This is a genomic window from Bacillus sp. JJ1521 (assembly GCF_036965165.1).
GTDB lineage: Bacteria > Bacillota > Bacilli > Bacillales > Bacillaceae_L > Ferdinandcohnia.
In genome coordinates this window covers 1-56,650 of sequence record NZ_JBALOX010000100.1, presented here as the reverse complement: position 1 = coordinate 56,650, position 56,650 = coordinate 1, and the positions used below count along the sequence as shown (strand labels likewise).

The following is a 56,650-nucleotide window of genomic DNA, read 5'->3' as shown; positions in this document are numbered from 1 at the left end:
GTATAAATATAAATAAAATAACAGCTCCTAAAAGGATACCCGTAATTTTTAGTTTCTTATTCATCATTTCCCTCCTGCATGTCCCTACAATAACTATATGGGACAAGGAGAGTATATATGATTAAAAATTCTAATGCAATTTTAGCCGGTGTCTTTTTTCCCCTTTCTGGAATCCTTCCGTCCACCAATAAGTAACATAGCGTTCACATGAGTAGTAGAGGGACTCATTCACAAAGCCTTGGTCGCCAATATGACCCCAGTAGCAAACGAACTCATATAACGCATCAATCAGGTTCTTTTCAAATCTGTAACATCGCATTCTCACTTGTTCAACAGATTCCCCGTAGTAACCGAATTTACTATACCTAGCCCCTAATAGGTATGATTCTATAGCAACATCAATGCATCCTTCTTCAATCGCACTTCCGAGCATGGAGTCCATTCTAAAAAAGCTACTAAAGCTATCCACGACGTTCTTTTTAAGTTCTTCTAATGAAAGCTCACGCAGCATTTTTCGTTCATACTTGATTTGCTTCTCTTTCCGTTTTTCCTTGAAGGTTGTAATTACATTCATAAAATAAGAAACCCCCTTTGTCAGATAGTTTCCTACTGTACCAGCATAAACATGCGCCAAACACAAACTACCTTAATTTCCAAATAAAACTATCCATACATGAAAAGGATTGCTTGTGTGGGATTGCCTGGTTTTGCTTTTCATTGGGGGAATGAAGGGGATTTCGGCTGGTTTCCGATTGGATTTGCCCTTCATCGGATGAAGGACCGAACGCTCCTAGCTTCCACGTGAAAAGTCCTTCATCGGGGTTATGAAGGATCGAATGCTGCTGGCTCCCGCTCGAAATGTCCTTCATCAGGGTCATGAAGGACCGAACAACGCCGGCCCCCGCTCAGAAAGTCCTTCATCGGGCTCATGAAGGACCGAATGCTGCTGGCTCCCGCTCGAAATGTCCTTCATCAGGGTCATGAAGGACCGAACAACGCCGGCCCCCGCTCAGAAAGTCCTTCATCAGGCTCATGAAGAACCGAATGCAGCCGGCCCTCACGCGGAATGTCCTTCATCAGGCTCATGAAGAACCGAACGCTCCCAGCTCCCTCTCAAAAAGTCCTTCATAGCGCTTCAAGATCTATCTCGTCCTGTTTTTAATCACAGTTAATGCCTTTCCTCAAAAAAAGGCCCCCAATCATCTGATTGAGAGCTAATCTCTATCTCTGTATATCCGATGTCTCCAACCTTTTAACTTTAAGCGATGGACTTTCCTTTTTCTTTCCGAGCAATCTTGCTACCTGCCATCCAATGACCATATGAACTACACCCATAATACCGAATAATAAATAGTCCCCGATTGGTTCTGGAAGTAAGAGATCGACGACTAACCACATTCCTGCCGATGACGCGCCGATTAGAGCACCGAGCATTGATTTTTGGATACGACTCATTTTCCACACACCCCTTCACGTTTGTTACCATTCTTACATTCATCATATGTAGATGAATTGCTCGAAATAACTTGAAATTTGGCGAAAGGTTGTCCGATATGAAAATTGCTTTTCCATGCAGTCAATCTACATACCCTTTTTAATTTTTCTCCTCCAAAAGTTGTAGATAAAGTTCAAGCTTTTTTACGAAGAAGAATCCCCTTGTTGCCAGTATGCTTAAATCATAAAGAACGTAAGGAGAGATAACGATGATGAAAAATAAAGTTGTCATGATTACTGGAGCATCAAAAGGATTAGGAAAGGCATTAACATTAGCTTTTGCAAAAAAAGGAGCGACGCTGGCAATCTGCGCGAGAACGGAAGAAAACCTTTTAAAAGTAAAACATGAAGCTGAAAACATTGGGGCAACAGTTCTTGCAGTGACCGCTGATGTTTCTAAGTCTAGAGATGTGGAACGATTTGTTGCACTGACCGAAGACACCTTTGGCAGGATTGATATTTTGATTAATAATGCCTCCATGTTAGGACCTAGTCCAATGCCGTTATTACTCGATTACCCCGAAGAAGACTATATGGAGGTACTAAGGGTTAATACACTATCACCATTTATAGTAACAAGAAGAGTTGTAGTTGGGATGCTCGAGCGCAATGAAGGCTCGATTATCAATGTGACTTCGGAAGCCGGTCACACTGGTTATGCAGGCTGGGGAGCATACGGGGTATCGAAGTTTGCAGTTGAAGGCCTCACCGAAACATGGGCGGATGAATTAAGCGAGACCGGAGTTCGTATCAATATGGTTGATCCTGGAGAAATGGATACAGAGATGCACCAATTGGCTGTTCCGGATTGTGATTACCCGCTTGCAAAACCAGAAGGTGTAGTCGATATCTTTTTATACCTTGCTTCGGATCAGACAAAAGGCATTAATGGAAAACGGTATTCAGCACAATCTCATGAGGTGGTGTAATGATGGCAGCAAAAGTTATCGATTTTTACCTTCCAGATAAACTAAATGCCTCTCTCCCACCTGAAAAACGTGGGATTAGGAGAGACCATGTCCGAATGATGGTGCTTGATCGGAATTCTGGTAACATCGAGCATGACTGCTTCTTCCATTTACCGCAGTATCTCCAAGCTGGAGACCTTGTTATTTTAAATAATAGTCGCACCATTCCTGCTGTTTTACATGCAGGATGGCTTAGGAACAAAATCCAAATCGCAGCTAAGACGGAAATTCGACTGGCTAGACGTCGTGGTGAAGATCTATGGGAGGTACTCTTTGTCGAAAAAAATGTAAAGGTTGGTGATCAATTTATTTTTTCACCCGAATTATCAGCAACGGTAATTGGCGAAAAGAAAAATTCACCATTAAAAATGTTGAAGTTTACTAAAATGGGATCTGACTTACTAAATATCATTTACGCACTTGGTGAGCCGGTTCGATATGAATATATTGACCAACCATGGGAATTAGACTATTACCAAACGGTTTTTGCCAGCCATCCAGGTTCAGTAGAAATGCCCTCAGCAGGAAGGGCCTTCAGCTGGGAACTTCTTTTTACGTTAATGCGGAAGGGAATTCAGGTTGATTTTCTTCAACTCCATACTGGCCTAAGCTATCTCCTAGACGATAGCTGGCAACAGACACCTGAGGAGAACGAGGAAGAATATCACATTTCTGAAACAACAATGCAACGGATACTTGAAACAAAAGCTGCCGGAAAACGGGTTATTGCGGTTGGAACAACCGTGGTTCGAGCTCTTGAGAGCGCAGTAAAGTTCGGTAATCTTTCGGGAGTAACTAATCTATACATCAATGATCAGTTTCCTTTGAAAATAGCCGATGGGATCATTACTGGATTACACGAACCAAAGGCGAGCCATCTTGATATGCTATCCGCGTTTATTCCTGAAGGGCATCTTCTACAGGCTTACGACCAAGCCATTGTTGCCAACTATTTATGGCATGAATTTGGAGATATGAATCTTATTATCTGATTTGGAGGTATGGTATGAAACTTCATCATTACGGTCTTGAAGTAAGCAATCTTGAGGATTCTGTCGATTTTTATAAACACTTTTTAGGTTTTCAAGAAGAGAAACGTTTTAGGTTCATGGAGGAAGAAATCGTGTTTTTGACCCTCGATGATTTTAGAATAGAGTTAATTTCAAGTAATACGATAAATGCTCATATCTGCTTTGAAGTTAGTAATCTTGATAGGATAATAACCTCGCTTACGGGTCTTCGAAAAATCGAAGGCCCCTATAGACTAGATAATGGTTGGCAGACCGTCTTCTACAAAGGGCCTACTACAGAAATACTTGAATTTTTGCAGACTAATTGAGTTCCATCGAAAAATCCAAAGTCTGAATATTATAAATGGGTTATAATGAAAGCAGAAAATACTGCTGGGAGGAATTTCATGTCCGCACGGGATCAATTTGAGGAAATCAGCATATTAAAGGAAATAGCTGAACTGTTAAATGAAGGAACAGACACAAAAAACGTATTATCCTGTGTTTTAACTAAGCTTCTCCAGGTAACTGGTCTGCAAACTGGTTGGATATTTTTAATTGATGAGCATGGTAAACACCATCTTATTGCTGACGAAGCACTTCCCCCTGCATTAGCAAATAACCAAAAGCAACGGATGTGCCATGGAAGCTGCTGGTGTGTTAATAAGTACAACAACCAGCAACTGAATAAAGCAACAAATATTATTGAGTGCAAAAGGATTGAAGATGCCCTCGAGGAAAAAGCTGGGGATACATGCGGCTTGACCCATCACGCGACCGTCCCGCTCCGTGCTGGGCAGGAACGATTTGGGATCTTGAATGTGGGAGCGCCACATAAAACTCATTTTGAAAAAAATGAACTTGCCTTACTTGAGGCTGTTGCCTATCAAATCGGAACCGCGCTGAAGCGTATCAAGCTGACTCAACGTGAACAAGAGACTGCACTTGTTGCTGAACGAAATCGTTTAGCACGAGATCTTCATGATTCGGTTAATCAACTCCTATTTTCCTTAAGCCTCACAGCCAGGGCCGGCGTAGAAATGACCGAAAGCAACGACGTCAAACAAACGTTCACCTATATACAAGATATGGCTCAAGAGGCACTTGGAGAAATGAGAGCATTAATTTGGCAACTGCGACCTGCGGGTTTAGAAAACGGACTAGTAAGTGCCCTACGAAGCTTTGCCGAAATGCTTGGTCTATCCATCGATACAACGGTTCTAGGTGCAGCCACCATTCCCGGAAAGGTAGAGGAAGCCTTGTGGCGTATTGGGCAGGAAGCCCTGGCAAATTGTAAAAAGCATTCCCAGACAACAGAAGTCGCTTTACATTTCCAAGCTTCTGAAGATAGAGTAAAAATGATCATTAAGGATAAGGGCTGCGGCTTCCTCTATGAGGAAAACCTTGAAATACCATCATTGGGATTACGGAACATGAAAGCACGGACTGAAAGCTTGAACGGGACCTTTCTTTTACAAAGTAAACCGGGAAGTGGTACAGAAATAGAGATTCACATTCCGTTTTAGGGGGATTAGGAAGTGAGCATAAAAATAATAGTAGTAGATGACCACCATGTTGTTAGACGCGGCCTTGTCTTTTTTCTCCGAACACAAAGAGGACTAGAAATCGTCGGGGAAGCAGCTAATGGAAAAGAAGCGATTGTTTTGGCAAAATCCTTAAAGCCAGATCTCATCTTAATGGATTTAGTGATGCCAGAAATGGACGGGATTGAAGCAACAAGGATTATCAAAAAGGAACTACCTGAAATAAAGATTATGATCCTAACCAGCTTTTCAGATCAAGACCATGTCATCCCCGCCCTTGAAGCAGGTGCATCCGGATATCAATTAAAGGACATTGAGCCTGATAGTCTTGTCACATCCATCAAAAAAATGATGGCTGGTGAAAATCAACTTCATCCAATAGCAACTTCACACCTACTGGCCAGTCTATCCAATCATCGAAACCAGGAGAAAAATGCAATTGAGGAGTTAACGAATAGAGAGTTAGATGTTTTAAAGGAAATTGCCAAGGGGAAAAGTAACAAAGAAATCGCTAGTTCACTTTTTATCACCGAAAAAACAGTCAAAACACATGTATCCAATCTACTAGGTAAACTCGAATTGACTGACCGAACACAAGCAGCACTTTATGCAGTAAAAAATAAATTAGTAGACTAAAAACGGATGTGGGAAGGATACTACATCCGTTTTTCCTCATCAAAAAGACCCTCAACCAATTGATTGAGAGTCTCTTAGGTGTCCTTTTTACCCTATGCTAGTGCCTTTTCAACTTCATCTTCTAAGCCTTGCGCATCAAGCTCAACAGGGAATTGGAATTCCTTCTCGTTTATAAAAACAGTTGGTACCATTTTAACCTGACGTTTAATCGCTTCAGCTGTAATTTTTAAACTGATGTCAATTGTATCTGGCTCTTCTTTTAATCCATACTGTTCCGTTAACATTTCTTTAATAGAGTGACTATCTGACTCACTCCATTCAGTTTGCTTCTTAAACAAGTCTTTCATAATCTCATAAATGCGTTCAGGTTCGTTGTAGTCAAAAAACAAATTCGCTAAAGTACCATATAGCAGCATTTCACGTGGCTTATCATAATGTTTAATCACATATTGAACTTGATCACTTTCAATATAAGGGGCTAGAACTTTATCTGCTGCTTCAAAAAATGTTGCACAGTAAGGACATGCTAGATTTAAAAATACTTCAACCTTTACTGGAGCATCTGTATTGCCATAGCTCAAGAATGCATTTTCAATTACCTTTGTCATGTTAAAACCCTCCTGTTACTTGATGTTGTCTGGAATTAGTGCTTCGTCTACATTAGTCGCTTCTTTAACACTCACTTCTGTTTCTAGTAAACCAGCTTCAAAAAATGTATCTGCTAGTTGTTGTTGACTTGTAATGATGGCTTCGTCTATTTTTTGAACACCAAATTTACGACGGTCATTCGCCTGTTGGATTGGTTCGATTTCTAAACCTAATTCAGTTGAAAGAATTTCGGAAACTTCTGTTTTGTTATCATTAGCCCATTGGTCGGACTTTTGTAATTCCTCTAAAATTACTTTGATTACATCTGGTTTTTTAGCTAAAAAGTCTTCTGATGCGAAGTAGAATGTACGGTTCTCAGTTAAATCAGAACCATTTACTATCGTGCGTGTTTCTACTTTATTCTCAACGATTGCTAAATATGGATCCCATGTTCCATATACATCAAACTGGTCTGTAGTGAATGCTGATAAACCTTCCGCTGCATCTTTATAAAATCTAATTTCTACTTCATCTAATGAAATACCCGCTTTTTCTAATGCTACTAATAATAAGTAGTGTTGATTACCACCTTTTGTTACACCAATTGTTTTACCTTTTAAATCTTCTACTGTTTTAATATCCGAATCAGCCTTCGTGACCAATGCAACCCCATTTGGATATGGTGCTTCAGATGCGACATAATGTAATGGGTGACCACCAGCTTGCATGAATACTGCGTTACCGTCAGATGCATGTCCAAAATCGATATTATTCGTATTTAATGCTTCTAGTAACACTGTTCCAGTTGGGAACACCTTCCACTCAATTGTATAACCCGCTTTACTTAATGCTTCATCAAGGTTACCATGCTCTTTTAAAATGTTTAATGTATTTCCTCTTTGATAGCCAATTCGAATGACTTCTTTTTTAGCACTATCGCTATCGCTTGAAATACCTTCTGTTGAAGTACCAGTGCTGGAATCACTGCCACACGCAGCTAATACAAACAAAAATAAAACAGATATAAAAAATACGAAAGACTTTTTCATGTTTATCCCCCTAAAATTTGATCTAGTATCTTTTTCTCATAAGACGTAAATTTCTCGTCACGCTCACGAGGTCTTGGTAAATCTATTTCTTGATCTAATTGAATGACTCCTTTGTCAATGACAATGACACGATCTGCTAAACGGACAGCTTCCGTAACATCATGCGTAACAAGAAGTGATGTAAATTTCTGCTGCTGCCAAAGCCCCTCAATTAAATTTTGCATTTCAATCCTGGTAAGTGCGTCAAGCGCACCAAGTGGCTCATCAAATAGTAAAATATCAGGATTGCTTGCCAATGCACGTGCAAGAGCAATACGTTGTTTTTGCCCACCTGATAATTGATCAGGCCAATCATTTTTCTTATCAATCAAGCCAACTTTTTCAAGAGATTCTTTTGCGACCTCTTTGTTGACCGCACCGAGATTAATATTATTGAGAATACTTTTCCAAGGAATCAGACGATCATCTTGAAACATGACACGAATCTTTGGTTCCTTCGCGTCCTCCCCTGAAAATGACAATTCCCCTCTTGAAATTTCCTCTAACTTCGCGATAATTCGTAACAGTGTGCTTTTTCCACAGCCGCTTCGTCCCACGATAGCAGTGAAGCTTCCTTGTTCAATTGATAGATTAATATCACGTAAGACCTCATTCTCTCCGTAGCTTTTCGCTACATTGTTTAGTTCAATATTGAACATCGTACCACCCCCATCTGCCCTTAATTATTTTTTCTGTTATAGGATGGATTCCATTTTAATAAACGATTTTCAAAAAGTTTCGCAATAAAGTCGGATAACTTACCTAAAATCGCATATAGCACAATCGTTAAAACAACGATGTCCATTTGCATAAATTCACGCGCAGTAGTTGCTAAAAAGCCAATCCCAGAGTTTGCCCCAATTGTTTCAGCGACAATTAGCGATATCCACGTTACTCCAAGCGCATAACGAATACCAACTAAAATGGAAGGCAAGGATCCTGGTAAGATGATATTCGTAAATAGCCTCCATCTCGATAGTCCATATACTGAACCCATCTCAATTAACTTATGATCGACATTTTTAATACCGTTAAATGTATTTATGTAAATCGGGAACATCACCCCAAGTGCGACTAAAAATATTTTTGCACTTTCATCGATGCCAAACCATAAAATGACGAGCGGAATTAACGCCAAATGGGGAATTGTCCGCACCATTTGAATTGTCGTATCCACTGTTTTTTCAAAAAATAGAATCGTACCATTTAAAAGGCCAAAAACGAACCCAACAATTCCTCCAATGAAAAAACCAAGTAGTGCACGTTGAGTACTGATTAAAACGTGTTCCTGTAATTCACCAGATTTAAATAATCGAATCGCTGCTTGTATAACCTCCAATGGAGTTGGCAATATCGATGAGGCAATAATTTTGTATTGACCAAATATCTGCCAGATCACAACAAGCACAATTGGCAATACCCAAGGGAAGAATTGATTGTTATACCATTTGATGTTTCTTTTCACTTTCTCACCTACTTTTGAAGATGGATGTAATACAATGATTTAAATTATAATTATTCCCATCGGTTTTGTAAACATTAAAGCATTATTGTTTTTTAAAAATTAAAATAAACTGAATTTGATTTTAGGACATAAAAAAAGACCCCCAACCAATTGGTTGAGAGTTTTCAATAATTTTATAGTTTTTTCAATCGTGTGTTGCCTTTCAAATCCTGAATCGTCGACGCTCCGATTCCAAACATCGACATCCGAAGTTCCATTTCTCGGATTTTCATTACTTCAAGGACATCTTCCGCACTTTGGGTCGCTTCTTTCAGAATGGATCGCCCAAATCCGACTAGGTCAGCACCTAACGCAATGGCCTTGGCACCGTCTAGCCCAGTCTGCATCCCTCCGCTGGCAATTAGCGGAAGATCTGCACTTTCTTCGCGAACCAATCTGATTGACTCTGCCGTTGGAATACCCCATTCGCTAAACGCTTCAGCGGCAGCTCGTTTTATTGGATCTTTGGCACGGAATTTTTCTACCTGGCTCCAGGAAGTGCCTCCCGCTCCTGCAACGTCAATGAACGCAACTCCAGCGTCAATTAATTTTTTCGCAGTCTGACCATCGATACCCCATCCGACTTCCTTAACTCCGACCGGAACATTCAGCATGCTACACACTTGTTCAATCTTCTTTAATATCCCTTTGAAATTAGTATCCCCATTTTCCTGAATCACTTCTTGAATGCTGTTCAAATGAAGGACGAGCATATCTGCGTCAGTCAAATCGATGATTTTCCTGCATTCTTCAACACCGTATCCATAATTGAACTGAACAGCACCCAAATTAGCAATGATCGGGACACTCGGTGCATATTTCCTCATCAAAAAGGAAGTGGAATGTCCGTCACTGTCGAGCAGCGCACGGGTGGATCCAAGTGCAAGCATCCATCCGCTTTCCTCGGCCGCTAAAGCCAAATTTCGATTAATCGTCTCGGCGAAGGCAGTCCCACCCGTCATGGAACTAATAAGAAACGGCGTTTTGCATTCAAAGCCGAGGAATCTTGTTTCAATGGAGATTTCGTCAAAGTTTATTTCAGGGATCGCATTATGCATGAATACAAACGACTCTAAACCTGTTGAAATAGACTCTCCCGTAACTTTTTCGTTCAACGTGATTTTAATATGTTGAGATTTTCTTTGCTCGATTGAGTTGGACATCACCAACACCTGCCCTTATCACCAAAATTCTTTAAGGACGGTAGATCCTGCATCCTCAATCCCTGTATACACAGGAATCAATTTGTTTGCACTTCTTCCACCGTTTGTTCTACTTCTGCACGTGAAATTTTCTCCCGTCCCTCTTTCAACGCATTTAACGTTTTATGGGCCAGTGCTAGAGGCAAGCGACAGAATAAGATAATGCTTCTCTTTTTGAGAGACTTCATATACTCATCTGCCTTCGCGAGATTTTCCTCTGCATATTTGAAAAGTTCCTCACGGTTCCAGCCATCTGGTACAAAGCTTACACCACGTTCATCCAAGTCTTCCTTCTGATTGCGCAAAATGTTAACGGCCTGTAACCCGCGCCCATAACCGATGGCAAGTTCCCGATCCGTTTTTTCTCCGCCATACAACTCCCACAGTTCTGAAAGCATGACTCCAACAAGTCCTGCAACATAATATGTATAATCATCCAAATCCTCACGTGTATGGATATTCCAATTTTCTTTTGACCATTTCGCCATACCAAATGACATTTCATAAGCAGCATTCATGATGATTGGCAGGGCATCCTTTGGACAGGCTTGCAGCCAATCTCCCAGTCGAAGTGTAACTTCAGGCAAGAGAGCATTTGTTGGTCCCAGTATTTTTACATATTCTTCGTTATCAAATGGTTGGTTAAATAAATCAGCCACTTGCATTAAGATTGTGTATTTTACATCATTGTCCAATTCTTCATGATCCTCAATTTCATCAATTGCCCGAAATACCAAATAAGCAGATGCAACTGAATGCTTCAACTCTTTCTGCAAAAACGTAATCGGTATATAAAAAGTACGACTCGTCTCTTTTAAAATTCTCATTGCATCTTTAGGAAACCCACTCATTCTTTCTTGCCTCCAATTCAAAACTGTCTATTCCCATCGTACCCTAATTAGATACATAATTCATACAAAAATAACAGATTAACATTAATTACATTTTTTAGTCATCTCTACTATTTTATAATTAGTTTGAATTCTATACAAATTTCAAGTTTAAAAAGTGATTGATAAATAAAGAGAGTATTTAAAAAGGACCATTTGGGAAGATAACCAAATCAGTGCATCTTCGAAATTAGGAGAAAGCAGAGTTTGAAAAATAAGCGGAGAAATTTTCATTAACAAGGAAAAATCACTGAAAATAGCTAATATAGACGGAGAAATTCCGACTATTAACTCAAGAAATTCAAAAATAGGGGATTTCCTTACTTAGTCGGAAAACCTTCCCTTATTTTTCCCGAAAACGTCTTCCATTTTGTATATAAACGGAAAAACTCCGTTAATTTTATTTTTACGGTTACCCGATCAATATCCATGGTCAAAATGTGGTCAATAGCAACATTTATGTATAAAAAAGACCCCCAACCAATCTGGTTGAGAGCCTTTGAAACGCCAAAAATTAACGTTTTGAGAACTGAGGTGCACGACGAGCGCCTTTAAGACCGTATTTTTTACGTTCTTTCATACGTGGGTCACGAGTTAATAGTCCAGCTGATTTTAAAGATGGACGGAATTCAGGGTCAGCTTGTAGTAACGCACGAGCGATACCGTGGCGGATTGCGCCAGCTTGACCTGTGTAACCACCACCATTTACATTTACAAGAACGTCATAACGTCCTACAGTTTCAGTAGCAATTAGAGGTTGATTTACAACTGCTCTTAAAGCTTCAAATGGAATATATTCTGCAATGTCACGACCGTTGATAACAATGCGTCCGTCGCCAGGAACTAAACGTACACGTGCAACAGAGCTTTTACGACGACCAGTGCCTATATATTGTACCTGTGCCAAATTAATACCCTCCTTAATAATTAACCGCGAAGTTCGTAAACTTCAGGTTGTTGTGCTTGATGTGGATGTTCGCTTCCAGCGTAAACATGCAATTTCTTAAACATTTGACGACCAAGAGAACCTTTTGGAAGCATTCCTTTAACTGCAAGTTCAAGCATTCTTGTTGGAAAGTTTGTACGCATTTCCAATGCAGTTCTTGATTTCAATCCGCCAGGGAATTGGCTGTGACGGTAGTAAATTTTATCGTGTAATTTATTACCAGTTAATTCGATTTTTTCAGCATTGATAATGATCACATTATCACCAGTGTCAACATGTGGTGTAAAAGTTGGTTTGTGTTTTCCACGAAGTAATGTTGCAACTTCAGTTGATAAACGACCTAAAGTTTTACCTTCAGCATCTACAACATACCATTTACGTTCTATATTCTGAGCATTAGCCATAAATGTTGTACGCATGAGTTTCCCTCCTAATTTTTCACTAACGTTTCATATTGTATTTAATCACGATTAAAGTTCCGGGGCTTTAACGTGGGGTTTAAATATCATACCTAAAATATAATATAACTTTCAGGGTGTAATGTCAAGAAAATGTTACACCAGGATTAGTTGTTATAGAGATTTTCTTACTTCCTATTACTTCCAATCACTATAAAATACCTGCCACAGGTATAAACCTTGGCCTGGAGCAGTCTTTCCTGCAAGTGAGCGATCTTTCCCAGCAAGAATAGACTGTATCATCCTTGCATCTTTTTTTCCATTGCCAACCTCTAGCAAAGTCCCTACGATTATTCTTACCATATTATACAAAAAACCATTACCTATAAACGAAAGAATGAGTTCATCGTTATGTTTTTCTATTTTAATCTGGTAGATGGTACGAACCTTATCCTGTACTTCTGTCCTTGATGCACAAAAACTCGTAAAATTATGTGTACCTACCAAAAACCCAGCAGCTTTTTTCATCGCATGAAGATTAAGCGGATACGGATAATGATAGGTATATTGTCGCTTAAAAACGTAAGGCTCTTCACTGATCAACAATCGATAACGATATTCCTTCGCCTTCACATCAAAACGCGCATGAAAGTCTGGCTCAACCATCTTCACTGAACGTACTCGAATGTCATCAGGCAGCATGGAATTCAGTGCTTTCTTCCACCCCTCGGCAGGAATCGATAAAGGTGAGTCAAAATGAACAACCTGTCCAAGAGCATGAACTGTTGCATCGGTTCGACCCGATGCGACAATATTTATTTGTTCCCCTTTATGCATTTTCCGTAAAGTAGTTTCAAATTCAGATTGAACTGTCCGTTTATTCGGTTGTACCTGGTATCCCGAAAACTGGGTCCCATCATACGATATGATGCATTTGTAGCGGCTCATCTTTTCCCTCATTATCCACGTAGTAAAAATAGTACTACTGCTGTTGCAAATAGCAATACAAGCATAAGTGTATCAAGACCACGCCACTGTAGTAGACGCAGTTTGGTTCTTCCTTCTCCACCCCGATATCCTCTTGCTTCCATGGCGATTGCGAGTTCTTCTGCTCGTTTAAATGAACTAATGAACAAAGGAATCAATAAAGGAACAACCGCCTTCATACGATCCTTGATCGGACCGCTCGTAAATTCAACGCCCCTTGCCGCCTGCGCCTTCATTATCTTCTCAGTTTCCTGCATTAATGTCGGAATAAATCGAAGTGAAATCGACATCATAAGCGCAAGTTCATGCGTGGGTAAACCGATTTTTTTAAATGGTGCTAATAAGCTCTCCATCCCATCGGTAATTTCAATAGGTGTACTTGTTAATGTTAATATTGTGGTCATAATAATTAAATATAATAGCCGTAATGAGATAAAAATCCCCTGTTTTACGCCGCCCTCATAAATTTTAAGCCAACCAAAATCGACTAAAAGGTCTCCCTCTTTCGTTAAAAAGATATGAAGGATGAATGTAAACAGGATAACCCATAAAATCGGTTTTAATCCAGAGAGAATGTATCGTAAAGGAACCTTTGTTAATAAAACAATCGTTAATGTGTAAACTCCCAGTAATGCATAGGTAAGAACCGAATTTGCGATAAATACAATAAACACGTAAAAGAAAATTAATAATAGCTTTGCCCTTGGGTCCATTTTATGAAGGGGAGAGTTCCCTGGTATATAGCGACCTATAATGATGTTCATAGCGGGCCCCCTTCCCCTTTAAGGGCTTCTCCGACATAGCGGACAATTTCATCCACTGATAAACTTGCCGTGCGTGGAATCTCAATACCTAATTTATCTTCAAGCAACCCCTTGAGTCTTACTGCTTCAGGAACGTCCAATCCTAAATGAAGAACTTGTTCAGGGTTTGAGAAAATCTCAACAGGGCTTCCTTGAAATTTAATTGTTCCTTTTTCCATCACAAAGATTTGATCGGCATAACGGGAAGCATCCTCCATACTGTGGGTTACAAGGACGGTTGTAAGGCCTCGTTCTTTATGGAGCTTATAAAACATCTCCATGATTTCAAAACGACCTCGTGGATCTAGTCCTGCAGTAGGCTCGTCCAAGACTAATACTTGTGGGTTCATAGCCAAAATGCCAGCAATTGCAACCCGTCTCATTTGACCACCGCTTAGATCAAAAGGAGATTTCGTTAAATATTCCTGAGTCAAGCCCACCATTTTTATTGTCTGTTTCGCTCTTTCCTGTGCCTCCTCTAAAGACACACCAAAATTTAAGGGACCAAAACAAATGTCCTTCTCTACTGTTTCCTCAAACAGCTGGTGCTCAGGAAATTGAAAGACTACCCCGACATTCTTTCGAAGCGGCTTTAGATTTTTTTCCTTTTGCTTTGAAGTAATTGTACGGTCTCCAATTGTAATCGAACCCGAAGTTGGCTGTAAGAGGCCATTTAAATGTTGTAGAATCGTCGACTTCCCAGAACCTGTATGACCAATGATGGCGGTGTATGAACCAGATTTTATATCCGCATTCACATCATATAAAGCTAGTCTTTCAAAAGGTGAACGAATCTGGTAGCGATGCTCTAGTTTTTCGATTGTAATGTCCATAACTCATTCACCAAGCTTTCTTCTGTTATATGATTCTTAGAAAGAGGAACACCGCTTGCTCGTAGTTTTTTAGATACCTTCACCGAAAAAGGCAAATCTAGCCCGATTTCTACAAGCTTATCATCCAAAGCAAAAATTTCCTCAGGCTTCCCTTCTGCAAATAACCGCCCTTGGTTCATAACAATGATTCGGTCAGCCCGTGCTGCTTCCTCTAAATCATGGGTAATTGACATAACCGTGATCTGACTTTCATTTTTAATTTCTCTTATCGTTTCTAAAACCTCTGTACGCCCAATAGGGTCTAACATAGAGGTTGCTTCATCTAAAATGATTAAATCAGGCTGTACGGCAAGAACACCGGCAATGGCTACCCTTTGCTTTTGACCGCCTGAGAGTTGATGTGGCTCATGCTCAAGAAACTCTCGCATTTTAACCATATCAATCACTCTTTCAATTCGTGACACCATCGTTTCGCGTGGAAGTCCGTTGTTTTCCATACCAAAAGCAATATCATCTTTTACAGTCGTTCCAACGAACTGGTTATCCGGGTTCTGAAACACCATCCCGATTTTCCTTCGGATATCCCAAATAGACTCTTCATTTAGCTGTACCCCTTCAATCGTTACGGTACCTGTTTGTGGTAACAATAAACCGTTTAGGATTCGAGCTAATGTGGATTTCCCAGAGCCATTATGACCTACAATCGCAAGCCACTCTCCTTTTTGAACAGAGAATGATAGATTTTCCACTGCGAAACTTGTGTTTTCTTGGTATTTATAGCTAATCTGATCAACGATCAAAAGGTTTTCACTCATTCTTATCCCCCACTAAAATCAAATGCGCGTTGGCGCATTTGCGCCAGTACTAAAATTATTTCCATAGAAATAAAACTATTCTCATCTCAACTTACTACCTTCCAAACTATTCGTTTCTTCCTTATCTGTCAAGGGAATAAGAACGCGTTATTCCTATAATTCAGGAGAAGTGTGATTATATTGTGTGTATACAATAAGGAGAGTAAATACTATTCGTAGATAATTCTATCTTTTTTGAAAAATAACGAACATAAAATAAAAAGGGCTTAGACCAGTTTATAAAACTGTCCTGCCCCTCTAATGTTAAAAGTTTATACTAATTCAATGATAACCATTGGTGCACCGTCACCACGACGAGGTCCAAGTTTCATGATACGAGTGTATCCACCTTGGCGCTCTTCATAACGAGTTGCGATGTCACTGAATAATTTTTGTAGCGCATCTTGACCAGACTCTTCGTTTGCTACTTCGTTACGGATGTAAGATGCAGCTTGACGGCGAGCATGAAGGTCACCACGCTTACCTAATGTAATCATTTTTTCTACAACTGATTTTAATTCCTTCGCACGAGCTTCAGTTGTTTCGATACGCTCATTGATGATTAAGTCAGTAGTAAGGTCACGTAATAACGCCTTACGTTGCGCGCTTGTACGTCCTAATTTTTGGTATGACATGAGGTATTCCCTCCTTTGTTGAATTATTATGAATTTGCGTTAATCAAAACGAGTCAGTCATCTTTACGTAAGCCTAAACCAAGTTCTTCTAGTTTAGCCTTAACTTCTTCTAAAGATTTACGACCAAGGTTTCGTACCTTCATCATATCTTCTTCAGTTTTATGAGCAAGTTCTTGAACCGTATTGATTCCTGCTCTCTTTAAGCAGTTATATGAACGAACAGAGAGATCCAACTCTTCAATTGTCATCTCGAGGACTTTCTCTTTTTGATCCTCTTCTTTTTCAACCATAATTTCTGCATTTTGAGCTTCATCTGTTAATCCTACAAAAATATTTAAATGTTCTGTTAGGATTTTCGCACCTAGTGCAATCGCTTCTTTCGGACCAGTACTACCGTCAGTCCAAACATCAAAAGTCAGTTTGTCAAAGTTCGCGACCTGTCCGACACGTGTCTTTTCCACTTGGTAATTAACACGTGCAACTGGAGTATAGATAGAGTCAATCGGAATTACACCGATTGGTCGATCATCACGCTTATTTGCATCAGCTTGTACATACCCTCGTCCACGCTTCGCAGTAAATCTTACACGAAAATGTGCATCCTTAGCAAGAGTTGCAATGTGTAGATCTGGGTTTAAGATTTCAACATCACTGTCATGTGTGATGTCGGAAGCTTTTACCGGACCTTCACCTTGAACATCAATCTCAAGTGTCTTCTCTTCATCAGAGTAGATTTTAAGAGCTAATTTTTTCACATTTAAGATAATAGATGTTACATCTTCGACGACGCCTTCGATTGTTGAGAACTCATGCAGTACACCATCTATTTGGATAGACGTAACAGCGGCACCAGGAAGAGAAGATAGTAGGATACGACGTAAGGAGTTACCCAAAGTAGTTCCATATCCACGCTCAAGTGGTTCGACGATGAATTTACCATATTTGGCATCTTCGCTGATTTCAACCGTTTCGATTTTTGGTTTTTCAATTTCGATCATTTATAAACCCTCCTTCAAAACGTCGAAACCTCGGCTAGACCATGATCAAGGACGTCTAACCGAAATTCCCAAAAGTTAAGTTCCCTATCTGTGCACAACAACAACTCGATTAATTCTGTAAAGAACTTATAAACAAAACATGGCGATTCGTGAATCTCCCTCACTCACGCCTTTGTTACACTTATAAGAATAAAAAAGTTTATCAAAACCCATTAATCCATTATAGCCATGGATAAAAAATCTTATACAGAAAAAGATCAAATACGTCCAGTCAAAATTGTACGTATGTTATACGCGACGACGTTTTGGTGGGCGACATCCATTATGTGGTACTGGAGTAACATCTTTAATAGCTGTAACTTCAAGACCAGCAGCTTGAAGTGCACGAATTGCAGCTTCACGTCCTGCGCCAGGGCCTTTTACAGTTACTTCAAGAGTTCTCATACCATGCTCCATTGAAGCTTTAGCAGCTGTTTCAGCAGCCATTTGTGCAGCGAATGGAGTAGATTTACGTGAACCTTTGAAACCAAGTGCACCAGCACTTGACCATGAGATTGCATTTCCGTGTGCATCTGTAATTGTTACGATCGTATTGTTGAATGTTGAACGGATGTGAGCAACACCAGATTCAATATTCTTTTTTACACGACGTTTACGAGTATTCGTTTTACGTGCCATTTATCCATTACCTCCCTTACTATTTCTTCTTGTTTGCTACAGTACGACGAGGTCCTTTACGTGTACGAGCGTTATTTTTAGTATTTTGACCTCTTACAGGTAACCCACGACGATGACGTAGACCTCGGTAAGAACCGATTTCGATTAAACGTTTGATGTTAAGTGAAACTTCACGACGAAGGTCCCCTTCTACTTTGTAACGATCAACGATATCACGAATTTTGTTTAATTCGTCTTCTGTAAGATCACGAACTCGTGTATCTTCAGAAACACCAGCTTCTGCTAGGATCTTTTGTGCAGTTGGACGTCCGATTCCAAAAATATATGTTAAAGATATTACTACACGCTTTTCGCGCGGAACATCAACACCAGCAATACGTGCCATTTAGACGTACACCTCCTTATTAATTAGCCTTGTTTTTGTTTATGTTTTGGGTTTTCACAAATTATCATTACTTTACCTTTTCTACGAATAACTTTGCACTTTTCGCAGATAGGTTTTACTGATGGTCTCACTTTCATTTTTCAAACCTCCTTGATAGTTCGGAGCGCATTTATTTAAAACGGTACGTAATCCTACCGCGAGTCAAGTCATAAGGTGATAATTCTACCGTAACCTTGTCTCCGGGTAAAATACGAATAAAGTGCATGCGAATTTTACCAGAAACGTGGGCCAAAACAGTATGACCATTCTCTAATTCAACTTTAAACATTGCATTAGGTAATGTCTCAGCAACAGTACCTTCAACTTCAATTACATCGTCTTTCGCCATTGGAATGTTCTCCCTTCTTCAAATCAGTAACTTGCTCATTGACAAACTTCGATTCATTCAGGACTACCTCAACGTTTGCCATCGACCAGTTTCTTTAATACTGCTCTGAACTTCCGGAGATACGTAATCAAAAATTAGATGAATGTTATTCTCATGAATAGGGTTCGTGCCTTACAATTTTGTTAAGATCTCATACCCTGTTTCTGTAATAGCAATCGTATGTTCAAAATGCGCACACGTTTTGCCATCGACTGTTACAACAGTCCAGTTATCTGCTAACGTCTTCACGTATCGACTACCTGCATTTACCATCGGTTCAACGGCAAGTACCATTCCTGGTTTTAAACGTGGTCCTTTATTAGGAGGACCGTAATGTGGAATTTGTGGTTCCTCATGTAATTCTTTGCCTACACCGTGACCTACATATTCACGAACAATCGAAAAACCGTTTGTCTCGGCATAAACTTGGATTGCATGAGAAATGTTTGAAAGACGCACACCAGGTTTTGCTTCTTCTAATCCTCGATAAAGGGATTCTCTCGTTACTTCGAGAAGTTTTTGATTTTCTAGTGAAATCGTACCTACAGGATATGTCCAAGCTGAGTCACCATGATAGCCATTGTACTCGGCGCCGATATCGATACTAATTATATCTCCATCTTGTAAGACGCGATCACCTGGCATACCGTGTACCAGCTCTTCATTAACAGAAGTACAGATACTACCGCGAAAACCATTATACCCTTTAAAAGATGGAATTGCATCAAATCCACGAATAAACTTTTCAGCAATTGTATCCAGTTCTTTAGTCGAAATCCCTGGAGTAATATATTTTTGTAATTCTTGATGTGTTAACGCAACGATCTTACCAGCCTCGCGCATTATTTCAATCTCTCTTGGTGACTTGCAAATAATCATCTATTTTAATCCCCCAAGGAGCTCCTCTACATCACCAAAAACTTTGTTTATTTCTTGTTGTCCATCGATATTGCGAAGATAGCCTTTTTCCTGATAAAAGTCAAGAAGTGGCTTAGATTGCTCGATATTTACTTGTAGACGAGTCCCAACTGTCTCCGCGTTGTCGTCCGCACGTTGATAAAGTTCTCCACCACACTTATCGCATGTCCCTTCCTGACTAGGTGGGTTGAATACTAAGTGATAAGTAGAACCACAGTCCTTACAAATTCGACGACCTGTCAATCTCTCGAGTAAAATTTCAGAATCAACTTCAATGTTAATCACGTAGTCAATCTTTTTATCGAGATCAGTAAGGATTGCTTCAAGTGCTTCTGCTTGTGGAACGGTACGTGGAAATCCATCAAGTAAAAATCCTTGGTTGCAATCATCCTTGCTTAGTCGCTCACGGACAATTCCGATCGTAACTTCATCAGGAACAAGTTCACCTTTATCCATAAAAGATTTTGCTTGAAGTCCTAGTTCTGTTCCATCTTTTATTGCAGCACGGAACATATCTCCTGTTGAGATATGAGGGATATTGTACTTTTCTACGATTCTTTCAGCTTGAGTGCCTTTACCAGCACCCGGAAGCCCCATTAATACTAAGTTCAAGTGATTTGCCCCCTCAGCCTCTTATCTTAGAGGTGCTGGGAAAAACATTCCCAGAACCTTATTTGATAAATCCTTTATAATGACGTTTTACAAGCTGACTTTCAAGCTGCTTCATTGTCTCTAGTGCAACACCGACAACGATGAGCAAGCTAGTTCCACCAATTTGTGCAGACTGCGGTAAATTCGCAAAAGTTATAAAGAAAACAGGAAGAACAGAAATTGCTGCTAAGAAAATAGAACCAACAAAAGTTAAGCGATACAGAATTTTTGTTACATATTCTTGCGTATTTCTTCCTGGACGAATCCCTGGAATATAGCCACCTTGCTTTTTCAGATTATCTGCCATTTGCTCAGGGTTAACTTGAACAAATGTATAGAAATATGAGAACGCAATGATTAGCGCGACATAAATGATCATCCCAACTGGTTGGGTATAATCAAAGTATTTGGTAATCCATTCAGTTACCGCATTAGGACCAAAGAACGATGCAATCGTTGGTGGTGTAATAACGAAGGAAACTGCAAAGATTACAGGAATAACACCAGCCGCATTCACCTTTAATGGTAAATGTGTGGAGTGTCCTCCAACCGGGCTATTAGCAGCTAACCGCTTTGCATATTGAATTGGAATTTTACGTAAAGCTTGTTGTACAAATATTACGCCTACGACAACAGCTATAATAGCAATTAGCAGTAAAACAACAGTAATGATGCTTAGGAATAATTGATCCCCTGCATCTTCAAATTGTTGAATATAGATTTGATTTACAGCTGTAGGAATAGCGGCAACAATACCTGCGAAAATGATAATAGAAATTCCGTTTCCAACGCCTTTAGCTGTAATTTGTTCACCTAACCACATTAAAAATGAAGTACCGGCAGTTAACACAACAGCGATTAATAGGTACGTTCCGATACTAGGATTTTCAATTAACATACCGTTTGACATATTGTTGAAACCATACGACATACCTAATGCCTGGACAAAGCCTAGCACGATCGTTCCATAGCGAGTAAATTGTGCTAATTTACGACGTCCAACTTCCCCTTGCTTGGACCATTCCGTAAATTTAGGAACAACGTCCATTTGCAACAATTGAATAATAATTGAAGCAGTAATGTAAGGCATGATTCCCATCGCAAGGATTGAGAAGTTAAACAATGCTCCACCACCAAATGTATTTAAAAGGCCGAACGCCGTATTGCTATCAGTCGCTTTTAAAACGTCGGCATTTACATTTGGTACTGGAATAAAGGTGCCGATTCGAAATACTACTAACATAAGTAAGGTGAATATAATCTTGTTTCTTATATCACCAACGCGCATAAAATTGGAGATTGTCTGAAACATTAAATCACCTCAGTTGTTCCGCCAGCAGCTTCAATCGCTTGTTGAGCAGTAGAGGAGAATTTGTGAGCTTTAACTGTTAGCTTTTTATCAAGAGTACCTTTACCAAGGATCTTAACTCCAGCATTCAGTTTACTTACAACACCAGTTTCAATTAATAGTTCAGGTGTTACTTCTGTTCCGTCTTCAAAACGATTTAATGTTTCTAGGTTAACAATTGCAAAGTCTTTGCGATTGATATTTGTAAAACCACGTTTTGGTAAGCGTTGGAATAGAGGTGTTTGACCACCTTCAAATCCAGGACGAACACCGCCACCAGAACGCGCTTTTTGACCTTTATGACCTTTACCAGATGTTTTACCATTACCTGAACCAGTTCCACGTCCTACACGATTGCGTGTTTTACGGGATCCTTCAGCCGGTTGTAATTCATGAAGTTTCATTTGGGCACCTCCTTATTTCAGAAAAAAATCTAATTATTGTTCTTTAACCGTAACTAGGTGAGCAACTTTATTAATCATACCGCGAATCGCAGCATTATCATCATGAACAACAGTTTGATGTAATTTTTTCAATCCAAGAGTACGAACAGTTACACGTTGGTCTTCAGGACGTCCAATGACACTGCGAGTGAGGGTGATTTCTAATTTCGTTGACATTGTGTTTTCCCTCCTATCCTAACAGTTCTTCTACTGATTTACCACGTAACTTAGCTACTTCTTCAGCACGCTTCAATTGAGTTAGGCCTTCGATTGTAGCACGAATCATATTTACTGGAGTGTTCGTTCCTAATGACTTAGAAAGGATATCACCGACACCAGCAAGTTCTAATACCGCACGAACTGGTCCACCAGCGATAACTCCAGTACCTTCAGATGCAGGCTTTAGTAAAACTTCTCCTGCCCCAAATTGACCAATTACTTGGTGAGGAATTGTTGTGCCAACCATCGGTACAGATACTAAGTTCTTTTTAGCATCCTCAATTGCTTTACGAATTGCATCTGGAACTTCTTGTGCTTTACCAGTTCCAAAACCAACATGTCCGTTTCTATCACCGACAACAACTAATGCTGCAAAGCGGAAACGACGTCCACCTTTTACAACCTTAGCCACACGGTTAACGGTAACTACGCGTTCTTCAAGTTCTAATTTATTTGGATCAATGCGACGCATCTATAATGTCCCTCCTTTTTATTAAAATTGTAATCCAGCTTCACGAGCAGCTTCTGCTAATGCTTTAACACGTCCGTGATATAAGTAACCTCCGCGGTCAAATACAACCTCTTTGATTCCTTTTTCAATTCCACGCTTTGCAACTAGTTCGCCAACCTTTGTTGCAGCATCAATGTTTCCAGCAGCCTCAACAGAAAGCTCTTTATCCATTGTAGAAGCACTTGCGATCGTTACTGAGTTTACATCATCGATTAATTGAGCGTAAATGTGTTTGTTTGAACGGAACACATTTAGGCGAGGACGAGTTGCAGTTCCTGAAACACGAGAACGAACACGAGCATGTCTTTTTCTACGAACTGCATTTTTATCCTGTTTCGTAATCATTTACGTCTCTCCTTTCTTTTACCTAAAAAGGCTTACTTCGCAGTTTTACCTTCCTTACGACGAACAAATTCACCTTCGTAGCGAATACCTTTTCCTTTATAAGGCTCAGGCGGACGTACACCACGAATATTAGCAGCTAACGCTCCAACACGTTCTTTGTCGATACCTTTAACAATGATCTTAGTGTTAGATGGTACATCGATTTCAACGCCAGACTCTGGTACGATTTCTACTGGATGAGAATATCCAACGTTTAATACAAGTTTGTTTCCAGCTTTTTGAGCACGGTATCCGACCCCGATTAGCTCTAAGCCTCTTTCAAAGCCTTTGGATACACCTTCGACCATGTTTCCAAGAAGACTACGTGTTGTACCGTGAAGAGCACGGTGTTCTTTATTTTCAGTTGGACGAGCAACGCTGATCACGTTGTCTTCAACATTGATTTGCATATCAGGATGGAAAGTACGAGTTAATTCGCCTTTTGGTCCTTTTACAGTAACAGTATTACCGTTGAATGATACAGTAACACCGGATGGTATTTCGATTGGTTTTTTACCAATACGTGACATGTACTACACCTCCATTCTTGTAGAGCTTTACCAAACGTAAGCTAATATTTCTCCGCCAGCTTGCTTTTGACGAGCTTCTTTATCAGTTAACACACCTTGTGAAGTTGAAACGATCGCGATTCCTAAACCGTTTAACACACGTGGTACTTCGTTAGATTTTGCATAAACACGTAGACCAGGCTTACTAATACGCTTTAGTCCAGTAATAACGCGCTCATTGTTTGCACCGTATTTTAAGAACATACGGATAATACCTTGTTTGTCATCCTCAATATATTCAACGTCACGAACGAAACCTTCACGCTTTAAGATTTCAGCGATTTCCCTTTTGATGTTTGATGCAGGGATTTCAAGTTTCTCATGACGAACCATGTTCGCATTACGGATGCGAGTAAGCATATCTGCAATTGGATCTGTCATCACCATAGTATTTTTACCTCCTTCCCAATTCGGGGTTTACCAACTTGCTTTTTTTACACCAGGAATTTGACCCTTATAAGCTAGTTCACGGAAACAAATACGGCATAATTTAAATTTACGTAATACAGAGTGTGGACGGCCGCAACGTTCGCAACGAGTGTACTCTTGTACTTTAAATTTCTGTGTGCGTTTTTGTTTCGCAATCATTGATTTTTTAGCCACGTTTTCGCCTCCTTTACTTTTGGAACGGCATACCGAATGCTGTTAATAACTCACGAGCTTCTTCGTCAGTATTTGCAGTAGTTACGATAACGATATCCATACCACGAACTTTACTTACTTTATCGTAATCAATTTCAGGGAATATTAATTGTTCTTTTACACCTAAAGTGTAGTTCCCACGACCATCAAATGATTTCTTTGATACACCACGGAAGTCACGCACACGTGGTAGTGAGATAGAAACAAGCTTATCTAAGAATTCGTACATACGCTCACCGCGTAGTGTAACTTTCGCACCGATAGGCATTCCTTCACGAAGACGGAAACCTGCGATAGAATTTTTAGCTTTAGTTACAACTGGTTTTTGACCACTAAGAGCAGCTAATTCCTCTACTGCATTATCTAATACTTTAGAGTTTTGAACTGCGTCACCAACACCCATGTTGATTACGATTTTATCTACTTTCGGAACCTGCATAACAGACTTATAGTTAAACTTGCTCACTAGAGCAGGTGTAATTTCTTTTTGAAACTTTTCTTTTAGGCGGCTCATGTAAGTACCTCCTTTCTATATTTACTATTTATCTAAAACTTCACCAGATTTTTTTGCTACACGTACCTTTTTGCCATTAACTACTTTGTAACCAACACGAGTTGGAGTACTAGATTTAGGATCTAACGGCATTACATTTGATACATGAATAGGTGCCTCTTGACTAATGATACCACCTTGTGGATTCGCTTGAGACGGTTTTGAGTGTTTTTTTACGATATTAACGCCTTCTACAAGAACACGGTCTTTCTTTGGATAGCTCTCAAGGATCACACCTTGTTTACCTTTATCTTTCCCCGAAATAACCTGTACCTTGTCACCCTTTTTTACATGCATCTATTTCGCACCTCCTTAAAGGCCAATCGATTTCGAATTATAATACTTCTGGAGCTAGTGAAACAATTTTCATAAAGTTACTATCACGTAATTCACGTGCAACTGGACCGAAGATACGAGTTCCACGTGGACTCTTGTCGTCACGGATAATAACACAAGCATTTTCATCAAAACGGATGTATGTTCCGTCATTACGACGTACACCACGCTTCGTACGTACAATAACAGCTTTAACTACGTCACCTTTTTTAACAACGCCACCTGGTGTTGCTTGTTTTACTGTAACTACAATAACATCACCAATATTAGCTGTTTTACGACCAGAACCACCTAATACTTTAATAGTTAGTACCTCACGTGCTCCTGAGTTGTCAGCAACTTTCAAACGAGTTTCTTGTTGAATCATTCATGAAACCTCCCTTCGGATTATTGATTGATCCGAACAAAATATAATTAGATAATAACTGCTTTTTCTACTACTTCAACAAGACGGAAGCGTTTTGTAGCAGATAATGGGCGAGTCTCCATGATTTTAACGACATCGCCAGTTTTTGCAACATTGTTTTCATCATGTGCCTTAAATTTCTTTGAATACTTTACGCGTTTACCGTAAAGAGAATGCTTTTTATAAGTTTCTACAAGAACAGTTACTGTTTTATCCATTTTGTCAGATACAACACGTCCAGTGTAGACCTTGCGTTGGTTACGTTCACTCACTATCGTAGACCTCCTTCCTGGTTATCGATTATTTACGACCGATTTCTCTTTCGCGGACTACTGTTTTCATACGAGCGATCGATTTACGAACTTCACGAATACGTGCAGTATTCTCAAGTTGACCAGTAGCTAGTTGAAAGCGAAGGTTAAATAACTCTTCTTTTAATGATTTTACTTTTTGTTCAATTTCGGCAGTGGTAAGGTCACGGATTTCATTAGCTTTCATTTGATTCACCACCAATTTCTTCACGTTTTACGAACTTAGTTTTAACTGGTAGTTTGTGAGATGCTAGGCGTAACGCTTCACGAGCGATCTCTTCAGATACACCAGCAATTTCAAATAATACTTTTCCAGGTTTAACAACTGCTACCCATCCTTCAGGAGCACCTTTACCGGAACCCATACGTACCTCTAGAGGTTTAGATGTATATGGCTTAGATGGGAAAATTTTAATCCAAACTTTACCGCCACGTTTCATATAACGTGTCATTGCGATACGAGCAGCTTCGATTTGACGGTTTGTGATCCAAGATGCTTCTTGTGCTTGTAAACCGTACTCACCAAAGTGTACTTCAGTACCACCTTTTGCTTGACCACGCATTTTTCCACGGTGTTCTCTGCGGTATTTCACACGTTTTGGTAATAACATATTATTTTCCTCCTTCCTCAGTTTTCTTCTTCGTAGGAAGGATCTCTCCACGATAGATCCATACTTTCACACCGATTTTTCCATAAGTTGTGTCAGCTTCAGCAGTACCGTAATCGATGTCTGCACGAAGAGTGTGAAGTGGAACTGTTCCTTCACTATAGTGTTCTGCACGAGCGATATCAGCTCCGCCTAGACGACCAGACGTTTGAGTTTTGATACCTTGAGCACCCGCACGCATAGTACGTTGAATTGCTTGTTTCTGTGCACGACGGAAAGAAACACGGTTTTCTAATTGACGCGCAATGTTTTCAGCTACTAGAGTTGCATCAAGGTCAGCCCTTTTAATTTCAAGGATGTTGATGTGTACTCTCTTACCTGTTAATTGGTTTAATGCTTTACGAAGTGCTTCAACTTCTGTACCACCTTTACCAATTACCATACCTGGTTTAGCAGTATGGACAGTAACGTTAATACGGTTAGCTGCACGTTCGATTTCAATTTTAGAGACAGAAGCATCACTTAAACGTTTTGCGATATATTCGCGTACTTTAAGGTCTTCGTGTAATAAATCTGCATAATCTTTGCCTGCGTACCATTTTGACTCCCAGTCACGGATGATGCCGACACGCATTCCAATAGGATTAACTTTTTGACCCACTACTTATCCCTCCTTCTTTTCTGATACCACGATTGTGATGTGGCTAGTGCGTTTATTAATTTGACTTGCACGTCCCATAGCTCTTGGACGGAATCTTTTTAATGTTGGACCTTCATTTACATATGCTTCTGTAATAACTAGGTTATTAACGTCCATTTCGTAGTTATGCTCTGCATTCGCAACCGCAGAATTTAATACCTTTTCTACAATAGGAGAAGCAGCTTTTGGTGTATGACGTAGGATTGCGATTGCTTCACCTACTTGCTTGCCTCGAATTAGATCTGCGACTAAACGAACTTTACGAGGAGCAATACGAACTGTTCTCGCAACAGCTTTAGCTTGCATAGATAATCCTCCTCTCATTAACGTCTTGTTTTCTTATCGTCACTTGCGTGGCCTTTGTAAGTACGAGTTGGTGCGAATTCACCAAGTTTATGACCTACCATATCTTCAGTAACGTAGACTGGTACATGTTTACGACCATCATATACCGCGATTGTATTACCAATGAATTGAGGGAAAATCGTTGAACGACGTGACCAAGTTTTAATAACTTGTTTCTTTTCAGATTCGTTTTGATTTTCAACCTTTTTCAATAAGTGATCATCTACAAAAGGTCCTTTTTTCAAACTGCGTCCCATAAGTGAACCTCCCTTCGTGATTGACCTACGGTTCCAACGAACCGTAGCACAATCCCGTTATTTTTTACGACGACGTACGATGAATTTATCTGATTTGTTCTTTTTCTTACGAGTTTTTGCACCAAGAGTTGGTTTACCCCATGGAGTCATTGGAGACTTACGTCCGATAGGTGCTTTACCTTCACCACCACCGTGCGGGTGATCGTTAGGGTTCATTACAGATCCACGAACAGTTGGGCGTATACCTAACCAACGTGAACGACCAGCTTTACCAATGTTAACTAGTTCATGTTGTTCGTTACCTACTTGACCTACAGTTGCACGGCAAGTACCAAGAATCATGCGAACTTCACCTGAATTTAAACGAACAAGAACATATTTTCCTTCTTTACCAAGCACTTGTGCAGAAGTACCAGCAGAACGAATTAATTGACCACCTTTACCAGGCTTTAATTCGATGTTGTGTACGACTGTACCTACTGGAATATTTACTAATGGAAGTGCGTTACCTACTTTAATGTCAGCTTCAGGACCTGAAACTACCTCCATACCTACTTTTAGGTTTTTTGGAGCAAGAATGTAACGTTTTTCTCCATCCGCATAGTTAATTAAAGCAATGTTTGCTGAGCGGTTTGGATCATACTCAACTGTAGCAACGCGTCCTGGTATACCATCTTTATCACGTTTAAAGTCAATGATACGGTATTGACGCTTATGTCCGCCAGCTTGATGACGTACAGTTATTTTACCTTGGTTATTACGACCACCTTTTCTGTGCAAAGGCGCAAGTAATGATTTTTCTGGTTTGTCAGTAGTAATGTCAGCAAAATCTAAAGTTGTCATTCCACGACGACCATTAGAGGTTGGTTTGTAATGTTTAATCGCCATCTCTATTTCCCTCCTTCTCTATAAAATTATACTTCAAAGAATTCGATTTCTTTGCTGTCTTCAGTTAGTTTAACGATTGCTTTTCTGCGACGATTTGTATATCCACTGTAACGTCCTACACGCTTGAACTTACCTTTGTAGTTCATGATGTTAACTTTTTCAACCTTCACACCGAAAATTTGCTCAATAGCATCTTTAACTTCAGTTTTGTTAGATTTAACGTCTACATCAAATGTGTATTTTTTCTCAGCCATTAAGTCTGATGAACGTTCAGTAATAACAGGGCTCTTAATAATATCACGAGGATCTTTCATTATGCGAGCACCTCCTCTACTTTTTCCACCGCAGCTTTAGTAATCACTAGCTTATCATGGTTAAGAACATCAAGAACACTTACTCCATTTGCAGCAACAACTGTTACTCCAGGGATATTACGTGCTGAAAGTTCTACTGCTTCATTTACGTCTGCAGTAACGATTAACGCCTTGCGTTCTACGTTTAATCCTTTCAGTACCGCAACCATGTCTTTTGTTTTAGGAGTTTCTAATACTAGATTGTCTAATACTAAAATATTTTCCTCCAAAACCTTTGTAGATAATGCTGATTTGATTGCTAAACGGCGTACTTTTTTAGGTAATTTGTAGCTGTAGCTTCTTGGAGTTGGACCAAATACTGTTCCACCGCCACGCCATTGTGGTGAACGAATTGAACCTTGACGAGCACGACCTGTACCCTTTTGACGCCATGGTTTACGTCCTCCGCCTGCTACTTCGGATCGAATCTTTGTTTTGTGAGTTCCTTGACGTAAGGAAGCTCTTTGCATGATTACTGCATCGAATAAAACTTGTTGATTTGGTTCAACACCGAATACAGAATCGTTTAATTCGATTTCTCCAACAGCTGAACCAGTTTGGTTATACAATGATACTTTAGGCATTCAAATGTCCTCCTTTCTGTAAAATTATTTTACTTTTACAGCACTCTTTACTGTAACAACGGATTTTCTCGCACCAGGTACATTACCTTTTACTAGAAGAAGATTACGCTCTGTATCTACTTTTACGATTTCTAAGTTTTGTACTGTGATACGGTCTCCACCCATACGACCAGGTAGAAGTTTGTTTTTAAATACACGGTTTGGAGCTACAGGTCCCATTGAACCAGGACGACGGTGATAACGAGAACCGTGAGACATAGGTCCACGAGATTGGTTATGTCTTTTAATTGCCCCTTGGAATCCTTTACCTTTTGAAATTCCTGTTACATCTACAATATCTCCTTCAGCGAAGATATCAACTTTGACTTCCTGACCAACTTCAAACTCATCTAAGTTAACTCCGCGTAATTCGCGAACGAAGCGCTTAGGTGCAGTGTTTGCTTTTGATGCATGACCCTTTTCAGGTTTGTTTGAAAGCTTTTCTCTCTTATCTTCGAAACCGATTTGAACAGCTTCATATCCATCAGTCTCAACTGATTTCTTTTGAAGAACTACGTTTGCACCAGCTTCGATTACAGTTACAGGGATAAGCTCACCGTTACCTACGAATACTTGAGTCATACCAATTTTTCTTCCTAAGATTCCTTTGGTCATTAGTCACACCTCCTATAATATTTACGATTTATTTCATTTAAAATTAAAGTTTGATTTCAATGTCAACACCAGATGGTAAATCTAAACGCATTAATGAATCAACAGTTTGTGGTGTTGGGTTAATGATGTCGATTAAGCGTTTGTGTGTACGCATTTCGAATTGTTCACGAGAATCTTTATACTTATGAACAGCACGAAGAATCGTATAAACAGACTTTTCAGTTGGAAGTGGAATCGGACCAGAAACTGCCGCACCAGAACGTTTTGCTGTCTCAACGATTTTCTCTGCAGATTGATCAAGAATTCTGTGATCATACGCCTTTAAACGAATACGAATTTTTTGTTTTGCCATTATTTTCCCTCCTTTTTCGCCTACTTTTTAAAATAGACCTTCTCCGTGGAAATTTCCTTACACTCGCCATGGCAAAGCGGCCGGGTGTATCAGCAACCTTCCACATCATCGCAGTCAAAGACCAACATTGTCTATTATATAGAAAACAAATACGAAATGCAACATAATTCTTCGTTTTATGCACGTCTTTCGCACTTTTCCAATTATACACACCATGATTGGAGAATTCAACAAAAGTCCCGATATATTTTTGCGTTAGATTTTGGAAATGAATTTTCACCTATTATTTCATCACTTCTATATTATATAGAAGATACTGCATAAAAAAGCAGGCGGATCATCCGCCTGCTTTTGAAAACATATTGTTATTACTCAGTGATTGTAGCAACTACTCCAGCGCCTACTGTACGTCCACCTTCACGAATTGAGAACTTAGTTCCTTCTTCGATTGCAACTGAAGCGATTAGTTCAACAGTCATTTCGATGTTGTCACCAGGCATTACCATTTCTACGCCTTCTGGAAGGTTACAAATTCCAGTTACATCAGTTGTACGGAAGTAGAACTGTGGGCGGTAGTTTGAGAAGAATGGAGTGTGACGTCCACCTTCTTCTTTTGATAATACATAAACTTCTGCTTTGAACTTTGTGTGTGGCTTAATAGTACCTGGCTTAGCAAGTACTTGACCACGTTGGATGTCATCACGAGAAACACCACGAAGTAGTGCACCAATGTTGTCACCAGCTTCAGCAAAGTCAAGAAGCTTACGGAACATTTCAACACCTGTTACAGTAGTTGTTTTAGGTTCTTCAGTTAATCCGATGATTTCTACAACTTCACCGACTTTAACTTGTCCACGCTCAACACGACCTGTAGCAACAGTACCACGACCAGTGATTGAGAATACGTCCTCAACTGGCATCATGAATGGCTTTTCAGTGTCACGTTGTGGAGTTGGAACATACTCATCAACAGCAGCCATTAATTCAAGAACTTTTTCTTCCCACTCAGCTTCACCTTCTAGAGCTTTAAGAGCAGAACCTTTGATTACTGGTACATCGTCACCAGGGAATTCGTATTCAGAAAGAAGGTCACGAACTTCCATTTCTACTAATTCTAATAATTCTTCGTCATCTACCATGTCACATTTGTTCATGAATACAACAAGGTAAGGAACACCTACTTGACGAGATAGAAGGATGTGCTCACGAGTTTGTGGCATTGGGCCGTCAGCAGCAGATACTACTAAGATACCGCCGTCCATTTGAGCAGCACCAGTGATCATGTTCTTAACGTAGTCAGCGTGTCCTGGGCAGTCAACGTGTGCATAGTGACGGTTTTCAGTTTCGTACTCAACGTGTGAAGTTGAGATTGTGATTCCACGTTCACGCTCTTCAGGCGCACCATCAATTTGGTCATAACCCATTGCCGCACCTTTTCCGCTTCTTTTAGCAAGAACAGTAGTGATAGCAGCTGTTAAAGTAGTTTTACCATGGTCAACGTGTCCAATTGTACCAATATTAGCATGTGGTTTCGAACGGTCAAATTTCTCTTTTCCCATTTGAAAAGCCTCCTTAAGTATTTGTTATTTTATAGTTTTTAAGTATGATATCCCGAAAGTGGGGTTGTCCCCACTTTCAAGGCCTACATAAGTAGTTATACTTGATGTAAAGATGAAAATCAATTATTCACCTTTATTTTTTTTGATAATTTCTTCAGAAATTGATTTTGGTACTTCTTCGTAGTGATCGAAGTGCATTGTGAATACTCCACGACCTTGAGTGTTAGAACGTAAAGAAGTAGCATAACCAAACATTTCAGATAGTGGAACCATCGCACGTACTACTTGTGCATTACCGCGAGCTTCCATACCTTCAACGCGTCCACGACGAGATGTGATACCACCCATAATGTCACCCATGTATTCTTCAGGAATAACAACTTCAACCTTCATTACAGGCTCAAGGATAACTGGTTGACATTTTGATGCAGCGTTCTTAAGTGCCATAGATGCAGCAATTTTAAACGCCATTTCACTTGAGTCAACATCATGGTAAGAACCATCATAAAGTCTAGCTTTGATGTCGACTAATGGATAACCTGCTAGAACCCCTCTATCAAGAGCGTCTTCTAGACCAGCTTGTACTGCAGGGATGTATTCACGAGGAACTACCCCACCAACAATCCCGTTTTCAAATTCGAAGCCTTTTCCTTCTTCGTTTGGTGAGAATTCGATCCAAACGTGTCCGTATTGTCCGCGTCCACCAGATTGACGTGCGAATTTACCTTCAACCTGTGCAGATTGACGGAATGTTTCACGGTACGCAACTTGTGGAGCACCAACATTTGCTTCTACTTTAAATTCACGCTTCATACGATCTACTAGTACGTCTAAGTGTAACTCACCCATACCAGCGATAATCGTTTGACCTGTTTCTTGGTCAGTGTGCGCTCTGAATGTTGGATCTTCTTCTTGTAGCTTTTGTAAAGCTGTCCCCATTTTGTCTTGGTCAGCTTTTGATTTAGGCTCAACAGAAAGTTGAATAACTGGCTCTGGGAATGTCATGGATTCAAGAATTACATTATCCTTTTCATCACATAATGTATCACCAGTTGTTGTATCTTTTAATCCAACAGCTGCAGCGATGTCACCAGCATATACAGTTGAGATTTCCTCACGGTGGTTCGCATGCATTTGAAGGATACGTCCAATACGCTCACGCTTTCCTTTAGTTGAGTTCTTCACGTATGATCCAGAATTTAACGTACCTGAATATACGCGGAAGAATGTTAACTTACCAACATAAGGGTCAGTCATTACTTTAAACGCAAGTGCAGAGAATGGCTCGCTGTCGTCTGAATGGCGTTCAACATCTTCCCCTGTATCTGCATCATGACCAGCTATTGACGCAACATCTGTTGGAGCTGGAAGGTAGTCGATCACAGCGTCTAGCATTTTTTGAACACCTTTGTTCTTGAATGCCGTTCCGCACATTACAGGGTAGAACTCTACCTTAAGAGTTGCTGTACGGATTGCTGCTTTTAATTCCTCTTTAGAGATTTCTTCTCCGCCAAGGTATCTTTCCATTAAATCTTCATCTAATTCCGCTACAGCTTCTACAAGCTTTTCGCGATATTCATTTGCTTGGTCTAGATATTCTTCAGGAATTTCTCCTTCTTCAACATCAGTTCCTAAGTCATTACCATAGAATGTTGCATTCATTTCAACAAGGTCAATAATACCTCTGAATTGATCTTCTGCACCAATTGGTAATTGAATTGGGTGTGCATTCGCTTGCAAGCGGTCATGAAGTGTACCAACCGAATATAAGAAGTCAGCACCAATCTTGTCCATTTTGTTTACGAATACAGCACGTGGTACACCGTAAGTTGTAGCTTGACGCCAAACTGTTTCAGTTTGCGGCTCAACTCCGGACTGTGCATCTAGAACGGTTACAGCACCATCAAGTACACGAAGTGAACGTTCAACCTCAACTGTGAAGTCTACGTGCCCAGGTGTGTCAATGATGTTAACGCGGTGTTCCTTCCAAGACGCAGTGGTTGCAGCAGAAGTAATCGTGATACCACGCTCTTGCTCTTGCTCCATCCAGTCCATTTGTGATGCACCTTCGTGAGTTTCACCAAGTTTATGAATTTTACCAGTGTAATAAAGGATACGTTCAGTAGTTGTTGTCTTACCAGCATCAATGTGTGCCATGATACCTATATTACGAGTCTTTTCTAAGGAGAACTCTCTTGCCATTTGGGTCTTTCTCCTTCCTATGAGTAAGTATAAGTTTTATTGTAGTAATGGCTCTGTTAATCTACTTAACAGAGCTAATTTAATCTACGGCATTCGCCGTAGGCGATAACTTCATTCAGTACTAAACTGAATGAAGTTATTACCAACGGTAGTGAGCAAATGCTTTGTTTGCTTCTGCCATTTTGTGTGTGTCTTCACGTTTCTTAACTGATGCGCCAGTGCTGTTAGCTGCATCAAGGATTTCGTTAGCTAAACGCTCCTCCATAGTTTTTTCACCACGAAGACGAGCATAGTTTACTAACCAACGTAAACCTAAAGTAGAACGACGGTCTGGGCGAACTTCAACTGGAACTTGATAGTTTGAACCACCTACACGACGTGCTTTTACTTCTAGTACAGGCATGATGTTTTTAAGCGCTTGTTCAAACACTTCCATTGCATCTTTACCTGAACGTTGTTGAACCAATTCAAACGCATTATATAAAATTGCTTGAGATTTACCTCTTTTTCCATCAACCATCATTTTGTTGATTAAACGAGTTACAAGCTTTGAATTGTAAATTGGATCTGGTAATACATCTCTTTTAGCAACAGGTCCTTTACGAGGCATTGATATTTCCTCCTTTCAGTCTTAATTATGTTATTCTATTATTTCTTAGCTGCTTTTGGTCTCTTTGTACCATATTTAGAACGACTTTGCGCCCGGTTATTAACACCAGCAGTGTCTAGTGCACCACGAACGATGTGATAACGTACCCCTGGTAAGTCCTTAACACGTCCACCACGAATTAGTACAACACTGTGCTCTTGTAAGTTGTGACCAATTCCTGGGATGTAAGCAGTAACCTCAATTCCGTTTGTTAAACGTACACGAGCATACTTACGAAGTGCTGAGTTCGGCTTCTTAGGTGTCATAGTACCAACACGTGTACAAACACCACGCTTTTGAGGTGAAGTAGTATTAGTTTGAGACTTTTTGAAGCTGTTATAACCTTTATTTAATGCAGGAGAGTCTGAATTTGAAACTTTCGATTCACGACCCTTACGAATTAATTGGTTAATTGTAGGCATTATTTGTTTCCTCCCTTCTCTTTTCTTCAAGACCACATATCCAGGTGGTTCATTTTTTACCAAAAAACAAAGTCTTTGTAGAATTATCTCTCCACAAAAACAGTTTTTAATTAATAATTGCCACAGTAGAAGCTCCTACTTCGATTCCGCAAGCTTTTCCTAGCTTCTTCATCGAATCAACCTTAGATATTGGAATTTGTTGTTCTTCAGCAAGTTGTAATACTTTATTGATTACGCGCCGATCTGCATCTTCTGCTACAACAATTTCTACTACCATATCGGTTTGTATTGCCTTCACTGTTTGCTTTGTACCTATAATAATCTTCTTTGCCTGTGATACTTTTTCATAAGACATATAATATATCCTCCAAAGTAACAGGTTTAAGGAGCACCTTAGCTATATTAACACCCTAAGAGAAGGATGTCAACTACAAGTAAATAAAATTATTTTCCTCGTAGTAGACATCCAATATCCTAGATATGCTCTTCTAACCTTTATTCAACACCGATTGGATCTTGCTGTTGCTCTACAACCACTGGTTCTGCTCGACGATAGCGATTCATACCTGTACCAGCAGGAACTAGCTTACCAATAATTACATTCTCTTTTAATCCTAGTAACTCATCACGTTTTCCTTTAATTGCAGCATCTGTTAGGACACGAGTTGTCTCTTGGAATGACGCTGCCGATAGGAATGAATCAGTTTCTAGTGACGCTTTTGTAATACCAAGAAGTACCGGTCTACCTGTAGCAGGTGCTTTACCTTCTAGTAAAACCTTCGTGTTTGCATCAGTGAACTGATGTATATCAAGTAATGAACCTGGTAATACATCTGTATCTCCTGCATCCGTGACTCTAACTTTACGAAGCATTTGTCGGACCATTACTTCGACGTGTTTATCACCGATTTCAACACCTTGCATACGGTATACTTTTTGTACTTCTTTTAAGAGGTACTCTTGAACAGCAGATGTATTTGTTACTTTTAATAATTCCTTCGGATCCACTGAACCTTCTGTTAATACCTGACCACTCTCAACCTCTTGGCCTTCAGCAACTTTCAAACGAGCGCTGTATGGTGCAGTGTAAGAACGAGATTCTACTTCACCTTGGATTACAACTTCTTGCTGTCTATCTTTTACTTCATTAATAGACGTTACCACACCAGCGATTTCCGTAATAACGGCTTGACCTTTCGGATTTCTCGCTTCAAATAGCTCTTGAATACGAGGTAAACCTTGAGTGATGTCGTCTCCTGCAACCCCACCAGTGTGGAACGTACGCATTGTAAGCTGTGTTCCAGGTTCCCCGATAGATTGGGCAGCGATGATACCAACTGCTTCACCAACTTCAACCTCTGTTCCTGTTGCAAGGTTTCGTCCATAACATTTTTTACATACGCCATGGCGTGTATTACATGTAAACGCAGAACGAATAGTTACTTCTTCAACACCAGCATCAACAATTATTTTTGCGATGTCTTCTGTAATTAATTCGTTTTCTGCTACTAACACTTCATTTGTTTGAGGGTGAACAACTTTCTTTCTAGCGTAACGACCATCTAGACGCTCATCTAGTGGTTCGATAATTTCTGTTCCCTCTTTTAATGCACTAACAAGTAAGCCGCGATCTGTTCCACAGTCGTCTTCACGAACTATTACATCTTGAGCAACGTCAACTAGACGTCTTGTTAGGTAACCAGAGTCAGCTGTTTTTAAGGCAGTATCCGCTAGACCTTTACGTGCACCGTGAGTCGAAATAAAGTACTCTAACACGGTTAAACCTTCACGGAAACTTGATTTAATTGGAAGTTCAATAATACGTCCAGCCGGGTTCGCCATAAGTCCACGCATACCTGCTAACTGTGTAAAGTTAGATGCGTTACCACGGGCACCAGAGTCACTCATCATGAAGATAGGATTGCGCTTATCAAGTGAAGCCATTAGCTTACCTTGAATTGTATCTTTCGCAGCACTCCAGATAGAGATAACACGGTCATATCGCTCATCTTCTGTAATTAAACCACGTCTAAATTGTTTTAATACATTATCAACCTTCGCTTGAGCTTGTGCTAAAATCTCTTCTTTCTCTGCTAATACAACAATGTCAGCTACACCAACGGTAATACCTGCTTTTGTTGAATGCCTAAATCCAAGATCCTTCATGCGGTCAAGCATTTTTGAGGTTTCTGTAATTTTAAAACGCTTGAAGACTTCTGCGATAATATTACCGAGAATTTTCTTCTTAAACGGATCAATCTGTTCTTGATTTTGAATTACTTCTTTAATATTCGCACCCTTAGGAATGAAGTATTTTCCAGGTGTTTCCACTTCTAGGTTCCTTTTTGTTGGTTCATTAATATATGGGAACGATTTAGGAAGAATTTCGTTAAAAATTAACTTACCTACTGTTGTCATGAGCAACATATTGTTTTGTTCATCAGTAAATGTTGGATTCTTTAATGACCCAGCATATACAGCTACCCTTGTATGAAGGTGTACATATCCGTTTTGGTATGCAAGAATAGCTTCGTTTGTATCTTTGAAGACCATTCCTTCACCGACTGCTCCAGGACGCTCTAAAGTAAGGTAATAGTTACCCAATACCATATCCTGTGATGGCGTAACAACTGGTTTTCCATCTTTCGGGTTAAGAATGTTTTGGGCTGCTAACATTAGTATTCTTGCTTCAGCTTGTGCTTCTGAAGAAAGTGGTACGTGGACCGCCATTTGGTCACCGTCAAAGTCTGCGTTATAAGCAGTACATACGAGTGGGTGAAGACGAATTGCACGACCTTCAACTAAGGTTGGTTCGAATGCTTGAATCCCCAAACGGTGCAGTGTCGGGGCACGGTTTAAGAGAACCGGATGCTCCTTAATAACTGATTCAAGTACATCCCAAACTTCCGGCTGCACACGTTCAATTTTGCGTTTCGCACTCTTGATATTATGAGCAAGCCCTTTTTCAACAAGTTCTTTCATCACAAATGGTTTAAATAATTCCAATGCCATTTCCCTTGGTAAACCACATTGATACAACTTAAGGTTTGGACCAACTATGATAACGGAACGACCTGAGTAGTCAACACGCTTACCCAATAGGTTTTGACGGAAACGACCTTGTTTACCTTTTAACATATGTGAAAGTGATTTTAATGGACGATTACCAGGACCTGTAACCGGTCTTCCGCGACGACCATTGTCAATCAACGCATCAACTGCTTCTTGAAGCATGCGTTTTTCATTCTGAACGATAATGCTTGGAGCCCCTAAATCTAAGAGACGCTTTAAGCGATTGTTACGGTTAATTACACGACGATATAAATCGTTTAAGTCTGAAGTTGCAAAACGACCACCATCAAGCTGAACCATTGGTCGAAGTTCAGGCGGAATAACTGGCAGTACATCAAGGATCATCCATGAAGGCTCATTGCCTGAATTACGGAATGCCTCTAGTACCTCTAATCGCTTAATTGCACGTGTTCTTCTTTGTCCTTGAGAAGTTTTTAGTTCTTCTTTAAGGGCATCGACTTCTTTTTCTAGATCAATGTCGAGAAGAAGCTTTTTGATAGCTTCGGCTCCCATTGCAGCATGGAATGTGTTCCCATATTTTTCACGGTATGCACGATATTCCTTTTCGGAAAGTAATTGCTTTTTATCTAAAGGAGTATCCCCAGTTTCGGTTACTACATAGGATGCGAAGTAGATAACTTCCTCTAGAGCTCGTGGTGACATGTCTAAGACAAGTCCCATTCTGCTCGGAATTCCTTTAAAGTACCAAATATGTGATACAGGTGCAGCAAGTTCAATATGTCCCATACGTTCACGACGAACTTTTGCACGGGTTACTTCAACGCCACATCGGTCACAGACGACACCTTTGTAGCGAACACGTTTGTATTTACCACAGTGACATTCCCAGTCCTTTTGTGGACCAAAGATTCGTTCACAGAATAACCCATCTTTTTCTGGTTTTAATGTACGATAGTTGATTGTTTCTGGCTTCTTCACTTCACCGAAAGACCATGAACGGATTTTATCGGGTGAAGCGAGACCTATGCTCATGTATTCAAAATTATTAACATCTAACAAGGGGCCTACCTCCCTTTTGATCTACAGGATTACCCTAATTGACCTTCGCTTTTACAATCAAATGTGCCTTGGGGTACGCACGACTTTTTTGAGCAAACTCGAAAAAAGTCGTGACATCCGCCGAAGGCTTTAACATTACTATTCTTTTACAACTGCGTTCTTTTCTAGTTCTGAATCAATTTGTTGGTCAGAATCAAGAGATATACCCTCTGCTTGACTTGCTTCTTCTTCATCATCTAAATCACGCATTTCAATCTCTTCTTCATCACCGGAAAGCATCTTTACATCTAATCCTAGTGATTGAAGTTCTTTGATCAATACTTTGAACGATTCAGGTACACCAGGTTCTGGTACATTTTCACCCTTAACAATCGCTTCATATGTTTTCACACGACCGACAACATCGTCAGATTTGACTGTCAGAATTTCTTGTAGCGTATATGCTGCACCATAGGCTTCAAGCGCCCAAACTTCCATCTCACCGAAACGTTGCCCTCCGAACTGAGCTTTACCACCAAGTGGTTGCTGTGTAACAAGAGAATAAGGTCCAGTTGAACGAGCATGAAGTTTGTCATCAACCATGTGCGCCAATTTGATCATGTACATCACACCAACAGATACACGATTATCAAACGGTTCACCTGTTCTTCCATCGTATAATACTGTTTTTGCGTCACGTGACATACCAGCCTCTTCAATTGTATCCCATACATCTTCTTCAGTTGCTCCGTCAAATACCGGTGATGCAACATGAATGCCAAGCTGTCTAGCAGCCATACCTAAGTGTAGCTCTAGGACCTGACCGATGTTCATACGAGATGGTACCCCTAGTGGGTTTAACATGATATCAATAGGTGTTCCGTCTGGAAGGAATGGCATATCCTCTTCAGGAAGTATTCTTGAAATTACCCCTTTGTTTCCGTGACGGCCAGCCATCTTATCACCTTCGTGAATTTTACGTTTTTGAACGATATATACACGAACAAGCTGGTTTACACCTGGTGGTAATTCATCTCCGTCTTCACGGTTAAATACTTTCACATCCAGGATAATCCCTTCTCCACCATGCGGTACACGAAGAGAAGTATCACGGACCTCACGTGCTTTTTCACCGAAAATAGCATGTAAAAGTCGTTCTTCTGCTGTTAGCTCCGTTACCCCTTTAGGTGTAACCTTACCTACAAGTAGATCACCATCTTTTACTTCTGCTCCGATTCGGATGATTCCACGCTCATCAAGATTACGTAATGCATCTTCCCCGACATTCGGAATATCACGTGTGATTTCTTCAGGTCCTAATTTTGTATCACGAGATTCTGATTCATATTCTTCAATATGAATGGAAGTATACACATCATCTTTTACAAGTCTTTCACTCATTATGATGGCATCTTCATAGTTATATCCATCCCAAGTCATGAAGCCAACAAGAACGTTGCGTCCTAACGCTAGTTCTCCCTGTTCCATTGAAGGACCATCTGCAAGGATTTCTCCTTTTACAACTTCGTCCCCTTCAGTCACAATTGGGCGTTGGTTATAACATGTTCCTTGGTTAGAACGGATAAATTTAAGAAGACGGTATTTATCAAGGTCACCTTTTACTTTTTGACCATCTACTTCTGCGTAGCGACGTACCCAAATTTGTTTTGCTTCAACTCGCTCAACAATACCAGGGTGTTTACAGATAACAGCAGCACCTGAGTCCTTACCGGACACATATTCCATACCTGTACCAACAAGTGGGGCTTCCGGGTTCATTAATGGAACAGCTTGACGTTGCATGTTCGCACCCATTAGCGCACGGTTTGAGTCGTCATTTTCTAAGAACGGAATACAAGCTGTTGCTGCAGATACAACCTGTTTTGGCGATACGTCCATGTAGTCAATTCGGTCACGGTGAACAACTGTGTTTTCACCCTTGAAACGAGCAACTACATCTTCATCTAAAAATTCACCTTCATCACTTAAAAGAGAATTCGCCTGAGCGGTAACATAGTTATCCTCTTCGTCTGCTGTTAAGTAATCGATGCGGTCTGTTACTTTACCTGTCTCTGGATCAACTCTTCGATATGGTGTTTCAATAAATCCAAATCGATTCACCTTTGCGTAGGATGATAATGAGTTGATTAGTCCGATATTTGGACCTTCCGGAGTTTCAATTGGACACATACGACCATAGTGAGAATAGTGAACGTCACGCACTTCAAATCCTGCACGTTCTCGTGTTAGTCCACCAGGTCCTAATGCTGAAAGTCTTCGTTTATGAGTTAATTCTGCTAATGGATTTGTTTGATCCATGAACTGTGAAAGCTGTGAACTACCAAAGAACTCTTTAATAGACGCAATCACCGGACGAATATTGATTAGTTGCTGTGGAGTAATTGTATTCGTATCTTGAATTGACATTCTTTCACGAACAACACGTTCCATTCTTGATAACCCGATACGGAATTGGTTTTGCAGAAGCTCACCAACAGAACGTAAACGTCGGTTACCTAAATGGTCAATATCATCTGTATCTCCAACTTGATGCAATAGGTTAAAGAAATAACTAATAGAAGAAAGAATATCAGCTTGAGTAATGTTTTTTACGCCTTCCTCAATATAGGCATTACCAATGACATTAATGACTTGTTCGCCATCCGGGTCATTTGGAGCGTAAATTTTGATAGATTGAAGGATGGTTTCTTCATCAATTACGCCGCCTGAAGGTTGAAGCGTCTTGAAACCTATACCATTCTCTAAATATGGAATGACACGGTCTAGCGTTCTACGATCGAGAAGGGTATCCTTTTCTACGATAATTTCACCTGTTTCAGGATCTACAAGTGTTTCCGCTAAACGTTGATTAAACAAACGGTTTTTAATATGAAGTTTTTTATTAATCTTATAGCGACCTACACTTGCAAGGTCATAACGCTTCGGATCAAAAAAGCGTGATTCTAATAAACTTTTTGCATTATCTACTGTCGGTGGTTCTCCCGGACGTAGACGCTCATATATTTCTAGTAATGCTTTTTCTGTGCTCTCTGTGTTGTCTTTCTCAAGAGTGTTTCGTAAATATTCGTTTTCACCAAATAAATCGATGATTTCTTGATCAGAGCCAAACCCAAGCGCGCGCAAAAGAACCGTTACCGGTAATTTTCGAGTACGATCGATACGAACGTATACAACATCCTTCGCATCTGTTTCATATTCTAACCATGCACCACGGTTTGGTATTACCGTTGCTGTAAAGCCACGTTTTCCATTCTTATCAACTTTACCACTGAAATAGACACTTGGTGAACGAACCAATTGAGAAACAATTACACGTTCTGCACCATTGATAACGAATGTACCTGTTTCTGTCATAAGTGGGAAGTCACCCATAAATACATCTTGATCTTTTACTTCACCAGTTTCTTTATTGATCAAACGCACCTTAACTCGTAGTGGCGCTGAATAAGTAACATCTCTCTCCTTTGACTCTTCTACAGAATACTTTGGCTCACCTAAACTGTAATCAATGAACTCTAGAGATAGGTTACCTGTAAAATCTTCAATTGGGGAAATATCTTGGAACATCTCCCTAAGACCCTCATCAAGAAACCACTGATAAGAAGAGGTTTGAATCTCAATAAGATTTGGTAATTCTAAAACTTCACTAATACGAGCATAACTTCTTCGTTGGCGGTGTCGTCCATACTGAACTAGTTGACCTATCAACCCATTCACCCCTCATATCAAGCGTTATTAATCTTGCTATTTTATAAATACTTACTAATTATTAAAGTCAACTTTGGTAACCTTATATAATTAATAAGAATATTAACCACAAATCAAAATGATAGGACACATAATGCAGCCTATCAATTCCTAAATTACTTCGACTTTTCTAGCCTTAATGCCTCGTTTTCTTGTCTTAAAACTTGTTTTTATAGACAAAAAGAAAAAGGGTTTCTACTAAGAAAACCACAATTTCAAAAACAAACTATTGATTTTATTAGTTTTTCCATACATACTATATTTATACATATATTTAATTTTTTAGTTATACATGGAAAAATTACATATCGGCATTATATAATGCTACCACACGAGAAATAGCCAGTCAACAGGTTTTTGCTTTTGTCAAGCAGATTTTTCTTGTGAATTAATTCGTTCGCACTGCTTTAATGATATGGTAACCTTTTTTTCTTTCAACAATTTCCACTTCTTCAAAAATAGTTTCAAGCTTCTCAATTGCAGATGGAGCTCCTTGCTTCTTTTGGATCACAACCCAAAGCTCTCCTCCAGGTACTAAATACTGATAACTCTCTTCTAAAATATGATGAACTACTTTCTTACCTGCACGAATTGGTGGATTGGAAATAATCGCAGCAAACCCTCTATTTTCTACATTTGCAAACAAATCGCTTTGATGAATTTCCACATTGCTAACCTTATTCATTTCTGCATTCTTCTTCGCAAGCTCAATCGCCCGCTCATTCACATCAATCATTTCAACAGAACGATCATTATGTACTTTTGCTAACGCAAGTCCAATTGGTCCATACCCACAACCAACATCTAAAAAAGCACCAACAACTTCAGGAGCACGAAATTCCTCTACTAGTAATCTTGATCCAAAATCGACTTCATTTTTTGAAAAAACACCACTATCACTTGTAAAAGAAAAGGAATGTCCTTTCAAAACAAACGAAAGTGTTTTTTGATTGCTTGCTACCGTGGGTTTGCTAGTATAATAATGTTCGGCCATTTATGTATCTCCCAACATAAGAGTATATGTGCAGTATACCCATATCATTCCAAATTGATAAAAAAAGCTCGCTTTCATAGCGAGCTTTTTCATACGTTCATTAAAGATTACTTAACTTCTACGCCAGCTCCAACTTCTTCAAGTTTAGCTTTAACTTCTTCAGCTTCTTCTTTAGAAACGCCTTCTTTAATAGCTTTTGGAGTGTTGTCAACAAGTTCTTTAGCTTCTTTTAAGCCAAGACCAGTGATTTCACGTACAACTTTGATAACTTTGATTTTTTGTGCACCAGCATCTGCTAATACAACATCAAATTCAGATTGCTCAGCAGCAGCTTCAGCAGCGCCACCAGCAGCTACAGCTACAGGAGCAGCAGCAGTTACACCAAATTCTTCTTCAATTGCTTTTACTAGGTCGTTTAGTTCTAAAACAGTCATACTTTTAACTGCTTCAATGATTTGTTCTTTAGTCATTAGAAAATCCTCCTTAGTTAATTATCCTATTTGTAATTCGAATTGTATATTTGTCTTACGATTAAGCGCCTTGCTCTTCCTTTTGCTCTGCAACTGCTTTAGTAGCAAGTGCAAGGTTTCGGATTGGAGCTTGAAGTACGCTAAGCAACATAGAAAGTAAACCTTCGCGTGATGGTAGATCAGCAAGAGCTTTAACTTCCTCAAGAGTTGCGATGTTTCCTTCGATAACACCCGCTTTAATTTCTAATGCTTCATGCTTTTTCGCGAAGTCATTAAGAATTTTTGCAGGAGCAACTACGTCTTCATTACTGAAAGCAATTGCGTTTGGTCCTGTTAATGCATCATTTAAACCAGCAAGCTCAGCTTGTTCTGCAGCACGGCGAGTTAATGTGTTTTTGTACACTTTAAAATCAATGCCAGCTTCACGAAGTTGCTTACGTAGTTCTGTTATTTCTGAAACAGATAGACCGCGGTAGTCTACAACTACAGTTGATTTACTTGCACGGAATTTGTCTGCAATTTCAGTTACAATTTGTTGCTTTTGTTCTACTGCATGACTCATTCTTCTACACCTCCTGTGAGTAATTTCAGACACTTGAAACCGTTCGGTGTTAGACGATGTCCAAGATGAACATCCTTTAGATTAAAAAACCTCTATGCCGCATAGACATAGAGGTAGTATGATCAAGTATATATACTACACCTCGGTAGGGAATTAAGCTATTAAAAGCACCTACTGTCTACGGTACAAATGCTATTCATTTGTTAACAACAAAATTTATTATATGAAATGCTATCGCAAAAGTCAATATCCACTATTTTCTAATTAGAAAGTAGAACCGTCAACTTTTACGCCAGGTCCCATTGTAGATGATACAGCAACGTTCTTCATGTAAGTACCTTTTGCTGCAGATGGTTTAACCTTAAGCATAGTTTCATAAATCGTAGTGAAGTTCTCAATTAGTTTTTGATCATCAAATGAGATCTTACCAATTGGAACATGGATATTTGAAGATTTATCAATGCGGTATTCAACTTTACCAGCTTTGATTTCGTTGATTGCTTTTGTTACGTCAAAAGTAACAGTACCAGTTTTAGGGTTTGGCATTAAACCTTTAGGTCCTAATACACGACCAAGTTTACCAACTTCACCCATCATGTCAGGAGTAGCTACGATTACATCAAAATCAAACCAACCTTGGTTGATCTTAGTGATGAACTCGCTATCGCCAACATAGTCAGCTCCAGCAGCTTCTGCTTCTTTTGCTTTTTCACCTTTAGCGAAAACTAATACACGTTGAGTTTTACCAGTACCGTTTGGTAGAACAACTGCACCACGAATTTGTTGGTCAGCTTTCTTAGGGTCAACTCCTAAACGGAATGCAACTTCAACAGTAGCATCAAATTTAGCTGTGTTTGTTTTCTTTACTAATTCAATTGCTTCTGCAACTGAATATGCTTTTGTACGGTCTACTAATTTAGCAGCTTCAACGTACTTTTTACCTCTTTTTGCCATTATCATTTCCTCCTCAATTGTGGTTTTAACGGAATAACCTCCCACGTCCAGCAAACAGCATAATCGATTTCATACTGACGCTAGACAAAACAAAGGTTGCGAACGAAAAAAGAGATGTTCCATCCGCAACCCCTTGAAGCATGTAACAAATAGGAATTAGTCTTCGATAACAATTCCCATGCTACGAGCAGTACCTTCAACCATACGCATTGCAGATTCAACAGACGCCGCATTTAAATCAGGCATTTTTGTTTCTGCAATCTCGCGTACTTTATCACGCTTAACTGTTGCAACTTTATTACGGTTAGGTTCACCAGAACCAGACTCAATACCAGCCGCTTTCTTTAAAAGAACTGCAGCAGGAGGAGTTTTAGTAATAAACGTAAATGAACGATCTTCATAAACTGTGATTACAACAGGAATAATTAAACCAGCTTGTTCTGCTGTACGAGCATTGAACTCCTTACAGAATCCCATGATGTTAACACCTGCTTGACCTAATGCCGGTCCAACTGGTGGTGCTGGGTTTGCTTTACCCGCTGGAATTTGTAATTTAACCTCTTTAATTACTTTTTTAGCCACGAGACACACCTCCTTAAAGTCCGTGATGTGGTAATAGGGGTTTACCCTCCCACTCATCTATTCTTTACATATCGATAAAGAACGTTAGCATAAGTAGTCTTGAGTTTTTCAAGACATACTGACCTATGCAATATTACCACTTTTTATTTTCAATATCAAGTTTTTCTTAAACTTTTTTGTCTAGCGTAAGCAGCTAGACCCTCGAGGTCATATGCCAAATTACTTCAGAAATCAGGATTTCCTGTGTAATTCGTCATATGCTTGTCGGACTTGCACAGGATGTGCTGACGTCCACGCTTGCAACAGGACGTGGCGGCCTTTAGTGGACGTTCATCTAAAATCACTTCAGCATTTCGATCTAGATTTTTTCAATTTGTGTAAAGTCTAATTCAACCGGGGTTTCACGACCGAACATGTTTACCAGAACTTTTACTTTTTGCTTATCTATATCAAGATCTTCAATTGCTCCAGTGAAGTTTGTAAATGGACCCTCTTTCACACGAACTGTTTCTTTCAATTCGAAATCAACTTCCACAGGTCTTTCATCCATTCCCATTCTTTTAAGGATGAATGTTACTTCTTCTGGTAAAAGCGGTGTTGGTTTCGAACCAGAACCCGCTGATCCAACAAAGCCAGTTACTCCTGGTGTATTACGTACGACATACCAAGAATCATCCGTCATGATTAATTCGACTAACACATAACCTGGAAATACTTTCTTTTTAACAATTTTCTTTTTACCATTCTTAATATCTGTCTCTTCGTCTTCTGGTACAACAACGCGGAAGATTTTATCTTGCATCCCCATTGACTCAACACGTTTTTCTAAATTTGCTTTTACTTTATTTTCGTACCCTGAATACGTATGAACAACATACCAATTCTTTTCCATAAGTTAGGACTCTTGTCCCTTCCCTCCCTTTATTGGGTCTAAACCACATCTTGACGCTCTATTTTTTTGCAATTAAAAAAACCCGTGCCCGGGCTTTTTCGTAAACATTCTTTATTCTCTATCCATCATTATACCATGAGTGTACAGTGTTTATTCAAGTACCAAACGAATTAATTCAGAAATTCCTAGGTCAACCACGGCAAAGAACACTGCTACAAAAATTACCGTTGTTATTGTAACGATTGTATAACGTGTGAGTTCCTTTCTCTTTGGCCAGCTTGTTTTCTTCATTTCTCGAACTACTTCACGAAAAAACTTGGTTAAGCGTTTCATCCATGTAACCTCCAACTTTATCAAAACAGTCCTAATCTATTTCGTTTCACGATGATTTGTATGAGAATTGCAGGTCTTACAAAACTTCTTCATTTCAAGTCGTTCAGTTGAAGTGCTATTCTTCATCGTTGAATAATTTCTACTGCCACAATCCACACAGGCTAAAATTACCTTTTTTCGCATTTTATCACCTTCATCTAATCAAATGCGCCTTGGCGTATTTGCGCCCAATTTTATGAAAAAAAGTCTCAATTTCCTTAAAAATGTAACATAGGCTTGATTTATATGTCAATACTAGCCGCTATCTATAAATATTGGTTAAAAACGGTTACTTATAATTTAATTTCTTGTATTTCTAAATACCGTTCTAACTTACGTTTTACACGCTGGAGTGCATTATCAATTGACTTTACATGTCGGTTTAGATCCTCCGAGATCTCCTGATAAGACCTTCCATCCAAGTATAAAGACAATACCTTGCGCTCCAAATCACTTAAGAGCTCTGCCATTTTTAATTCAATGTCATCAAACTTTTCTCTGTTAATGATTAATTCCTCAGGATCCAAAATCTTCGCCCCTGAAATAACATCCATTAATGTACGGTCAGATTCTTCATCATATATCGGCTTGTCCAACGAAACATAAGAGTTTAGAGGAATATGCTTTTGTCTTGTCGCCGTTTTAATCGCAGTAATAATTTGACGTGTGATACAAAGTTCTGCAAACGCTTTAAACGAAGAAAGCTTGTCCTCTTTAAAATCACGAATTGCTTTGTATAACCCGATCATACCTTCTTGAACAATATCTTCACGATCTGCCCCAATTAAAAAGTATGATCTGGCTTTTGCACGCACAAAGTTTTTATACTTGTTGATCAGATAGTCCAATGCCTCACTTTCTCCAGCATGAACCATTTCCACGACTGCCTCATCCTCTAGTCGGTCATATTTTAACCTGTTGCCATAATCATCGAAGCTTGAACTCACACCGATCCCTCCGACCTACCTTAGAAGTTGCTTCCTACAAAACTTGGAATCCCTAATGTTCATAAATTTCTTTATCTAGAAATATTATACAGGAGTAGTTTTCGAAGCGTCAACCGCTCATCGTTGTCCTCGACGCCATTTTTCAAAAATTTCTGCAATTTCGTCGGAAAGTGGAATCTTCGACACACTTTTTTCTTGATAGGTTGTCTTTACATCCTTTTGAATTCCAGACTCCACGACTTCCATCTCGGTTAATAATTCCCTGGCTGACTTCCGTAAGGCTCCTTGTCCGAATATCTGCCATTGCTCAGTAAAATCTGAGGTCGCTACATGGATTTGTGTTTTGATATTGCTTAATTGTTTGGCAAGCTTTTCGATTCGTTCATCAGCCGTTTCGTTTTCACGGGTGAAAATAACTTCGATTTTTCGACTTTTCGTTTTTGTCTCAATTCCTGGTACGAGGTGTGCATCAAAAACGACAATCACCTTATATCCTGTATACGCCTGATATTCAGCCATTTTTTCGATTAATAAATCACGCGCTGCCGAAAAGTCCTTTGTTTTAAGAAGACGTAATTCTGGCCATGCACCAATTATGTTGTAGCCATCTACCAGCAGGATATCCATTGTATTATTCTCCTAACGGATTCCGCTTACGATATACCTCATACATTAGTAGACTTGCGGCAACAGAAGCATTTAAAGAGGTTACTTTACCTTGCATTGGTAAACTTAAAAGAAAATCACATTTATCCTTTACAAGACGCCCCATACCTTTGCCTTCACTGCCAATTACTAAGCCTATCGGCATTTTACCATCGACGTTTCGATAATCCTCTTTTCCCTTCGCATCTGTTCCAACAATCCATACACCAAGGTCCTTTAATTCATCGATCGTTCTTGCTAGATTTGTTACACGCGCAACTGGTACATATTCAATTGCTCCCGTCGAAGCCTTCGCGACAGTTGCCGTTAAACCAACTGCTCTTCTTTTCGGTATAATCACCCCATGTGCCCCAACAGCGTCTGCTGTACGAAGAATTGATCCAAGATTATGCGGGTCTTCTAATTCATCCAATAGGATAATAAATGGTGCTTCATTTCGCTGAGCGGCTAAAGCTAAAATATCATCAACCTCAGCATACTCATAAGCTGCTACCTGCGCGACAACTCCTTGGTGATTCCCCTCAACCATTTGGTCAATCTTCTTTTTGGGAACAAATTGAACCATGACATTTCTTTCTTTAGCAAGGGAAGTAATCTGGTTCATCTGCCCCTTATTCGAGCCTTCCGCTATCCAAATTTTATTAATATCCCGCTCTGATTTTAACGCTTCAATAACAGGATTTTTTCCAATCGTATAATCACTCGCCATTTCTTTTTCCTCCTTTCTTAAGATTCGATGATTCGAAACGCTTCTTCAATAATGGAATGAATTCTATCCGTGTTATTCTGTAAAAAATGATAACCTAGTAAAGCTTCAAATGCAGTACTGTATCGGTACGTCTGGACATCTGTATTTTTAGGGACGGTTCCACTCTTTGCATTGCGACCCCTTCTAATTACCGCTTGTTCCTCTTCTGAAAAAAACTCTTCATCCAGCATCTGGTGAATCACAGCAGACTGCGCTTTTGCCGAAACATAATGCTTCGCCTGATTATGAAGTTGGTTTGGCCTCACACTCCCCTTTTGCAAAAGGTAATGCCGCACATACATTTCGTAGACGGCATCACCCATATATGCAAGGGCAAGACTGTTTAATTGATGGCTATCAATTTGATTGTCTGATAAAAAGATCATCGATTATCCTCTTTTCCATCTTGTCCCTTGAGGAGTGTCTTCAAGAATAATATTCATTGCTTTTAACTGGTCACGGATTTGGTCAGATAAGGCAAAGTCGCGATCCTTACGTGCTTGGTTTCGCTTTGCAATTAATTCTTCGATTTCCTCATCAAGTAATTGTTCATCCTCTAATCGAAGCCCAAGCGTATCAAATAATACCTCGAACTCTTGTAAAAAAGCTTCGATTACTTTTTCCGACGTGTTTTTTTCCTGTAAATAATAATTCGCTTGTTTCGAAAGGTCGAACAAGACTGAAATTGCATTCGCTGTATTAAAATCATCATCCATTGCTACGATAAATTCATTGCGGAAAGCTGTTATTTTTTCTAACCATTCTTCATCATTATTTGTTAGATTTGTACTACTTTCTAGACGATGTTTTAAATTTGCATAGGAAGTACGTAGTCGTTCTAACGCATTTTTCGTACTTTCAAGTAGGTCAAGGCTGTAGTTAATTGGATGACGATAATGAACAGACAGCATGAAAAAGCGTAATACCTGCGGATCAACTTCTTTGATAATATCGTGAACCAATACGAAATTCCCAAGGGATTTTGACATTTTTTCATTGTCGATATTAATGTAGCCGTTGTGCATCCAGTAGTTTGCGAAGGTCTTGCCGTTCAATGCTTCCGATTGCGCAATTTCATTTTCATGATGTGGGAAGGCCAAGTCCTGACCGCCTGCGTGAATATCAATTGTCTCACCCAAGTATTTTTTCGCCATCGCTGAGCATTCAATATGCCAGCCTGGGCGTCCATTCCCCCATGGACTTTCCCAGTAAATTTCTCCAGGCTTCGCACTCTTCCATAGCACGAAATCTAGGGCATCCTGTTTCTTATCTCCGACTTCAATTCTCGCACCCACACGAAGTTCATCAATGGATTGATGTGAGAGCTTTCCATATTCCCTAAATTCTCTCGTACGATAGTACACATCGCCTTCCGATTCATAGGCGAATCCCTTATCAATTAGTGCTTGGATAAAATCAATGATAATATCCATACTTTCTGTAACCCTTGGGTGAACATCTGCTTTTTTGCAACCTAGCGCAGAAACGTCTTCAAAATAAGCATTGATAAAACGCTCCGCAATGGTTGGCACCTCTTCACCTAATTCATTTGCTGCTTTGATTAATTTGTCATCTACATCTGTGAAGTTAGAAACATAATTAACGTCATAGCCTCTAAATTCAAAATAGCGACGAACTGTATCAAATACAATAGCAGGACGCGCATTCCCTATATGGATATAGTTATAAACGGTCGGACCGCACACATACATTTTTACCTTATTTTCTTCAAGGGGTTTAAACTCTTCTTTCTTTCGTGTTAGCGTATTATATATGTGAATGGGCATTATCCTTTGCTCCTTCCTTTTGCTGTATTTCCTCTTTTAGGCTTTTTATTTCATTTTCAAGTTCTCTAATTTTATCTAAAACTGGATCTGGTAAATCTCGATGATTTAAATCCTTGCTATTTTTAATTTTGACGCCATTTTGAATCACAACTCTACCCGGTATCCCGACAACCGTTGAATTTGGAGGAACATCTTGTAGAACAACCGAACCCGCTCCTACCTTTGAATTTTCTCCAATTGTAATCGATCCTAATACTTTTGCTCCTGTTGCAATAAGAGCATTGTCCTTTATTGTGGGATGTCGCTTACCTTTTTCTTTTCCCGTACCACCAAGTGTTACGCCCTGGAACACGGTCACATTATCTCCGATTTCACACGTCTCACCAATCACCACACCCATTCCATGGTCAATAAAAAAGCGACGTCCAATTTTAGCACCCGGATGAATTTCTATGCCTGTGAAAAAGCGACTTATTTGCGATACCGTTCTAGCTAAGAAAAACATCTTTCGTGTAAAAAGAAAATGTGCCACACGATGTGACCAAACAGCATGCAAACCAGAATATGTTAGGACTACCTCAAAATGAGTTCTTGCTGCCGGGTCCTGTTCAAATACAACCTCGATATCCTCTTTCATTCGTCTAAACACGATCAACCCTCCTTATAAGAAAAGCGCAGGCGCCTGCTCATCGGAGACAAGCACAAGCCGATGGCGCCTGTAGCTAGACAGTACCTTTTTCTCCAAAATAAAAAGCGCCCCTGTGTATAAACACAGAGACGCTATATTCACGCGGTTCCACTCTGTTTAGGTAATGAAAAATTCACTACCTCAACTTAATCTCGTAACGGTGAGACGCCGCCTTTGTCTACTTCGTTATGGTTCGACAAAAGACTCAAAGGTGCATTTCAATAAGCATTTCCCTTAAACCACTTTCAGCCGGTGATGGTTCTCTCTGACCGCATTTGCGAATAGGCTCGCAAAAACGTTAAAGTAAATCACTTATTTACTCTCCTTATCAACACTTTAACATTATAATTTTGGTTAACTATACTATATTACATTTTCGGCAAGATGTTAACTAATTAAACTCTTTAAGCGCGAAATAATTTTTTCTTTTCCTAAAAGATGAATCGCTTGTGGCAGATCCGGACCGTGAAGTTGGCCAGTAGCTGCCGCACGAATAGGCATGAAAAGGTTCTTTCCTTTTTGACCTGTTCCCTTTTGAACAGCTTTTATGGCTGCTTTAATTTCATCTGCACCGAATGCTTCAAGACTTTCAATCTCTTGTAGGAAGGCTTTTAATACTTCAGGAACTGTTTCACCCGAAAGTACTTCTTTTGCATCTTCTTCAAGCGTTAATTCATCTGTGAAAAATAAGCTTGTTAGTTCAACGATTTCTGCTCCATAATTCAGCTTTTCTTGATGAAGCGCAATTAATTCACGAGCCCATTGCTTATCAGCGTCAATTAACGGCTCACTTAATCTGCCTGCCTTAACTAAATGTGGTAATGATAGCCCAACAAGACGATCAACATCAATGTTTTTCAAATATTGATTGTTCATCCATGTAAGCTTTTGAGTATCAAATACAGCCGGTGATTTAGATAGACGGGCCGGGTCAAAAATCTCAATAAACTCCTCTTTTGTATGAAGCTCTTTTTCACCGCCTGGTGACCAACCCAATAAGGTAATGAAATTAAATAATGCTTCGGGCAGATATCCAAGTTCCTCGTATTGCTCAATAAATTGAATTATAGACTCATCACGTTTACTAAGTTTCTTATGATTTTCATTTACGATTAATGTCATATGTCCAAATGTTGGAATCTCCCAATTAAATGCCTCGTACACGGCAATTTGCTTTGGTGTGTTGGAAATATGGTCTTCCCCACGTAATACATGCGAAATTTCCATTAGGTGGTCGTCGATAACGACAGCAAAGTTATAAGTAGGAGTGCCGTCTTTTTTCACGATCACATAATCACCCATGCCATCGGATTCAAAGGAGATTTCACCTTTAACCATGTCATTGAATGTGTAGACTTTCCCTTCCGGAATCGCAATTCGAATACTAGGTTGTCTTCCTTCATTCTCTAGCGCTTCTTTTTGGTCCTTTGTTAAATGACGGCATTTTCCTGAGTAATGAGGTGTCTCACCACGTGCCATCTGCTCTTCACGCTCTTTTTCAATTTCTTCTTCCGTACAATAGCACTTATAAGCGAGTCCTTTTTCAAGAAGCTCCGTGTAATACTTTTCATAAATCTCATTGCGTTCTGATTGACGGTATGGACCGTACTCGCCACCAACATCTGGAGCCTCATCCCAATCTACACCAAGCCATTTTAAATATTTTAGCTGACTTTCTTCGCCGCCTTCAATATTTCGCTTCTTGTCTGTATCTTCAATCCGAATGATGAATTTTCCATCTTGGTTTCTTGCATATAAATAGTTAAACAGGGCCGTTCTTGCATTTCCAATATGTAAATGTCCTGTTGGACTTGGTGCATAGCGCACACGTACTTTATTTGACATAAATATACCCTCCGTTTCAACGCTTTAGTATTTTAATCATACTATTTTAAAATATAAAGATTTAGCCGTCTACTTTTTGTAATAAAATTGTCGCCTGGGCAGCAATTCCTTCACCGCGACCTGTAAAGCCCAACTTTTCAGTTGTCGTTGCTTTCACATTCACCTGTGTTGGATCTGCTTCTAACAATTCAGCAATCCGGGCTCTAATTTGTTCGATATACGGAGCCATTTTAGGCTTCTGAGCGATAATTGTGCAATCAATATTCCCTAATTTATAGCCCTTTTCCTTCACCAAATTCCAAACATGCTCCTGAAGTTTCGCAGAATCAGCATCCTTGAAATTCGGATCTGTATCTGGAAAATGCCTTCCTATATCACCTTCACCAATCGCTCCAAGACAGGCATCCGATACGGTGTGAAGTAATACATCTGCATCTGAGTGTCCTACTAATCCTTTTTCATATGGAATGGTAATTCCACCTATAATTAACGGGCGTCCTTCCACCAATTGGTGAACATCAAAGCCCTGTCCAATACGAAACATGGGTTTTCCCCCTTTTTTTTATTAGTCATCTAGTTCCAGCGCCTAGCCCCTCTCTGGTCTAGCTAATCGGACAAGAAGGATAAAAGGCATCATTCTTGTCGGCTTTTCTTATGCTTGTCGGACTTGCACTCAGAAGTGCTGACATCGACGTTTGCCACAGGACGTGGCAGTAGTTAGTCGATGTTCCTCTTTCAAGGCGCTTGCACTTTTGTTTTTAATTTGTCCAGTTTTGTAAAATTGCTTCTGCAAAAACTAAATCATCGGGTGTTGTTAGTTTTATATTTAAGTAATCGCCTTTAACAATATATACTTGTTTTGGGATTCTTTCAACGAGACTAGCTTCGTCTGTACCGAGATAGTCTTCTTTTTTAGCCAATTCATGAGCTTCTTGTAAGATAGAAACATGAAAAGCTTGTGGGGTTTGAATGGCCCACAAGCTAGAACGTTCAACTGTTTCTTCTACATATGAATCACGAGAGGCGCGTTTGATTGTATCCTTTATAGGAACCGCTAGCACGGCTGCTCCTTTTTCTGCTGCAATATTGACCAACTCATGAACATGCTTTTGTTTCAGAAAGGGCCTTGCACCATCATGAACTAACACAATATCAGTGTTCTTCACGGCTTGTAAGCCATTATAGACACTGTATTGGCGCTCACTGCCACCCTGTATAAAAGTAACAACCTTTTCGATATTATGAGTTTGTAACAACTCTTGAAAAATGGACTGTTCTTCCTTATTAACGACTAAAATAATTCCCGAACACATCGGATCATGTTCAAAAACTCGTAATGTATGAATAATAACTGGTATTGATTTCAATTCGATGAATTGTTTATTTTTCCCCGCGTTCATTCTTTTACCTGATCCTGCCGCCGGAATTACAACCTGATAATTCACCCCGTTACGCCCCTTAACTTAATATAATCAAATACGCCTTGGCGTATTTGCGCCCAGATTTTTTAGGCCCACACGATGTGGGTCACAAAGACGTTGCCACAGGACGTGGCGTTCTTAGTCTTTGATC

74 protein-coding genes and 2 other annotated features (1 of these 76 cut by a window edge) are annotated in these 56,650 nt (G+C 39.7%); of the genes, 5 read left to right on the top strand and 69 right to left on the bottom strand.

All coding sequences use genetic code 11. The features are described from left to right. The 3 genes from cwlD to V7147_RS14795 all read right to left on the bottom strand — a co-directional run. Positions 1–64, bottom strand: partial view of an N-acetylmuramoyl-L-alanine amidase CwlD gene (gene cwlD / locus V7147_RS14805; RefSeq protein ID WP_335368609.1) — the beginning only. 650 nt of this gene lie to the left of the window's left edge; 64 of the gene's 714 nt are visible here — the first part of the coding sequence; its start codon is at positions 62–64; the stop codon falls past the left edge of the window. Positions 65–130: 66 nt separating this feature from the next. After that, positions 131–574, bottom strand: a complete 444-nt coding sequence (locus V7147_RS14800; RefSeq protein ID WP_335368608.1) for a YbaK family protein — start codon at positions 572–574, stop codon at positions 131–133. 647 nt (positions 575–1,221) lie between these two features. Beyond that, a complete protein-coding gene (locus tag V7147_RS14795; RefSeq protein ID WP_335368607.1) occupies positions 1,222–1,455 on the bottom strand; it encodes a hypothetical protein in 234 nt (77 codons plus the stop codon). Positions 1,456–1,703: 248 nt separating this feature from the next. Here V7147_RS14795 and V7147_RS14790 point away from each other — a divergent pair, with 248 nt between their 5' ends. The 5 genes from V7147_RS14790 to V7147_RS14770 all read left to right on the top strand — a co-directional run bounded on the left by V7147_RS14790 (position 1,704) and on the right by V7147_RS14770 (position 5,652). Further along, positions 1,704–2,423: an SDR family NAD(P)-dependent oxidoreductase gene (locus V7147_RS14790; RefSeq protein ID WP_335368606.1), complete on the top strand. Its 720-nt coding sequence runs from the start codon at positions 1,704–1,706 to the stop codon at positions 2,421–2,423. Between the two features lie 2 nt (positions 2,424–2,425). Beyond that, positions 2,426–3,454 carry an S-adenosylmethionine:tRNA ribosyltransferase-isomerase gene (locus V7147_RS14785; protein WP_335368605.1) on the top strand — a complete coding sequence of 343 codons (1,029 nt, stop codon included), beginning with the start codon at positions 2,426–2,428 and terminating at the stop codon, positions 3,452–3,454. A gap of 14 nt (positions 3,455–3,468) precedes the next feature. Beyond that, positions 3,469–3,801, top strand: a complete 333-nt coding sequence (locus tag V7147_RS14780) for a VOC family protein (protein ID WP_335368604.1) — start codon at positions 3,469–3,471, stop codon at positions 3,799–3,801. Between the two features lie 78 nt (positions 3,802–3,879). Then, entirely contained in the window at positions 3,880–4,998 is a 1,119-nt protein-coding gene (locus V7147_RS14775; RefSeq protein WP_335368603.1) for a GAF domain-containing sensor histidine kinase, read from the top strand. Positions 4,999–5,010: 12 nt separating this feature from the next. Continuing rightward, positions 5,011–5,652, top strand: a complete 642-nt coding sequence (locus V7147_RS14770; RefSeq protein WP_335368602.1) for a response regulator transcription factor — start codon at positions 5,011–5,013, stop codon at positions 5,650–5,652. A gap of 92 nt (positions 5,653–5,744) precedes the next feature. On the opposite strand, the gene V7147_RS14765 is transcribed toward V7147_RS14770, so the two are convergent. The 66 genes from V7147_RS14765 to ispD all read right to left on the bottom strand — a co-directional run bounded on the left by V7147_RS14765 (position 5,745) and on the right by ispD (position 56,523). Further along, a complete protein-coding gene (locus V7147_RS14765) occupies positions 5,745–6,260 on the bottom strand; it encodes a thioredoxin domain-containing protein (RefSeq protein WP_335368601.1) in 516 nt (171 codons plus the stop codon). A 15-nt stretch (positions 6,261–6,275) separates the two neighbouring features. Continuing rightward, positions 6,276–7,289 carry an aliphatic sulfonate ABC transporter substrate-binding protein gene (locus tag V7147_RS14760; RefSeq protein ID WP_335368600.1) on the bottom strand — a complete coding sequence of 338 codons (1,014 nt, stop codon included), beginning with the start codon at positions 7,287–7,289 and terminating at the stop codon, positions 6,276–6,278. A 2-nt stretch (positions 7,290–7,291) separates the two neighbouring features. Beyond that, positions 7,292–7,987, bottom strand: a complete 696-nt coding sequence (locus V7147_RS14755; RefSeq protein WP_335368599.1) for an ABC transporter ATP-binding protein — start codon at positions 7,985–7,987, stop codon at positions 7,292–7,294. Between the two features lie 20 nt (positions 7,988–8,007). Then, complete coding sequence (locus V7147_RS14750; protein WP_335368598.1) at positions 8,008–8,793, bottom strand: ABC transporter permease subunit; 786 nt, start codon at positions 8,791–8,793, stop codon at positions 8,008–8,010. Positions 8,794–8,966: 173 nt separating this feature from the next. Continuing rightward, positions 8,967–9,995 carry a type 2 isopentenyl-diphosphate Delta-isomerase gene (gene fni / locus V7147_RS14745; RefSeq protein ID WP_335368597.1) on the bottom strand — a complete coding sequence of 343 codons (1,029 nt, stop codon included), beginning with the start codon at positions 9,993–9,995 and terminating at the stop codon, positions 8,967–8,969. A gap of 77 nt (positions 9,996–10,072) precedes the next feature. Next, the gene (locus V7147_RS14740; protein WP_335368596.1) at positions 10,073–10,885 is read right to left on the bottom strand and encodes a phytoene/squalene synthase family protein; all 813 of its coding nucleotides are present in this window, start codon (positions 10,883–10,885) and stop codon (positions 10,073–10,075) included. A 553-nt stretch (positions 10,886–11,438) separates the two neighbouring features. Continuing rightward, on the bottom strand, positions 11,439–11,831 hold the full coding sequence (rpsI, locus tag V7147_RS14735) for a 30S ribosomal protein S9 (RefSeq protein WP_335368595.1): 393 nt from the start codon (positions 11,829–11,831) through the stop codon (positions 11,439–11,441). A gap of 20 nt (positions 11,832–11,851) precedes the next feature. Next, entirely contained in the window at positions 11,852–12,289 is a 438-nt protein-coding gene (gene rplM / locus V7147_RS14730) for a 50S ribosomal protein L13 (protein WP_335368594.1), read from the bottom strand. A 177-nt stretch (positions 12,290–12,466) separates the two neighbouring features. Then, positions 12,467–13,216, bottom strand: a complete 750-nt coding sequence (truA, locus tag V7147_RS14725) for a tRNA pseudouridine(38-40) synthase TruA (protein WP_335368593.1) — start codon at positions 13,214–13,216, stop codon at positions 12,467–12,469. An 11-nt stretch (positions 13,217–13,227) separates the two neighbouring features. Further along, positions 13,228–14,019, bottom strand: coding sequence for an energy-coupling factor transporter transmembrane component T family protein (locus V7147_RS14720; RefSeq protein WP_335368592.1), 792 nt, complete (start codon positions 14,017–14,019; stop codon positions 13,228–13,230). Then, a complete protein-coding gene (locus V7147_RS14715) occupies positions 14,016–14,891 on the bottom strand; it encodes an energy-coupling factor ABC transporter ATP-binding protein (RefSeq protein ID WP_335368591.1) in 876 nt (291 codons plus the stop codon). The genes V7147_RS14720 and V7147_RS14715 overlap by 4 nt, the downstream gene beginning before the upstream one ends. Further along, on the bottom strand, positions 14,867–15,706 hold the full coding sequence (locus V7147_RS14710) for an energy-coupling factor ABC transporter ATP-binding protein (protein WP_335368590.1): 840 nt from the start codon (positions 15,704–15,706) through the stop codon (positions 14,867–14,869). Before V7147_RS14710 ends, V7147_RS14715 begins: the two co-directional genes overlap by 25 nt. Before the next feature lie 311 nt (positions 15,707–16,017). Continuing rightward, positions 16,018–16,380, bottom strand: a complete 363-nt coding sequence (gene rplQ, locus V7147_RS14705) for a 50S ribosomal protein L17 (RefSeq protein WP_116354123.1) — start codon at positions 16,378–16,380, stop codon at positions 16,018–16,020. Between the two features lie 53 nt (positions 16,381–16,433). Next, positions 16,434–17,378, bottom strand: a complete 945-nt coding sequence (locus V7147_RS14700) for a DNA-directed RNA polymerase subunit alpha (RefSeq protein ID WP_335368589.1) — start codon at positions 17,376–17,378, stop codon at positions 16,434–16,436. A 288-nt stretch (positions 17,379–17,666) separates the two neighbouring features. Continuing rightward, complete coding sequence (gene rpsK, locus V7147_RS14695) at positions 17,667–18,056, bottom strand: 30S ribosomal protein S11 (RefSeq protein ID WP_099352759.1); 390 nt, start codon at positions 18,054–18,056, stop codon at positions 17,667–17,669. Between the two features lie 19 nt (positions 18,057–18,075). After that, positions 18,076–18,441, bottom strand: coding sequence for a 30S ribosomal protein S13 (rpsM, locus tag V7147_RS14690; RefSeq protein WP_335368588.1), 366 nt, complete (start codon positions 18,439–18,441; stop codon positions 18,076–18,078). Positions 18,442–18,464: 23 nt separating this feature from the next. After that, complete coding sequence (gene rpmJ / locus V7147_RS14685) at positions 18,465–18,578, bottom strand: 50S ribosomal protein L36 (RefSeq protein ID WP_058000145.1); 114 nt, start codon at positions 18,576–18,578, stop codon at positions 18,465–18,467. Positions 18,579–18,610: 32 nt separating this feature from the next. After that, positions 18,611–18,829, bottom strand: coding sequence for a translation initiation factor IF-1 (gene infA, locus V7147_RS14680; protein WP_010285101.1), 219 nt, complete (start codon positions 18,827–18,829; stop codon positions 18,611–18,613). Positions 18,830–19,000: 171 nt separating this feature from the next. Continuing rightward, positions 19,001–19,747: a type I methionyl aminopeptidase gene (map, locus tag V7147_RS14675; protein WP_335368587.1), complete on the bottom strand. Its 747-nt coding sequence runs from the start codon at positions 19,745–19,747 to the stop codon at positions 19,001–19,003. Then, a complete protein-coding gene (locus V7147_RS14670) occupies positions 19,748–20,398 on the bottom strand; it encodes an adenylate kinase (RefSeq protein ID WP_335368586.1) in 651 nt (216 codons plus the stop codon). Between the two features lie 58 nt (positions 20,399–20,456). Then, complete coding sequence (gene secY, locus V7147_RS14665) at positions 20,457–21,749, bottom strand: preprotein translocase subunit SecY (protein WP_335368585.1); 1,293 nt, start codon at positions 21,747–21,749, stop codon at positions 20,457–20,459. Continuing rightward, positions 21,749–22,189, bottom strand: coding sequence for a 50S ribosomal protein L15 (rplO, locus tag V7147_RS14660; protein WP_335368584.1), 441 nt, complete (start codon positions 22,187–22,189; stop codon positions 21,749–21,751). The genes secY and rplO overlap by 1 nt, the downstream gene beginning before the upstream one ends. A 33-nt stretch (positions 22,190–22,222) precedes the next feature. Beyond that, positions 22,223–22,405 (bottom strand): 50S ribosomal protein L30, encoded by a 183-nt coding sequence (gene rpmD, locus V7147_RS14655; protein ID WP_335368583.1) that lies wholly within the window; start codon positions 22,403–22,405, stop codon positions 22,223–22,225. 13 nt (positions 22,406–22,418) lie between these two features. Further along, a complete protein-coding gene (gene rpsE, locus V7147_RS14650) occupies positions 22,419–22,919 on the bottom strand; it encodes a 30S ribosomal protein S5 (protein WP_335368582.1) in 501 nt (166 codons plus the stop codon). Between the two features lie 21 nt (positions 22,920–22,940). Further along, positions 22,941–23,303 carry a 50S ribosomal protein L18 gene (rplR, locus tag V7147_RS14645; protein ID WP_335368581.1) on the bottom strand — a complete coding sequence of 121 codons (363 nt, stop codon included), beginning with the start codon at positions 23,301–23,303 and terminating at the stop codon, positions 22,941–22,943. A gap of 32 nt (positions 23,304–23,335) precedes the next feature. Next, positions 23,336–23,872 (bottom strand): 50S ribosomal protein L6, encoded by a 537-nt coding sequence (rplF, locus tag V7147_RS14640; protein WP_335368580.1) that lies wholly within the window; start codon positions 23,870–23,872, stop codon positions 23,336–23,338. Positions 23,873–23,899: 27 nt separating this feature from the next. After that, on the bottom strand, positions 23,900–24,298 hold the full coding sequence (gene rpsH / locus V7147_RS14635) for a 30S ribosomal protein S8 (protein WP_058000137.1): 399 nt from the start codon (positions 24,296–24,298) through the stop codon (positions 23,900–23,902). A gap of 30 nt (positions 24,299–24,328) precedes the next feature. Then, a complete protein-coding gene (gene rpsN, locus V7147_RS14630) occupies positions 24,329–24,514 on the bottom strand; it encodes a 30S ribosomal protein S14 (RefSeq protein WP_010285078.1) in 186 nt (61 codons plus the stop codon). Between the two features lie 13 nt (positions 24,515–24,527). After that, positions 24,528–25,067: a 50S ribosomal protein L5 gene (gene rplE / locus V7147_RS14625; protein WP_335368579.1), complete on the bottom strand. Its 540-nt coding sequence runs from the start codon at positions 25,065–25,067 to the stop codon at positions 24,528–24,530. A gap of 24 nt (positions 25,068–25,091) precedes the next feature. Beyond that, positions 25,092–25,403, bottom strand: a complete 312-nt coding sequence (gene rplX, locus V7147_RS14620) for a 50S ribosomal protein L24 (RefSeq protein WP_335368578.1) — start codon at positions 25,401–25,403, stop codon at positions 25,092–25,094. 37 nt (positions 25,404–25,440) lie between these two features. Beyond that, entirely contained in the window at positions 25,441–25,809 is a 369-nt protein-coding gene (gene rplN / locus V7147_RS14615; RefSeq protein WP_335368577.1) for a 50S ribosomal protein L14, read from the bottom strand. Positions 25,810–25,856: 47 nt separating this feature from the next. Next, positions 25,857–26,120 (bottom strand): 30S ribosomal protein S17, encoded by a 264-nt coding sequence (gene rpsQ, locus V7147_RS14610; RefSeq protein WP_077620222.1) that lies wholly within the window; start codon positions 26,118–26,120, stop codon positions 25,857–25,859. Between the two features lie 28 nt (positions 26,121–26,148). Next, positions 26,149–26,346: a 50S ribosomal protein L29 gene (gene rpmC, locus V7147_RS14605; RefSeq protein ID WP_010285065.1), complete on the bottom strand. Its 198-nt coding sequence runs from the start codon at positions 26,344–26,346 to the stop codon at positions 26,149–26,151. Then, positions 26,336–26,770 (bottom strand): 50S ribosomal protein L16, encoded by a 435-nt coding sequence (rplP, locus tag V7147_RS14600; RefSeq protein WP_335368576.1) that lies wholly within the window; start codon positions 26,768–26,770, stop codon positions 26,336–26,338. Before rplP ends, rpmC begins: the two co-directional genes overlap by 11 nt. A 1-nt stretch (position 26,771) precedes the next feature. Beyond that, positions 26,772–27,428: a 30S ribosomal protein S3 gene (gene rpsC / locus V7147_RS14595; protein ID WP_335368575.1), complete on the bottom strand. Its 657-nt coding sequence runs from the start codon at positions 27,426–27,428 to the stop codon at positions 26,772–26,774. Between the two features lie 3 nt (positions 27,429–27,431). Beyond that, complete coding sequence (gene rplV, locus V7147_RS14590) at positions 27,432–27,773, bottom strand: 50S ribosomal protein L22 (RefSeq protein ID WP_335368574.1); 342 nt, start codon at positions 27,771–27,773, stop codon at positions 27,432–27,434. Positions 27,774–27,790: 17 nt separating this feature from the next. Then, positions 27,791–28,069, bottom strand: a complete 279-nt coding sequence (gene rpsS, locus V7147_RS14585) for a 30S ribosomal protein S19 (RefSeq protein WP_335368573.1) — start codon at positions 28,067–28,069, stop codon at positions 27,791–27,793. Positions 28,070–28,126: 57 nt separating this feature from the next. Next, positions 28,127–28,957 carry a 50S ribosomal protein L2 gene (gene rplB / locus V7147_RS14580; RefSeq protein ID WP_335368572.1) on the bottom strand — a complete coding sequence of 277 codons (831 nt, stop codon included), beginning with the start codon at positions 28,955–28,957 and terminating at the stop codon, positions 28,127–28,129. A gap of 26 nt (positions 28,958–28,983) precedes the next feature. Further along, on the bottom strand, positions 28,984–29,271 hold the full coding sequence (rplW, locus tag V7147_RS14575; protein WP_136379912.1) for a 50S ribosomal protein L23: 288 nt from the start codon (positions 29,269–29,271) through the stop codon (positions 28,984–28,986). Beyond that, complete coding sequence (rplD, locus tag V7147_RS14570) at positions 29,271–29,894, bottom strand: 50S ribosomal protein L4 (RefSeq protein ID WP_335368571.1); 624 nt, start codon at positions 29,892–29,894, stop codon at positions 29,271–29,273. Before rplD ends, rplW begins: the two co-directional genes overlap by 1 nt. 24 nt (positions 29,895–29,918) lie before the next feature. Further along, positions 29,919–30,548, bottom strand: coding sequence for a 50S ribosomal protein L3 (rplC, locus tag V7147_RS14565; RefSeq protein ID WP_335368570.1), 630 nt, complete (start codon positions 30,546–30,548; stop codon positions 29,919–29,921). Positions 30,549–30,591: 43 nt separating this feature from the next. Continuing rightward, positions 30,592–30,900 (bottom strand): 30S ribosomal protein S10, encoded by a 309-nt coding sequence (gene rpsJ / locus V7147_RS14560; protein WP_003348621.1) that lies wholly within the window; start codon positions 30,898–30,900, stop codon positions 30,592–30,594. A gap of 368 nt (positions 30,901–31,268) precedes the next feature. Continuing rightward, positions 31,269–32,459 carry an elongation factor Tu gene (tuf, locus tag V7147_RS14555; RefSeq protein WP_335368569.1) on the bottom strand — a complete coding sequence of 397 codons (1,191 nt, stop codon included), beginning with the start codon at positions 32,457–32,459 and terminating at the stop codon, positions 31,269–31,271. Between the two features lie 123 nt (positions 32,460–32,582). Further along, positions 32,583–34,661, bottom strand: coding sequence for an elongation factor G (gene fusA, locus V7147_RS14550; RefSeq protein WP_335368568.1), 2,079 nt, complete (start codon positions 34,659–34,661; stop codon positions 32,583–32,585). A gap of 139 nt (positions 34,662–34,800) precedes the next feature. Continuing rightward, positions 34,801–35,271, bottom strand: coding sequence for a 30S ribosomal protein S7 (gene rpsG, locus V7147_RS14545; protein ID WP_335368567.1), 471 nt, complete (start codon positions 35,269–35,271; stop codon positions 34,801–34,803). A gap of 38 nt (positions 35,272–35,309) precedes the next feature. Continuing rightward, a complete protein-coding gene (rpsL, locus tag V7147_RS14540; protein ID WP_335368566.1) occupies positions 35,310–35,732 on the bottom strand; it encodes a 30S ribosomal protein S12 in 423 nt (140 codons plus the stop codon). A 106-nt stretch (positions 35,733–35,838) separates the two neighbouring features. Then, positions 35,839–36,087 carry a 50S ribosomal protein L7ae-like protein gene (locus V7147_RS14535; RefSeq protein ID WP_335368565.1) on the bottom strand — a complete coding sequence of 83 codons (249 nt, stop codon included), beginning with the start codon at positions 36,085–36,087 and terminating at the stop codon, positions 35,839–35,841. Between the two features lie 140 nt (positions 36,088–36,227). Then, on the bottom strand, positions 36,228–39,824 hold the full coding sequence (gene rpoC, locus V7147_RS14530) for a DNA-directed RNA polymerase subunit beta' (RefSeq protein WP_335368564.1): 3,597 nt from the start codon (positions 39,822–39,824) through the stop codon (positions 36,228–36,230). A gap of 138 nt (positions 39,825–39,962) precedes the next feature. After that, complete coding sequence (rpoB, locus tag V7147_RS14525; protein WP_335368563.1) at positions 39,963–43,532, bottom strand: DNA-directed RNA polymerase subunit beta; 3,570 nt, start codon at positions 43,530–43,532, stop codon at positions 39,963–39,965. Positions 43,533–43,959: 427 nt separating this feature from the next. Continuing rightward, positions 43,960–44,565: a class I SAM-dependent methyltransferase gene (locus V7147_RS14520; RefSeq protein ID WP_335368562.1), complete on the bottom strand. Its 606-nt coding sequence runs from the start codon at positions 44,563–44,565 to the stop codon at positions 43,960–43,962. 107 nt (positions 44,566–44,672) lie between these two features. Continuing rightward, positions 44,673–45,035, bottom strand: a complete 363-nt coding sequence (rplL, locus tag V7147_RS14515) for a 50S ribosomal protein L7/L12 (RefSeq protein ID WP_335368561.1) — start codon at positions 45,033–45,035, stop codon at positions 44,673–44,675. A 61-nt stretch (positions 45,036–45,096) separates the two neighbouring features. After that, the gene (rplJ, locus tag V7147_RS14510) at positions 45,097–45,597 is read right to left on the bottom strand and encodes a 50S ribosomal protein L10 (protein WP_335368560.1); all 501 of its coding nucleotides are present in this window, start codon (positions 45,595–45,597) and stop codon (positions 45,097–45,099) included. Positions 45,598–45,671: 74 nt separating this feature from the next. Further along, positions 45,672–45,799, bottom strand: a sequence feature (ribosomal protein L10 leader region). Positions 45,800–45,861: 62 nt separating this feature from the next. Beyond that, on the bottom strand, positions 45,862–46,551 hold the full coding sequence (gene rplA / locus V7147_RS14505; protein ID WP_335368559.1) for a 50S ribosomal protein L1: 690 nt from the start codon (positions 46,549–46,551) through the stop codon (positions 45,862–45,864). A 156-nt stretch (positions 46,552–46,707) separates the two neighbouring features. Further along, entirely contained in the window at positions 46,708–47,133 is a 426-nt protein-coding gene (gene rplK, locus V7147_RS14500; RefSeq protein WP_229141879.1) for a 50S ribosomal protein L11, read from the bottom strand. Between the two features lie 358 nt (positions 47,134–47,491). Beyond that, entirely contained in the window at positions 47,492–48,025 is a 534-nt protein-coding gene (nusG, locus tag V7147_RS14495; RefSeq protein ID WP_335368558.1) for a transcription termination/antitermination protein NusG, read from the bottom strand. A 150-nt stretch (positions 48,026–48,175) separates the two neighbouring features. Further along, positions 48,176–48,358 (bottom strand): preprotein translocase subunit SecE, encoded by a 183-nt coding sequence (gene secE / locus V7147_RS14490; protein ID WP_335368557.1) that lies wholly within the window; start codon positions 48,356–48,358, stop codon positions 48,176–48,178. A 36-nt stretch (positions 48,359–48,394) separates the two neighbouring features. After that, positions 48,395–48,541, bottom strand: a complete 147-nt coding sequence (gene rpmG / locus V7147_RS14485) for a 50S ribosomal protein L33 (protein ID WP_335368556.1) — start codon at positions 48,539–48,541, stop codon at positions 48,395–48,397. A gap of 149 nt (positions 48,542–48,690) precedes the next feature. Continuing rightward, entirely contained in the window at positions 48,691–49,344 is a 654-nt protein-coding gene (gene sigH, locus V7147_RS14480) for an RNA polymerase sporulation sigma factor SigH (RefSeq protein ID WP_438824598.1), read from the bottom strand. A 117-nt stretch (positions 49,345–49,461) separates the two neighbouring features. Then, positions 49,462–49,971 carry an NYN domain-containing protein gene (locus V7147_RS14475; protein WP_335368555.1) on the bottom strand — a complete coding sequence of 170 codons (510 nt, stop codon included), beginning with the start codon at positions 49,969–49,971 and terminating at the stop codon, positions 49,462–49,464. A 4-nt stretch (positions 49,972–49,975) separates the two neighbouring features. Continuing rightward, positions 49,976–50,719 carry a 23S rRNA (guanosine(2251)-2'-O)-methyltransferase RlmB gene (gene rlmB, locus V7147_RS14470; RefSeq protein WP_335368554.1) on the bottom strand — a complete coding sequence of 248 codons (744 nt, stop codon included), beginning with the start codon at positions 50,717–50,719 and terminating at the stop codon, positions 49,976–49,978. Between the two features lie 17 nt (positions 50,720–50,736). Beyond that, entirely contained in the window at positions 50,737–51,144 is a 408-nt protein-coding gene (locus V7147_RS14465) for a Mini-ribonuclease 3 (RefSeq protein WP_335368553.1), read from the bottom strand. A 3-nt stretch (positions 51,145–51,147) separates the two neighbouring features. Then, a complete protein-coding gene (gene cysS / locus V7147_RS14460) occupies positions 51,148–52,545 on the bottom strand; it encodes a cysteine--tRNA ligase (RefSeq protein WP_335368552.1) in 1,398 nt (465 codons plus the stop codon). Next, positions 52,526–53,197: a serine O-acetyltransferase EpsC gene (gene epsC, locus V7147_RS14455; RefSeq protein ID WP_335368615.1), complete on the bottom strand. Its 672-nt coding sequence runs from the start codon at positions 53,195–53,197 to the stop codon at positions 52,526–52,528. The genes cysS and epsC overlap by 20 nt, the downstream gene beginning before the upstream one ends. Positions 53,198–53,315: 118 nt before the next feature. Continuing rightward, positions 53,316–53,574: a binding site (T-box leader), on the bottom strand. A gap of 46 nt (positions 53,575–53,620) precedes the next feature. Continuing rightward, positions 53,621–55,078, bottom strand: coding sequence for a glutamate--tRNA ligase (gltX, locus tag V7147_RS14450; RefSeq protein ID WP_335368551.1), 1,458 nt, complete (start codon positions 55,076–55,078; stop codon positions 53,621–53,623). Between the two features lie 61 nt (positions 55,079–55,139). After that, the gene (gene ispF, locus V7147_RS14445; RefSeq protein WP_335368550.1) at positions 55,140–55,622 is read right to left on the bottom strand and encodes a 2-C-methyl-D-erythritol 2,4-cyclodiphosphate synthase; all 483 of its coding nucleotides are present in this window, start codon (positions 55,620–55,622) and stop codon (positions 55,140–55,142) included. A 214-nt stretch (positions 55,623–55,836) separates the two neighbouring features. Then, positions 55,837–56,523 (bottom strand): 2-C-methyl-D-erythritol 4-phosphate cytidylyltransferase, encoded by a 687-nt coding sequence (gene ispD, locus V7147_RS14440; protein WP_335368549.1) that lies wholly within the window; start codon positions 56,521–56,523, stop codon positions 55,837–55,839. Positions 56,524–56,650 lie beyond the last annotated feature (127 nt).

Coding starts and splice junctions, on each gene's coding strand:
- V7147_RS14760 (WP_335368600.1), bottom strand. CDS start 7,289: ATGAAAAAGTCTTTCGTATTTTTTATATCTGTTTTATTTTTGTTTGTA.
- V7147_RS14710 (WP_335368590.1), bottom strand. CDS start 15,706: ATGAGTGAAAACCTTTTGATCGTTGATCAGATTAGCTATAAATACCAA.
- secY (WP_335368585.1), bottom strand. CDS start 21,749: ATGTTTCAGACAATCTCCAATTTTATGCGCGTTGGTGATATAAGAAAC.
- V7147_RS14720 (WP_335368592.1), bottom strand. CDS start 14,019: ATGAACATCATTATAGGTCGCTATATACCAGGGAACTCTCCCCTTCAT.
- fusA (WP_335368568.1), bottom strand. CDS start 34,661: ATGGCAAGAGAGTTCTCCTTAGAAAAGACTCGTAATATAGGTATCATG.
- V7147_RS14475 (WP_335368555.1), bottom strand. CDS start 49,971: ATGGATATCCTGCTGGTAGATGGCTACAACATAATTGGTGCATGGCCA.
- rlmB (WP_335368554.1), bottom strand. CDS start 50,719: ATGGCGAGTGATTATACGATTGGAAAAAATCCTGTTATTGAAGCGTTA.
- rplM (WP_335368594.1), bottom strand. CDS start 12,289: ATGCGTACAACATTTATGGCTAATGCTCAGAATATAGAACGTAAATGG.
- V7147_RS14785 (WP_335368605.1), top strand. CDS start 2,426: ATGGCAGCAAAAGTTATCGATTTTTACCTTCCAGATAAACTAAATGCC.
- rplQ (WP_116354123.1), bottom strand. CDS start 16,380: ATGTCATACCAAAAATTAGGACGTACAAGCGCGCAACGTAAGGCGTTA.
- cysS (WP_335368552.1), bottom strand. CDS start 52,545: ATGCCCATTCACATATATAATACGCTAACACGAAAGAAAGAAGAGTTT.
- V7147_RS14740 (WP_335368596.1), bottom strand. CDS start 10,885: ATGAGTGGGTTTCCTAAAGATGCAATGAGAATTTTAAAAGAGACGAGT.
- rplN (WP_335368577.1), bottom strand. CDS start 25,809: ATGATTCAACAAGAAACTCGTTTGAAAGTTGCTGACAACTCAGGAGCA.
- rplE (WP_335368579.1), bottom strand. CDS start 25,067: ATGAGCCGCCTAAAAGAAAAGTTTCAAAAAGAAATTACACCTGCTCTA.
- V7147_RS14775 (WP_335368603.1), top strand. CDS start 3,880: ATGTCCGCACGGGATCAATTTGAGGAAATCAGCATATTAAAGGAAATA.
- rpsE (WP_335368582.1), bottom strand. CDS start 22,919: ATGCGTCGCATTGATCCAAATAAATTAGAACTTGAAGAACGCGTAGTT.
- V7147_RS14780 (WP_335368604.1), top strand. CDS start 3,469: ATGAAACTTCATCATTACGGTCTTGAAGTAAGCAATCTTGAGGATTCT.
- rpmJ (WP_058000145.1), bottom strand. CDS start 18,578: ATGAAAGTGAGACCATCAGTAAAACCTATCTGCGAAAAGTGCAAAGTT.
- V7147_RS14790 (WP_335368606.1), top strand. CDS start 1,704: ATGATGAAAAATAAAGTTGTCATGATTACTGGAGCATCAAAAGGATTA.
- ispF (WP_335368550.1), bottom strand. CDS start 55,622: ATGTTTCGTATTGGACAGGGCTTTGATGTTCACCAATTGGTGGAAGGA.
- V7147_RS14465 (WP_335368553.1), bottom strand. CDS start 51,144: ATGATCTTTTTATCAGACAATCAAATTGATAGCCATCAATTAAACAGT.
- rpmD (WP_335368583.1), bottom strand. CDS start 22,405: ATGTCAACGAAATTAGAAATCACCCTCACTCGCAGTGTCATTGGACGT.
- fni (WP_335368597.1), bottom strand. CDS start 9,995: ATGTCCAACTCAATCGAGCAAAGAAAATCTCAACATATTAAAATCACG.
- rplL (WP_335368561.1), bottom strand. CDS start 45,035: ATGACTAAAGAACAAATCATTGAAGCAGTTAAAAGTATGACTGTTTTA.
- rplJ (WP_335368560.1), bottom strand. CDS start 45,597: ATGAGTCATGCAGTAGAACAAAAGCAACAAATTGTAACTGAAATTGCA.
- V7147_RS14755 (WP_335368599.1), bottom strand. CDS start 7,987: ATGTTCAATATTGAACTAAACAATGTAGCGAAAAGCTACGGAGAGAAT.
- rplA (WP_335368559.1), bottom strand. CDS start 46,551: ATGGCAAAAAGAGGTAAAAAGTACGTTGAAGCTGCTAAATTAGTAGAC.
- rpsH (WP_058000137.1), bottom strand. CDS start 24,298: ATGGTGATGACAGATCCAATTGCAGATATGCTTACTCGCATCCGTAAT.
- infA (WP_010285101.1), bottom strand. CDS start 18,829: ATGGCGAAAGACGATGTAATTGAAGTTGAAGGTACTGTTGCTGAGACA.
- rplR (WP_335368581.1), bottom strand. CDS start 23,303: ATGATTACGAAACAGGATAAAAATGCAGTTCGTAGAAAAAGACATGCT.
- rplP (WP_335368576.1), bottom strand. CDS start 26,770: ATGTTATTACCAAAACGTGTGAAATACCGCAGAGAACACCGTGGAAAA.
- V7147_RS14700 (WP_335368589.1), bottom strand. CDS start 17,378: ATGATCGAAATTGAAAAACCAAAAATCGAAACGGTTGAAATCAGCGAA.
- rpsS (WP_335368573.1), bottom strand. CDS start 28,069: ATGGGACGCAGTTTGAAAAAAGGACCTTTTGTAGATGATCACTTATTG.
- rplC (WP_335368570.1), bottom strand. CDS start 30,548: ATGACCAAAGGAATCTTAGGAAGAAAAATTGGTATGACTCAAGTATTC.
- secE (WP_335368557.1), bottom strand. CDS start 48,358: ATGAAACGCTTAACCAAGTTTTTTCGTGAAGTAGTTCGAGAAATGAAG.
- map (WP_335368587.1), bottom strand. CDS start 19,747: ATGATTATTTGCAAGTCACCAAGAGAGATTGAAATAATGCGCGAGGCT.
- rpsJ (WP_003348621.1), bottom strand. CDS start 30,900: ATGGCAAAACAAAAAATTCGTATTCGTTTAAAGGCGTATGATCACAGA.
- V7147_RS14715 (WP_335368591.1), bottom strand. CDS start 14,891: ATGGACATTACAATCGAAAAACTAGAGCATCGCTACCAGATTCGTTCA.
- rplX (WP_335368578.1), bottom strand. CDS start 25,403: ATGCATGTAAAAAAGGGTGACAAGGTACAGGTTATTTCGGGGAAAGAT.
- nusG (WP_335368558.1), bottom strand. CDS start 48,025: ATGGAAAAGAATTGGTATGTTGTTCATACGTATTCAGGGTACGAAAAT.
- tuf (WP_335368569.1), bottom strand. CDS start 32,459: ATGGGAAAAGAGAAATTTGACCGTTCGAAACCACATGCTAATATTGGT.
- rpmC (WP_010285065.1), bottom strand. CDS start 26,346: ATGAAAGCTAATGAAATCCGTGACCTTACCACTGCCGAAATTGAACAA.
- rplV (WP_335368574.1), bottom strand. CDS start 27,773: ATGCAAGCTAAAGCTGTTGCGAGAACAGTTCGTATTGCTCCTCGTAAA.
- rpsK (WP_099352759.1), bottom strand. CDS start 18,056: ATGGCACGTAAAACGAATACTCGTAAACGTCGTGTAAAAAAGAATATT.
- gltX (WP_335368551.1), bottom strand. CDS start 55,078: ATGTCAAATAAAGTACGTGTGCGCTATGCACCAAGTCCAACAGGACAT.
- rplB (WP_335368572.1), bottom strand. CDS start 28,957: ATGGCGATTAAACATTACAAACCAACCTCTAATGGTCGTCGTGGAATG.
- V7147_RS14795 (WP_335368607.1), bottom strand. CDS start 1,455: ATGAGTCGTATCCAAAAATCAATGCTCGGTGCTCTAATCGGCGCGTCA.
- rpsG (WP_335368567.1), bottom strand. CDS start 35,271: ATGCCTCGTAAAGGACCTGTTGCTAAAAGAGATGTATTACCAGATCCA.
- V7147_RS14765 (WP_335368601.1), bottom strand. CDS start 6,260: ATGACAAAGGTAATTGAAAATGCATTCTTGAGCTATGGCAATACAGAT.
- rpsM (WP_335368588.1), bottom strand. CDS start 18,441: ATGGCACGTATTGCTGGTGTTGATGTTCCGCGCGAAAAGCGTGTAGTA.
- V7147_RS14800 (WP_335368608.1), bottom strand. CDS start 574: ATGAATGTAATTACAACCTTCAAGGAAAAACGGAAAGAGAAGCAAATC.
- rplO (WP_335368584.1), bottom strand. CDS start 22,189: ATGAAACTTCATGAATTACAACCGGCTGAAGGATCCCGTAAAACACGC.
- V7147_RS14535 (WP_335368565.1), bottom strand. CDS start 36,087: ATGTCTTATGAAAAAGTATCACAGGCAAAGAAGATTATTATAGGTACA.
- V7147_RS14520 (WP_335368562.1), bottom strand. CDS start 44,565: ATGGCCGAACATTATTATACTAGCAAACCCACGGTAGCAAGCAATCAA.
- rpsL (WP_335368566.1), bottom strand. CDS start 35,732: ATGCCTACAATTAACCAATTAATTCGTAAGGGTCGTGAATCGAAAGTT.
- truA (WP_335368593.1), bottom strand. CDS start 13,216: ATGAGCCGCTACAAATGCATCATATCGTATGATGGGACCCAGTTTTCG.
- rplD (WP_335368571.1), bottom strand. CDS start 29,894: ATGCCTAAAGTATCATTGTATAACCAAACTGGTTCAGCTGTTGGAGAA.
- rplW (WP_136379912.1), bottom strand. CDS start 29,271: ATGAAAGATCCTCGTGATATTATTAAGAGCCCTGTTATTACTGAACGT.
- rpmG (WP_335368556.1), bottom strand. CDS start 48,541: ATGCGAAAAAAGGTAATTTTAGCCTGTGTGGATTGTGGCAGTAGAAAT.
- rplF (WP_335368580.1), bottom strand. CDS start 23,872: ATGTCACGTATTGGTAAAAAACCAATCGAAATACCATCCGGTGTTACT.